Below are 54,949 nucleotides of genomic sequence, written 5' to 3' on the forward strand. Positions count from 1 at the left end.
GGTCAGGACCACCAGGAGCCAGACTGCGGCGAGGGTGATGGCCAGGCCGAGGGCTGGGTTGCCGTCGTGGAGGCCGGGCATGGGTGGGGTTCCGTACGGGCGCCAGAGGAGCGGGAACGCCAGGATGGCCAGCACGCCGGTGGTGACCGTGCCCGCGACCACCGGGGTCCGCCAGGGGCGGGGCAGGAGGCGGGCCAGGGCGATGCCGAGCAGGGCCGTCAGCGGGGCGATGATCGCGTCGTTGACGATCGGGCCGCCGATGATCCAGCTCAGGGTGGGGAACACGTCCGGGCGCAGCGGCAGCGCGTACTCGGCGAACAGCACCGCACCCCACGCCAGCGCCGCGAGACCCGGCAGGGCGAGGAGCACACGAGCGGTCTTCACAGCACCTCCAGCTTGGTGACCCACTTCGTCTGCAGCACGCCGGGACGGTTCGGGGCGATGATCCGGCACGGGAAGCCGTGGTCGGGCGCGAGGACCTCGCCGTTCAGCTCCAGGGCCAGCAGCGTCAGCTCGTCGGCCGTGTGCTCGCCGGGCAGCACGCTGACGCCGTACAGCCCGCCACGCTCCGAAGAGGACACCCGGACCGCCGCGCCGGGTGCCGCGCCGACGGCCTTCAGGAGCATGGGCAGGGAGATGCCGCGCCAGGTCGCCGACTGGCTCCAGCCCTCCACGCACGCGATCGGCAGCTCCGCCGTCGTTTGCGGCAGGGCACGCAGCTCGTCGAGGGAGAACTTCGTCGTGCCGCGTGGCGTCACCACCGAGAGACGCCAGGCAGCGGACCACGTGATCCCCGCGGCCGCCGCCGTGCGGTTCACCGGCAGGTTCTGCGTGCCCTTGCCCGTCTTCCAGGAGAGGCCGGAGACGCCGCGCAGGAACGGAACCGTCGCGCCCGCGGTGGCCACGACCGCGACGCCGGTCGCGAGCCCGGTCGTCACGAGGAAGCCCCGCCGGGACAGCCCCTCGGCCGGTGGGTCCTCGACGGTGGCCCGGCTCAGCGCCCGGCGGATCACCGGCAGCTTCACCGCGACGTGCACCAGGATCGACCCGATCGCCAGCCACGCGACCGCGTAGTGCACCTGCGGGAAGTAGAAGCCCCACGGGTAGTTCTGCGCGACGTTCAGCAGACCGGTCGTCAGCTCGAAGAACGCCGCGCCGGACAGCACCAGGATCGACAGCCGCTCCAGGGCGTGCGGCAGCGAGCGGACGAGGGGCCGGCCGAACAGCTTCGGGTAGACGCTCCACAGTTTCGCCAGCAGCAACGGGATCGACGCGATGCCGCAGATCACGTGCAGCCCCTGGGTGACGCGGTAAAGCCCGGCCGGGCGGCTGGGCCACCAGAACCACCCGGGCGGGTGCTGGATCAGGTGGCTGAGCAGCCCGGTCACGAAACACGTGGTGAAGGTGATCGCGAGCGCCAGGCCGATCTTCGACGTCACGCGCTCGTGGTGCGCCGGGGCCCGGAACTGTTCCTCCGCCGGGATCGGGAGTTTCACGACCGCTCCAATCGTGCGAACCAGCGGTGCCCGTGCCGGGCGGTCCAGCCGACCCGCAACCCGGCGCGCACGGCCACTTCGGCGATCGCGTCCACGCCGACCCAGGCCCAGGTGAACCAGGCGACGTCGGCGTGGCCGGGCCGGAGCCGGACGCGCTCGTGCCGTAGACCCCGCCCGGGCGGTTCCAGCTCGACGAGCACGTCGCCGTCGGGGGCGATCAGCCGCGCCGTGCGCCGCAGCAGCGCGGCCGGGTCGCCGCCGATGCCGATGTTGCCGTCCGCGAGCAGGGCGTGCTGCCACCGTCCTTCGCCGGGCAGGCGGTCGAAGACGTTTCGCTGCAACGCACTCCCGCCGCGACGCCGGGTCAGCGCGACGGCCGTGCGCGAGCTGTCCACGCCCAGCGCGACGATCCCGCGCCCGGTCAGCGCCGCGGTGAGCCGGCCGGGGCCGCACCCGAGGTCGACGGTCGGCCCGGAGCAGGCGTCGAGCAGGACGTCGTCGCCCTCGGACGGCTCGGTCCAGCGTTCGACCGGCAGCTCGACCCGCTCGCCGTTCGCCAGTTCGAGCCAGCAGCGCTGGCCCAGCAGGCCGCGGTCGAACTCGTGGCCGGTGGTCACCGGGGCCGTCATCACGCGACCGCCTGTCCGCGGACGGAAGCGACGGCCTGGGCGAACCGGCCGTCCGGGCAGGCTGCCGCCACCTTGCGGGCGTCCATCATAGTGTCCACATCGGACAGCAGCGCGGCCTGCCGTGGCCGCAGCCCGCTGGCCGCCAGTGCGCGCAGCGTGCGCTCGCCGGTGTCGTCGCGGGACATCGGGACACCCGCGAGGACCTGCGCGTGCCGCGGCTCGGCGAGTCCCAGCGCCCACCAGCCGCCGTCCGCGGCCGGTCCGAGCACGGAGTCGTGGGCGCCGTCCCGGACCGGTGCGATCGCCGCGGCGAGGGATTCCGGCGTGACCTGCGGGGTGTCCATGCCGATCTGGAGGACCGGCAGGCCGGGGTGCACGTCGGCGGCGTCCGCGTGGGCGTTCGCCAAGCGCGCGCCGAAATCCAGGCCACGCTGCGGCATCGTGGTGACGTGGCGGAGCGCCATGCCGATCTCGATGGGCCGGGAGGCCGCGCCGAGGTCGCCGGTCATCGCGACGACGGGCAAGGCGCCGGGCACCGCGCAGACGGCGTCGAGCGTGTCGAGCAACGCGGCCGCCGCGATTTCGGCCGCCTGAGCCGGGGTGGCCGGCGGGCAGAGCCGGGTCTTCGCCAGGCCCGGGACCGGCGCCTTGGCCACGACCAGCAGGACGAACGGACGCGTCATCGGGCCAGCACCCGCCCGAAGTCGCGGACCGCACGCAGCGTGCCCCGCGCCGAACCGGACACCTTCGACTTCGTCCCCTTGGCGCGCTCGCCGTAGCGGACGTCGAACTCGCGCACCCGCCACCCGGCGCGCTGGGCCTTGATCAGCAGCTCCAGGGGATAGCCGAACGCCCGGTCGGCGACGCCCAGGCCGAGCAGGGCCCGCCGGTCCGCGGCGCGCAGGGGCGCGATGTCCCGGACCGGCAGCCCGCGGCTGCGCAACAGCGTCGCCAGCACGGCGTTGCCCGCTCGCGCGTGCCACGGCCACACCCCGGGGCCGGTCGGCACCCGGCGTCCGACGGCCAGGTCAGCGCCACGTTCGACCGCGGCCACCAGGCGCGGCAGATCGGCGAGGTCCAGGGACCCGTCGGCGTCGGCGAAGCACACGATGTCCGCGGTGGCGGCCTCCAGCCCCGCGTGCACGGCCGCGCCGTAGCCGCGACGCGGTTCGTGGACGACCTTCGCGCCGAGCGCGGCCGCCACCTCGGGTGAGCCGTCGGCCGAACCGTTGTCGACCACGATCGCGCGGTAGCCCGGCGGCAGGCCGGCCAGCACGCCGGGCAGCGCCGCCGCTTCGTCGAGGCAGGGCAGGACGACGTCCACTTCTGAGTCAGTCACGGCGCCGACCGTAAGTCCGCGCCGGACTCCGTAGAACCCTTGCGGCGCTTACCGAATCATGACGTCCGGCGAGTTCTTACCGCGTCGTTACGGCTCCCGTTCCGGGGGCGCGGAACGGGCTTCGCGACCCTAGGGTGTGCAGCGATGAGCGAGCCGACCCCGGCAGCCCGGCTCGCCGAGCCGCCTGCCCGCGAACCAGCAGCCCCGGTCTCCGGCCGCCGCGCCGACCTCCTCGCCGTGGCGGCCGCCGCGGTGCTCGTCGCCGCGGCCACCGCCGTCGGCCTGTACTACAACCGGCCGGACTCCGGCGTGGTCATCTTCGTGTCCGCGCCGCCGTTGTTCGCCGGCTGGCTGCCGCACGTCGGCCCGGGCTCGGTGTTCGCCGTGCTCGTCGCGGTCGCGGTGGTGCTCCACGGCCCGGCACTGGCCGCCCGCCTGCCGTGGCGCGGCGCGCTCACCGCCGGCTACCTCGCCTCGCTCGCCTGGATCTTCTCGCTGGCCATGGTGGACGGCTGGACCCGCGGGTTCGCCGGTCACCTCACCATCCCGCAGGAGTACCTCCACGAGGTCCCGGGGATCACCGACATCCCGCGGATGCTGCGCGAGTTCTCTTCCCGCATCCTCGACTTCCAGCCGCATTCGTGGACGACGCACGTGTCCGGGCACCCGCCGGGCGCGACGCTCGTCTTCGTCTGGCTGGACCGGCTCGGCCTGCACGGCGGGGCGTGGGCGGCCACGGCCGTGGTACTCGTGGGCAGCCTGGTGGCGGTGGCCGTGCCGGCCACGATCGCCCTCCTCGGCCGGCCCGAAGCGGCTCGCGACGTGCTGCCGTTCGCCGTCCTCACGCCTGGCGCGGTGTGGATCGGCGTGTCCGCGGACGGCCTGTTCGCCGGCGTGACCGCCACCGGCCTGGCCCTGCTCGCGCTGTCCGCGAAGGGGTTCGCCGTCGGCCGCCGGTTCGCCGTGCCGGCCGGGCTGGCCGCCGGTGTCCTGCTCGGCTTCGGCATCTTCCTGTCGTACGGCCTGGTGCTGCTCGGCGTACTCGCGCTGGTCGTCGCCGTCCTCGGCCGGCAGTGGCGGGCGGCGGCGCTCGCGATCGGCGCGGCGCTGGCCGTCGTCGGCGTCTTCGCCTGGACGGGCTTCTGGTGGCTCGACGGCTACCACCTCGTCGTCGAGCGCTACTACCAGGGCGTCGCGCTGGTCCGGCCGTATTCCTACTGGGTGTGGGCCGACCTCGCGGCGGTGACCGTCGCCCTCGGGCCCGCCGTGGTGGCCGCCGTCCGGCGCGGGCTGAGGTTCCCGAGCCGGGCCCTGCTCACCGATCCGGTGGTCCTGCTCGGCCTGGCCGCCCTGGTCGCCATCCTCTTCGCCGACGTCTCGGGCCTGTCGAAGGCCGAGACCGAACGGATCTGGCTACCGTTCGGGGCGTGGTTGCTGCCGATGACGGCCCTGCTGCCGCGCCCCGGACGCCGGTGGTGGCTCGCCGCGCAGGCGGCGACGGCGTTGGCGGTCAACCACCTGCTGCTGACGGGCTGGTGAGGGAGACGTGATGGACGAACAGGCCGGCCGGGTGCTCGTGGTCGACGACGACGAGACGGTCCGCGACGTCGTCCGCCGCTACCTCGAGGTGGCCGGCTTCACCGTCGACATGGCCGGCGACGGCGCCGAAGGACTGGCCGAGTTCGCCGCCCACGAGCCGGACCTGGTCGTCCTCGACGTCATGATGCCGGGGATCAACGGCCTGGAGGTGTGCCGGCGGCTGCGCCAGGTCAGCCAGGTGCCGATCGTCATGCTCACCGCCCTCGGCGAGGAGGAGAACCGCATCGCCGGGCTGCAGCTCGGCGCCGACGACTACGTGACGAAACCGTTCAGCCCCAAGGAACTCGCCCTCCGCGTGGCGTCGGTGCTGCGCCGCGCGCGGATGCCCCGCCCGGAGCCGGCCGCCGCGGAGCTCGTCGACGGCGACCTTCGCCTGCAGATGAAGGCGCGGACCGCGACCCTCGGGGGCCGCGAACTGCCGCTCACCACGCGGGAGTTCGACCTGCTGGCGTTCTTCCTCGCCCACCCTGGTGTCGCCTACTCGCGCGCGGACCTGCTCGAGAAGGTGTGGAGCTGGGACTTCGGCGACCAGTCCACAGTGACCGTCCACGTGCGACGGCTGCGCGAAAAGATCGAGCGCAACCCGGCCAAGCCGACCCGGGTGGCGACGGTGTGGGGTGTCGGCTACCGCTACGACCGGGAGCAGCCGTGATCGGCCCGGGTGAACCCTTCGCGGAGATGCTGACGCATCTCTGGCACATCCTGCCGTTCGCGCTGCTGTTCTCGCTGCCGGTGGCGGCGCTGGGCGGGGTGGCGCTGTACGTCCTGCGCCGCGGTTCCCTGGCCACCACGCTGACCGTGCTGGTGCTGATCCCGGTGCTGTCCACGCTGGTCGGCGTGCTCGGGGTCAGCGGGTTCATGTTCACCCCGGCGCTGACCACGATGCTGCTGGTCTGCCTGCTCGTCGCGCTGGTCACCGTGCCCGCGGCGATCATCCTCGGCCGGGCGATCGCGCGCCGCAGCGTGTGGGAGCGGGAGGCGCGCGAGCGGGAACGCGCCGCCGAGGCGTCGCGGCGCGAACTGGTCGCCTGGATCAGCCACGACCTGCGCAGCCCGCTGGCCGGCATCCAGGCGATGGCCGAAGCACTGGCCGACGGCGTGGTGTCCGAACGCGACGAGGTCGCCGACTACGCCCAGCGGATCAGCGGCGAAACCAAGCGGCTGTCCGCGATGGTCGGCGACCTGTTCGAGCTCTCGCGGATCACCGCGGGTGCCCTCGAGCTCACCATGTCCGCGGTGCCGTTGCGGGACGTCGTGAGCGATGCCGTGGCGGCTCAGGCGCCGGTGGCGTACCGGAAGCGGGTCCGGGTGCTGGCCAACGCGTCGACCTGGCCGGTGGTGACCGGCAGCGACCCGGAACTGGCCCGGATCGTGCGGAACCTGGTGTCCAACGCGATCCGGCACACCCCACCGGACGGGACGGTCGCGGTGGAGATCGGCGTGGACGGCGACGAGGCGTTGCTCGCGGTCGACGACTCCTGCGGGGGAATTCCGGACGACGAGATCACGCGGGTGTTCGACGTCGCTTTCCGCGGGACGCAGGCGCGGACGCCGGAGCGGGGTGGGACGACCAGCGGTGGTGGGCTCGGCCTGGCCATCGCGAAGGGGCTGGTCGAGGCGCATCGCGGGCGGATCGGAGTGCACAACCACGGACCGGGGTGCCGGTTCGAGGTACGGCTGCCGCTCGCGATGCCTCAGGCGCGGCCGGGGTCGGCTGGAGGATTGACCGGACGCCGGTTGGCGTGATTCGCCGGTGGCTGCAACCTCGGTTGGCGGCTGCGGCGACCTCGGTGCGCGAGTGGTCCCGGGTCGCGAGGTCGGTCTGCGGACGGGCCCCGACACGGTCAGGGCGTCACTGGTTCCCGGAGTTCGGCGGTGGCGAAGCCGGCGATGCCCTCGGCGAAGCCGACTTCCGCCGTGAAGCCGAGCAGTTCGCGGGCGCGGGCGGGGTCGGCCACCACGTGGCGGACGTCCGCCGGGCGGGCGCCGCCGATGATCCGGGGGACCGGGCCGTTGGCTGCGCGGGACAACTCCTCTGCCAGGTCGCCCACCGTGTGGGGGGTGCCGGAGCAGATGTTCAGCGGGGTGAGGTCGGCCGCCGGGGCTTCCGTGCGGAGCGCCAGGACGTTGGCCCGTGCGACGTCGTGGACGTGGACGAAGTCGCGTTGCTGGCGGCCGTCCTCCAGGACCCGGGGGGCCTCGCCTCGGACCAGCGACGAACGGAAGAGCGATGCCACGCCGGCGTACGGCGTGTTCTGGGGCATCCGCGGGCCGTAGACGTTGTGGTAGCGCATCGCCCACACCGTGCCGCCCGTCTGCCGGGCCCAGGCGGCGGCCAGGTGTTCCTGGGCCAGCTTCGTCGCCGCGTACGTGCTGCGGGGGTTCAGCGGGGCGTCCTCGGGGACCAGCTGCCAGCTCAGCTCCGTTTCGCAAGACGGGCACCGCGGCTCGAAGCGGCCGGCGTCCACATCGGACCGGCGGCGTGGTGACGGCGGCACCACGCCGTGGTCCGGGCAGGCGTACCGGCCTTCGCCGTAGACGACCATCGAGGACGCCAGCACCAGCTTCCGCACGCCGGCCGCGTGCATCGCGGCCAGGAGCACCGCCGTGCCGTAGTCGTTGTTCAGGGCGTACGACGGCGCGTCCGACGGGTCGATGCCGTGCCCGACCACCGCGGCCTGGTGGCACACCGCGTCGGCGCCGTCCAGCAGCTCCGCGACGATCTCCGTGTCGGTGACGTCGCCGCGCAGGAAGCGGTGCCGGCCCGTGTACGGGGGTGGGGTGCGGGACCCGTGGGCCGTGGGGAGGAGGTTGTCCAGCACCACGGCCTCGTCTCCGCCGTCGGCCAGGAGGTCGGCGATGTGTGACCCGATGAACCCGGCTCCGCCGGTGACCAGTACGCGCACACCGGCCACGCTAGGGGTGCCCGCCCGGGTCTGCCGGAGGCCGCGGCCGCACGTCACGGAATCGTCAGAACTCACCCGGCACCTCCCGGCGCCCGCCCGCCGAAACCGGCTACGGTGGGCGCCATGGAACGGAGTGCACAACGGCTGGGCCGGGCCCTCGTGGTCATCGTGGACGATCGCGTGGCGCACGGCGAGCACGAGGACACCAGCGGCCCGTTGGTCACGGAGCTGCTCGAAGAAGCGGGCTTCATCGTCGACGGTGTCGTGGTCGTCGAGGCCGAGACCGCCGGTATCCGCAACGCGCTCAACACCGCCGTGATCGGCGGCGCCGACCTGGTGATCACCGTCGGCGGCACCGGTGTGCTGCCGCGTGACCGCACCCCCGACGCGACCGCCGGTGTGCTCGACCGGCCGATCCCGGGCATCAGCGAGGCGATCCGCGCTTCCGGGCTGGCGGCCGGGGCCGTCGATGCCGGGATCTCGCGCGGGCTGGCCGGGGTTTCCGGCAGCACGCTGGTGGTCAACCTCGCCGGCTCGCGCTCCGCGGTGCGCGACGGGATGGCGACGCTGACCTCGCTCGTGCCGCACGTGATCGACGAGCTCTCGGGGCTCGAAGAGGTGTGATCTTCGGTTCCGGCGGGCCGGGGCGACGGATCGCGTTGCTGCGGAGCGGTGGTGCCCTTCGGAGGTGCCCGAGCCGGAAGCCGGGCGCGGTCGGCGCTCGGTAGGTAGGTCGGGCCGGAGGTGGTCCGCGGGTGTGCGATGAGATGAAGCGCGAGCCCGCCGGCGAGTTGAGCGCGACGGGACCTGGCCTCGGCGAGATCGAGGCTTGGTTCGACGACGTGCTTTCCGGGCGGACCGCGCGAGATGAAGCTGATCGCTGGGCCATGCGGTGGCTCAGGGACGACTTCGCGGGCGTGGTCGAGCTCGATGCCGACCAGCTGTTGGCCTCTCGCCGGAAGCCGGAAGCCGGAAGCCGGAAGCCGGAAGCCGGAAGCCGGAAGCCGGAAGCCGGAAGCCGGGCGCGGGCGGCGCGGCTAGGTCAGTCGGGCCGAGGCGTGGTTCGCGGTGCTCGCCACCGGGGGAAGTGAGGGTGGCGGGCCGCCGGGGGTGGGGTTCGCTCTGTAGTTGTCAAAGAACACGCCGTGGGACACTGGGGTCATGGCGGGCGAACAGCGCAAACCCCAGGCCGACAGCGAGCAGCGCCGCCGGGTGGACGAGATCTTCGGGGACGTTCTGCCCGAGACGACTTCCGACGAACGCGATCCCGAGCGGCGCACCGGTCTCCCGGATGACTGGTACCGGGAGAACCGGCCACCGCACCACGACCGTTGACCGATGGTCAGTCGCGGCCGGTTTCGCGCTGGTTCTGGGCGCGTAGCAGGTCGCGGATCTCGGTCAGGAGCTCCACGTCCGTCGGCTCCGACGGGCCCGGCTCCTGGCCGCGCTTGCGGCGCTCCTGGACCTTCTTCACCGGCAGCACGATCACGAAGTAGACCACCGCCGCGACCAGTACGAAGTTGATCGCCGCGTTGATCACGCCGCCGAAGTCCAGGAACGTGGCCTGGTTGTTGTCGAAGATCTGGTAGCCGAGGCCCTTCGCGGCGTCCGTGCCGCCGATCGTGCTGATCAGCGGCTTGATCAGGCCGTTGGTGAACGCCGTGACGATCGCCGTGAACGCCGAGCCGATGACCACCGCCACGGCGAGGTCGACGACGTTGCCGCGCATCAGGAAGTCCTTGAAACCTTTGAGCACCTTGCTCTCCTCACGAACCGGGAAGGGGACGCCGTCGCCCGTCTCGGCGGGCGCGGGCTAGCGGAGAGTAACCGTTACCGGACGCTCCAGTGAAATCGCCGCCACCCTCGTCGCGATCGCCTCCGGCAGCCGGAGCAGCACCAGCGGCCCCTTGGCGGTGGCCGCCTCCGGGTGCCCGACCGTCACCACCGTGGCCCCGCCGGCCAGCACGGCCGCGGGCCCGCCCGGTTCCGGCGCGGCCACGACGTCGACGCGCCGGCCGGGACCCAGCAGCTCGGCTACGGCCGCGTCGGCCAGGCGGACCGGCACCGTCGCCGTTCCGGGGTCACCCGGCGCGGGGATGGCCGCCAGGCGGACGTCGGTCAGCGGCTCGCCGGCCCGGACGGCGGCCGCCAGCAGGCGGCCGTCGACGGCGTCGAGGGAGCTCAACACGCCGGGCGGGCGGGCTTGATCGGGAACGTCGGCCAGCCGGACGTCGGCAGCGCGCAGCGTCGTGCCGGGAGGAAGGTCGTGGGCCGCGAGGACGGTCGGGGCGCCTCGCGCGGAGCCGGGGTGCAGGAGCAGCAACGCGCCGGTCAGCAGCAGGCAGGCGGCGAGCCAGCGGCGGATCAGCCGCGTCCGCCGGCCTGGCAGCCGGGTGAGATCGGGTAGGTGGAACTTCGCCAGGACGTCCACGGTGCCCCCTCGGTCGGATCGGGTGCGGCGCTCTGCCGCACGAGATCGACGTTAGGGAAGCCGGACGGGCCGCCGGAAGGGCCTCGTCCGGCATCTGTGGACAACCGGGGTGTTGTGGATAACCCGGGGGGTCAGGACGCCGCGGCGGCCGTTTTCGTCGTCCCCGAGGAGGAAGATGCCGAGCTGCTCGTGTCCGGCTTCGACTCCGTCTTGGTCTCGGTCTTCGCCGGGGTCGCGGCGGTGCTCGCCTTGCTCGAGTCGCGCGAGTCGGTGCGGTAGAACCCGCTCCCCTTGAAGACGACGCCGACCGAGCTGAAGACCTTGCGCAGCGCTCCGGAGCACTGCGGGCAGACGGTCAGGCTGGGGTCCGAGAACGACTGCACGGCTTCGAACCGGTGGTCGCATTCTTTGCAGGCGTACTGGTACGTAGGCACTGACGGCTCCTTTGCTGGCACTCATCCGACTTGAGTGCCAACCCGATTGTGCGGGAAAACCTTCCCGGAAAGCAATTCCTGGTTGCTCACACCGGCAGCTCGACCAGGCCTCGACCGGGCGTCAAGGCCCCGGTCATGCGCACGTCGTGCGCCTCCCCGGGCAGCCGCTCGACCAGCTCCTCGTCCCGGACGACCGCCAGGAAGGCGGTGCCGGCCGCGGCGAAGACCAGCGAACGGTCGTAATGACCGGCGCCGCGCCCGAGCCGGACACCCCGGTGGTCCACGGCCAGCGCGGGCACCAGCACCAGTTCCGCCGCGCCCACGGCGTCGGTACCCAGGCGTTTCCCGCCCGGCTCGCGGATGCCCCGGAACCGGCTGGGCACCAGATCGGCCTCGCCGGTGTACTCGGCCCAGTCGAGCGGCTCGGTCCGTGACCGGATGACGGGCAGGAGGACTCGCGCGCCCCCGGCCGCGAGCGCGTCGACGAACGCCGTCGTGCCCGGCTCGGTACCGAACGGCAGGTACGCGCACACGGTCTCCGCTGTGACCTTCGACACCGCAGCGACCAGCGCCGATGCCTCCCGGGCGTGGGATTCGGCTGCCTGGTCCGCCCGTGCGCGCAGCAGGCGGTCACGCCACTCCGCCTTGCTCGGGTGCTCATTGCCCAGCGCATGCATGACCTCACGTTAGGCTTTGCGCCCATGACGGGCGCCGCAACCTCCCAGACGTTCAGAACCGCCATCGTGCCTGCCGCCGGCCTCGGGACACGGTTCCTCCCGGCGACGAAAGCAGTGCCCAAGGAGCTCCTGCCGGTGGTGGACACCCCGGGGATCGAGCTGGTCGCGGCCGAGGCCGCCGCCGCGGGGGCGGAACGCCTGGTCATCGTGACCTCACCGGGCAAGGACGCCGTCGTCCGGTACTTCGAAGAGCAGCCCGAGCTGGAGCAGAACCTCGAGGCCAAGGGCAAGACCGCGCTACTGGACAAGGTGCGCCGCGGCTCGAACCTCCTCGCCGTCGAAACCGCCATCCAGGAGCAGGCCCTCGGCCTCGGCCACGCCGTCGCGCAGGCCGAACCCAACCTGCGCCCGGACGACGAGGCCGTCGCCGTGCTGCTCCCGGACGACCTCGTGCTGCCCACCGGCGTGCTCGAGAAGATGAGCGCCGTGCGCGCCGAGTTCGGCGGCAGCGTGCTCTGCGCGTTCGACATCCCGAAGGCCGAGATCTCGCCGTACGGCGTGTTCGACGTCAGCGACACCGGTGATGACGACGTCAAGCGCGTGCACGGGATGGTCGAGAAGCCGAAGCCGGAGGACGCGCCGTCGACCTACGCCGCGGCCGGCCGGTACCTGCTCGACCGGGCGATCTTCGACGCGCTCAAGCGGATCACCCCGGGCAGCGGCGGCGAGCTGCAGCTGACCGACGCGGTCGCGCTGCTGATCTCCGAGGGACACCCGGTGCACGTCGTCGTGCACCGCGGTGGACGCCACGACCTGGGGAATCCGGGTGGTTTCCTGCGCGCCGCGGTCGATTTCGCGCTCGAAACGCCCGAGTACGGTCCATCTTTACGGGCGTGGCTGACGGAACGGATCGGGACAGAGCGCCCATGACGGAATCCCTCGACGCGGCGCGGCCGGAGGTGGCCGAGGAGGAGGCCGAGTTCCGCTCGGTCGACGCGCAGATCGCGATGACACTGGACGCGGCCGTCCGGCCCCAGCCGGTGCGGGTGGCGATCTCCGAGGCCCAGGGCCTGCTCTGCGCCGAGGAGGTGGTCGCCGAGCACGCGCTGCCCGGGTTCGACCAGGCCGCGATCGACGGGTACGCGGTGCGCAGCGTCGACGTCCGCAACGCCGGGCAGGAGCCGGTCCAGCTGCCGGTCGTCGGGGAGATCGCGGCGGGTTCGCGCCAGCCGCGGCGGCTCCAGCCCGGCCAGGCCGTGCGCGTCGACACCGGGGCGCCGCTGCCGACGCTGGCCGACGCGGTCGTGCCGCTCGCCTACACCGACGGGCACCAGGCCAAGGTCACCGTGCACCGGTCGGTGCCGTCGGCGGGCTACGTGCGGCGGGCGGGCGAGGACGTCCAGATCGGGGACGTCGCCGTGCGCCGCGGCGACACGATCGGCTCGGCCCAGGTCGGCCTGCTCGCCGCGGTCGGGCGGGCGAAGGTGCTCGTCTACCCGCGGCCGCGGGTGTCGATCGTGTCGGTCGGCGACGAGCTGGTCGACATCGACCGGACGCCGTCGGTCGGGCAGGTCTACGACGTCAACTCCTACGCGCTGGCCGCGGCCGCCCGGGACGCGGGCGCCGAGGTCAGCCGGGTCGGCATCGTGCCCAGCGAGCCGAAGAAGCTGCGGGAGGTCGTCGAGGGCCGGCTGCTGATGTCGGAGATCGTCGTGGTCGCGGGCGGCGCCGGGGGCGCCACCGGCGACGAGGTCCACGCCGCGCTGTCCGACCTCGGCCGGATCGACATGACGCGGGTGGCGATGCACCCCGGCTCGGTGCAGGGGTTCGGCCGGCTCGGCCCCGACTCCGTGCCCACCTTCCTCATCCCGGGCAACCCGATGAGCGCGCTGGTGGTGTTCGAGGTGCTGGTGCGGCCGCTGATCCGGGCGGCGCGCGGGACCCGCAACCCGCACCGGCGGATCGTCGGCGCGCGGCTGCTGTCGCCGGTCACCTCGACCGAGGGCCGTCGGGGTTTCCTGCGCGGCCAGCTGCTGCGCGACGAGGCGAACGGGGAGTACCTGGTCCAGCCGCTCGGCCAGTCCGGGGCGCACCTGCTCGCGTCGCTGGCCGAGGCGAACTGCCTGATCAACGTGCCGGAAGAGGCCACCGAGGTGCCCGCGGGCGAACAGGTGCAGGTCACCTTCCTGGCGCAACGGGCCTGATGAACTCCGTGTCGGGCGTGTCCTATCCGGTCGAGAGCCGGCACCCGGGCTGGCCGGCGCGGCTCGGCCCGCTGCGGGTGCCCGCGGGCGAGGTCGCGGTCCGGCCGGTCCGGCTGCGCGACGCCGGCGAGTGGAGCCGGATCCGCCTGAGGGACCGGGCGCACCTCGAAATGTGGGAACCCACCGGCGTCGGCCCGTGGCCGGAACGCAACGCCTTCTGGTCGTGGCCGTCGCAGTGGGCGGCCCTGCGCTCGCTCGCTCGGCGTGGTCAGTGCCTCCCGTTCACCATCACCCTGGACGGTCGTCTCGCCGGACAGATCACTGTGGGTAATGTCATCCGGGCGTCGCTGCGGTCGGCCTGGATCGGCTACTGGGTATCGTCCGACGTCGTCCGCGGCGGGGTGGCCACGGCCGCCGTCGCGCTCGTCACCGACCACGCCTTCGCCTCGGCCGGGCTGCACCGGCTGGAGGCCACCGTGCGTCCGGAAAACCGCGCCAGCCTGCGGGTTCTCGCCAAGGCCGGCTACCGGCAGGAGGGCCTGTTCGAGCGCTACCTCGACGTCGCGGGGGGCTGGCGGGACCACTACTGCTTCGCCGTCACGCGCGAAGAAACCGGCTCCGGGCTGGTGTCGCGGCTGGTCGCCGCGGGCCGCGCCGAGTACGCCTGACCGTGATTACCCACCCGGGTCAGTAGCTGCGTTACCACATGCTGTTAGTTTCACCTAATCCGGTGAGGCTTTCCCGTGATCGAACCCGGCGAGTCTGCGCCCGATCTGTTACTCCTGTGACTAACGTGATTCGTGGTGGAAGGATCGGGGGAGGTGACGGGAGATGCCCAGCTCCGTGATCATCGTCGCGCTCGCCGCGGCATGGCTCGTCGTACTCGTGCCCATGGTCGCGCGACGGCGGCAGCAGGTCGCGAGAACGGCCGACTCGGCGCTCGCGGCCAGGGTCGTGCGCAGTGGACGCAACGAGGACCGGGAGGAATTCGTCATGTCCGACGACATCGGGAAATCCCGGCCTTCGGTCGAGGACGACCTGGCCGAGCTGGAGGCCGAGCTCGAGCTCGACGACGACGAACCGGAACCCGACCCCGAGCCGCTCCCGCAGCCGAAGCGCGGCGGCCGCGTCGAACGCGACCGGCCCGGCTACCGGCCCGGCCGGGGCGGCTTCGACCCGGAGGCCGCCGAGATCGCGGCCCGCGCGAAGTACGGCTTCCGGCAGCGCATCGTGGTCATCCTGCTGGTGATCGCGGTGGCCACCGGCGTGGTGGCCGGTCTCGCCGTCCCGGTGGTCTGGTGGGGCCACGGCGTGGTCGACCTCGTGCTCGTCGGCTACCTCGTCTACCTGCGCCGCCAGGTGCGCATCGAAGAGGAGATCCGGCAGCGCCGGCTCGCCCGCTTCAACAGCACCCGCGCGCCCCGGCGCCAGTCCGTTCCCGCGCCTTCGGCGGCGGAAGAGGAGCACGCGCCGGAGGAGGACGTCGACGTCGTCGAACCGGTCCGCCGCGACGTGGTCGAGCGCCGGCCGTCCCCGACGTCCCGCGTCCGCCGCAGCGCGGTCGTCGTCGACCTGGACGACGAGGACCCGGCGTTCGAGGAGCTCGACGAGCCCGGGACCGGCCCGTACCGGCGCGCGGTCGGCGAGTGACCCCCCTGCGTGGGGTGCTCGTAGGGCACTGCTAAGCTCTACGAGCACAACCAAGGGGCTGTAGCGCAGTTGGTAGCGCGTCTCGTTCGCATCGAGAAGGTCAGGGGTTCGATTCCCCTCAGCTCCACCGATCTACTGAGTCATTTTTATCCTGGCCTGAATGTGCTGGCAGGCGAAGGCTTGTTGCTGATCACAGGTGGATGATCACCGGCGTGTCGAGGTCCTGACATGGCGAAGCCCCTGGTGGCAGGACTTTCGACCAAGATCGTTCCGCAGGGCCAGGGGCCTTCATCTGCTGTTCTACCGTGCCGCGCTGCCGTTGTCGCATCAGGCTCTCACCTTCGTTTCCGGCCGCACCCGCACCCACCGCAAGCAGCTCGGTTCGGTGTGGCGCAAGCTCAACTCGGGGACAGCAGGCCCTGGCGGTACTGGTGTACCTGTGCAAAAAGGACTTGCTCGGGGCAGCTCCTGCCGAGGCCCTCGTCGGCCGAGGCCCCGCGGACTGGTCACCGATGACGTCCACTTCGACGTCATCGCCCCCGGGCACCGAAACCCGCGGAAAGGTCAACGCCGCGCAATTCGCCTCCGGCGCCCGCACCGCCTGGCACCGGCACGGCGCTGCCCCTGAGCACTTCGTGCCCCACCTGGCCATCTGGGACGGCCTCGCCGACAGCCAGGACGGCCGGAAACCGAGGCGGCTTCCACCATGCCGCGGGTAGACAATGCGCAAAATCGCAAGGATGCAGAAGTCGTCCCGCATTGCTGCGCCCCTACGACGCCGGCCGGCACGCTGTCCTCTCCGGCCGACAGCGGCCAATAGTTCAGTAGCCGTACGGGGTGGCTCCCCGGTTGTTCTTGCACCCGGCGTCACCGGAAGGTTACCGGCAGCAAACCTAAGGAGCTGCCGTGATCTCAAGACAACGCTTGCTGGGGGCGTTCGCCGCCGTCCTCGCCCTGCCGCTGTTCGCCGTCCCCGACGCCGGGGCGGCCGGGAACCCGTCCGCGGTCGCACCGCTCGGCGGAACTCCGCTGCCGGCCGGCGTTTCGCCGTCTTCGGTCGGCGGGACGCCGGCGTCGGTGGCGGACTACCCCTTCATCATCGCGGGCCTGCGGAAAGGTGGGTCGCGGCCGCTGGGGCAGACGTGCACCGGTTCGGTCGTCGCGCCGCGGAAGATCCTCATCGCGGCCCACTGCAAGGCCGCCGACGGCGAAAAGTCCTTCCTCTACGGACTCGATGACCTCAACGCCGGCGGCGGCACGCCGATCGGCGTCACCAGTTACGACACGCACCCCAGGTACGTCAACTTCGACCAGGGCTACGACGTCGCGGTCGTGACCACCGACCGGGACATCCCGGTGCCCGGCGGGCAGTACGCCAAGGTGGCGACCTCCGCCGACACCGACCTGAACAAGCCGGGCAAGACCGGGCTGGGCCTCGGGTACGGGAAGAAGGACTTCAACGACAACACGCGTGACGTCACCCTGACCAAGTTCAGCCTGCCGATCGTGGCCGGAAGCAACTGCAGCGGTGTCGGCGCCGGCTTCCAGGAAGCCACCATGATCTGCAGCGGCTACTCCGACGGCCACGTGACGATCCTGCCCGGGGACAGCGGCGGCCCGCTGCTCGTCGACGGCAAGGTCGCCGGGGTCGCGTCGTGGAGCCGCAGCGACTTCAAGTGGTACAGCGTCTACGGCCGCCTGAACAACGACATGGGCGACTGGGTGAAGCAGCAGATCGGCGACGTCACCCCGCCGGAGACCTTCGGCCTCGGCGTCACCCCCGGCACCGTCAAGGTCGACCCGGGCAAGTACGTTTCGGCCACGGTGACCAGCACCGCGGGGAAGAACGGCAGTGAGAAGGTCGACCTGACCGCGTCGGGGCTGCCCGATGGCGCGAAGGCGACGTTCCAGCCTTCGACGATCAACTCCGGTGAAACCGCGAAGCTGACCATCGAGACGGCCGCGAACACCCCGCAGCAGGACTACCCGATCACGGTCACCGGTAAGGGTCCCAGTGGCACGGCGACCGCGAAGCTGACCCTGACCGTCGGCAACGCGCAGCCGCCGACCGGCGAGCTGAAAGTGAGCGTCGACCCGGGCAGCGGGACCGTGCAGCCCGGCTTCTTCGCCACCGCGACCGTCACCGTGTCCGGCGGTACCGGCACCGTCACGCTGTCGGGCACCGGGCTGTCGTTCGCACCGTTCTTCACCCCCTCGACCGTGAACGGCGCCGGGACGTCGCGGATGCAGGTGGCCGGTCCGTTCCAGCGCGGGACCTACCCGGTCACCGTGACGGCCAAGGACTCGACCGGCAAGACGGCGACGGCCAAGTACACCTTGACCGTCCAATAAGGACGAACGAGCGGGAGGCCGCCGCGCCGCGGCCTCCCGCCCGTCCCGGATCAGAAGGTGACCGTGAACCCGTCGATCGTCCCGCTGTCGAACCGGTAGACGTCCTGCACGCGCAGCTGCCAGGTGCCGTTCGCGGTTTCGTTCGACGCGTTCACCGGATAGGTGGTGTGGATCCCCGACGCCGTCCCGGAGCCACCGGCCCGCTGCAGCGGGAAGGCCGCTCCGCTCGGGCCGACGAGGTCGATCACCAGGTCGCCCGGGTAGGTGTGGCTGATGTCCACCTTCACCGCCAGCGACGCGGAAGCCTTGCCGTCACAGCCGTCCTGGGTCACCGAGCTGGTGACCGCGGCGCCGGCGTCCGGGATGGCCACCGGCGTCGTGTTCGACTTCGCGCCGCACCGGGACGGCGGGGTGCCGCCCCCGATGAACGACACGTTGAGCAGCTTGTTCGGCGAGCCGCTCCCGGCGTTCTTGACCACGCCCGAGGTGGCGCCGCCGACGAGCGCGTCCCGCACCTGCTGGGCCGTCGCACCCGGGTTGGCGGCCAGGTAGAGCGCCGCCGCGCCGGTGACGTGCGGGGTCGCCATCGACGTCCCGCTCATGTTCGCGCTGCTGCCGTTGGACAGCCCGAGCGACGTGATGTTGTTGCCCGGCGCGAAGAGGTCGGTGCAGCTGCCGTAGTTCGAGAACGAGGCGCGGTTGTCGTTTTCATCGGAAGCGTTGACCGTGATCGCCTCCGGCACGTGCGCCGGGCTGGTGTTGCAGGCGTCGGTGGCGCTGTTGCCCGCGGCCACCGAGTAGACGATCCCGGCCGCGATCGAGCGCTTGATCGCGTCGTCGCCGACGCCGACCTGGTCCATGGTCAGGCTCATGTTCGCCACCGCGGGCTTGATGGCGTTGGCCGTCACCCACTCGATCGCGTCGACCGCGGCCGAGTCCGGACCGTTGCCGGAGCAGTCGTTGCCGAGCACTTTGAGCCCGACGAGCTTGACCTTCTTCGCGACGCCGTAGGTCTTGCTGCCGATCGTGCCCGCGGTGTGTGTGCCGTGGCCGTTGCAGTCGCTGCCGTTCCCGCCGACGAAGTCCTTGCCGATCGAGGTCCGGCCTTCGTACTCGGGGTTGTCCGGCTTGATCCCGGTGTCGAGGTCGTAGGCGGTGACGCCTTCGCCGGTGTTGGGGTAGGTGTAGGACTTGTCGCGGGGGAGGTTTGCCTGGTCGATGCGGTCCAGGCCCCAGGTCGGGTTGGCCTGGGTGCCGGCGGCGCGCGCGGTGCCGTCTTCGTAGACCGCCGCCACGGCCGGGTCCGCGGCCAGCCGCCGCGCCTGCCGCGCGGTGAGGTGCCGGGCGGAGAACCCGTGCAGGACCCGGGTGTAGGTCGATCGCACTTCGCCGCCGTAACGCCCGGCCAGCGCCCCCGGGTTCGCGAGCCCCTGTGCGTCCTTGAGTACCACGATGTACTGGTCGCCGTAGTGCTCGCGCGCCGGGACCACGCCGTCTTCCGGCTGGGCGGCGGCGGCCGCGCCGGTCGTGGCCAGGGTGGCCAGGACCGCCGCGGCGAGGACGACCGCCTTCCGATGAACTGTGCGCATGCTTCAGCTCCACTCACTCGAACAGGTGAATCGGTGCGCGGCCGCCGGGTGACCGAGAGCGACCACCGTTTTACTCTCAGGGGTGATCACCTGCGCTAACAAGCGAGGCAGTGCCCCGTAGGGTTACGTAACTAATGCCTCCGGCGGTCCCCTACGAAAGTTCCGTGCCCGCCCGCGCGGGTTCCGTGCGCCCGAGCGGCGGACCTAAGCTCCGGACACCCAACAGGGTGGTTTGGGGGGCGGTGCCGCTTTCAGGCGGGGGACGGCGATGACGAACGGAATCGTGGCCAGGACCAGTTCACCGGTCCTGATCGGGCGGGCGGACGAGCTCGCCGCACTTGTGTCCGCCGCCCTGCGGCCACCCGCGGTGCTCGTGCTCGAAGGGGAGGCCGGGGTCGGGAAGACCCGGCTGATCGGCGAGCTGCTGGGCCGCCCGGAGCTCGCCCGGACACGGGTGCTGGCCGGCAGCTGCCAGCCGCTGCGGGAGCCCTTCCCGTACGGCGTCGTCGTCGAAGCGCTCGGCGACGCGGGAAAGTACCTGCCCGCCGCGGCGCGGCTGAGCCCGCTCGCGGGCGTCCTCGGCCGGTACCTGCCGGAGCTGGCGCCCCAGCTGCCGCCGGCCCCGGCACCCTTGGGGGACAACCGCGCCGAAGCCCACCGCTTCTTCCGCGCGGTCCGCGCGCTGCTGGACCTCCTGGGCCCGGTCGTGCTCGTGGTCGAGGACCTGCACTGGGCCGACGACGGGTCGCGGCGGCTGCTGCGGTTCCTGATGCGCGACCTGCCCCCCGGGACGGTCCTGGTGGTGAGCTACCGGCCCGAGGACGTGCCCGGCGACCTTCCGCTGGGTCGCGCGCACCGGCCGGCGCCCGGCTGCTCGACCACGCTGGTGCGGCTCGGCCCGCTCGACCCGGATGGCGTGCGGCGCCTGGCCGGCGCCCTGCTCGGCGAGCCCGGCGTCTCCGCCGCGTTCGCGGCCCGGCTGCACGAACGCACGGCCGGAATCCCGTTCGTCGTCGAAGAAACCCTGCACGCGCTGCGCAACCCGGCCGGCGCCGTGCACGCCGGCGGCGCGGCCGCACGGCGGCTTCTCGACACCGTCGAAGTGTCCGCGCTGCTGCGGGAAGCGACGGTCGAGCGGCTCGCGACACTGCCGCTCGCGGCACGCCGGATCACCGAAGCCGCCGCGGTGCTCGCGGAACCCGCGTCGGCCGAGCTGCTCACGACGGTCGCGGGGCTCGGCGCGGCCCGCGGGCGGCACGCGCTGGTCCTGGCCCTCGAGCGGGCCGTGCTGATCGAGGTCGCCGAGTGCCGCTACGGCTTCCGGCACGAGCTCGCGCAGCAAGCCGCGTACGGGACGATCCCGGGGCCGTCGCGGCAGGAACTGCACCGGCGTGTCGTCCGCGCGCTGGCCGGTCGGCGGCCGGTGCCCCTGGTGCGCCTGGCCGAGCACAGCCGCAAGGCCGGCAGCAGCGACGACGCTTTGCGTTACGGCGAGGCCGCGGCCGACCGCGCGATCGACGTCGGCGACCCGGCGACGGCCACCGGGCTGATGCGGTCGCTGCTGGCCGCGCCGGACCTCGGACCATCCGATGTGGACAGGTTGGCGGCGAAGCTGGCTTCGGTGGCCAACAACGGCGTCTCGCAGGCCGAAGTCGTCGCGACGCTGGAGGCCCTGCTGACCGACGACCGGTTGTCGGACCGGCTGTCGGCGGAGATCCGGCTGAGCCTGGGGCTGCTGCTCCTCCGGCAGGTCGGTGGGCTGGAAGCGGCCCGGGCCGAGATCGAGGTGGCGCTGGCCGGGCTCGGGCACCGCCCGGACCTCGCCGGACGCGGCATGGCCGTGCTCGCCCAGCCGTGGATCGGCGCGACGCCGCTGCGCGCCCACCGGCCGTGGCTCGACCGGGTCGACGCGCTGATCGAGACCACGGCCGACGCGCGGTTGCGGCTGACCCTGATGGCCAACAACGTCCCGTCCCGCCTGCACACCGGCGACCGGCGGGTCTGGGCGTCGCTCGGCGATGCGCCGGCCGTCGCCGGAACCGCCGAAGAGCAGCGCCAGCTCGCGCGGCTCTACTGCAACGCCGCCGACGCGGGCGCCTGGACCGGGCACCACCGCCGGGCGCGCGGCCTGCTGGAACGCGGGATGCAGCTCGCGGCCGACTCGGGAACGCCGTACGTGGTCAGCACGGCGCGGACCACCGGGGTGCACATCGACTGGCTCAGCGGCGCGTGGGCCGGGCTGGACGAACGCGCGGTGGCGCTGCTGGCGGAGTACCGCGACCTGCTTCCGGTCACCAGCGAACTGTCGCTGGTCCTGGGCCTGCTCGCCGCCGCGCGTGGCGCCTGGGACCGCGCCGCGGCCTGCTTCGCGGCCACCGGCGTCAACCGGCCGGAGAACGCGTTCACCCCGGTGGTGATCGCCGCGCACGGCGGGATCGCCGGCATGCTGCTCGCGCAGGACGCCGTCGACGCGGCGGCGGCCGAAGCCGCGCGTGGGCTGGAGCTGTTGCGCACCAAGGGAGTCTGGGCCTGGGCGGGCGACCTGGTCCCGGCCGCGGCCGAGGCGTTCTGCCGGACCGGCCGCGCCGGTGTGGCCCGCGAGCTGCTGGCCGAGCTGGAGTGCGAGACGCGCGTCCTGGACGCGCCGATGGCGGCCGCGGTCCTCGCCGAGGGACGCGGGATCGTCGCCGCCCACGACGGCGAGGTCGCCGACGCGGTGAAGGCGTTCGACGAAGCCCAAGCCCGCTACGAACGGCTTCCCGCGCCGTATCCGGCGGTGCTGGTCGCGGAACGCCGGGCGCGGTGCCGGCTCGACCACGGCGAAGAGGCCGCCGCCGGGTTCGCCGCCCTGGCGGACGTCTTCGCGGCGCTCGGGGCGACCCGGGACGCGGCCCGCTGCCGCCACACGTTCCGCTCGACCGGGGCGACGGCTCCGTCCCGCCGCGGGCGGCGAGGGTACGGCGACGAACTGTCCCCCCGCGAGCGCGACGTCGCCCGGCTGCTGACCGACGGGCACACGAACCGCGAGATCGCCGAGGTGCTGTTCCTGTCCCGGCGGACGGTCGAGCAGCATGTGGCGAACGTGCTGCGGAAGCTGAAGGTGAGTTCGCGCGGGGAGCTGCGCACGGGCTGAGCCGGTGTCCGAGGCCACCGCCCGACCGGAGCCTCGTGCGTGGTAACGAGGGTTCTGACCCTCATTACCACGCACGACCACCCGCACCGGCCTCACCGGCACGTTCGAACGGACCTGGCGCCGTCGGCGTGGGCCGCCTTCTCCGGCGCCTCAGCCGATCTGCTGCCGGATCCAAGTCAGGTGCTGGGCGATGCCGGTGTAGAGGGTGCTGGTCGCGCACTCGCCGTTGTTGTCGCCGGGGCCGTGGGTCTCACCGACCAGCGTCCAGTTGCCGGTCGTGCCGACGATCGCCGGGCCGCCGGAGTCGCCGTGGCACGCGGAATGCGTGCGGTCGCCGGAAACGCAGACGTCGCCCGCGCCGCCGCCACCGGCGTAGCAGGAGCTGCTGGGCAGCACCCGCAGGTCGATCTGCCGCAGGGTGACCGGGGTGCTGCAGCTCGGCCAGCTCGTGCAGCCCCAGCCCAGCAGCCGGGCGGTCGTGTTCGCGGCCGGGTTGCTCGTCGCCATCGGCACCGGCGTGGCGCGCACCGCCGTGGACAGGTGCATGAGCGTGAGGTCCGTGCCGGGCCTGGTGATCCGCCGGTCGATGCGGCCGACCTCGCCGCCGGAGTACTTGCCGGTCGAGCCGATGCGGCCCTGCGACGCGCTCCCGCAGTGGTCGGCGGTCACGATCCACTGGGGCGCGACCAGGCTGCCGCCGCAGCCGTTGCTCAGCGAGACCATGAAGCTGTAGGTCTCGGTCGCGGTGGTGCCGCCGATGATTCCGGGCTGGGCGCCCGGGCTCTGCTGGGCTTGCGCGATGCCGGGTACGGCCATCGCGAGGACCGCGAGCGCGGTCGAAAGCAGCTTGCGCATGATCGCTCACAATCAGCGGCGACGTCGCCGCTCGGTAGTCGGAACGGTCGGGGAGCGCCGGAGTACCGGTTCACGCGGCCGGAAGTCCGGTGTTCAGCACGATGTCCCGGATGTTCCGGGCGGAACCACCGTCGTCGGTAGGGAAGACGAAAGTCGCGGATCGTTCCGGGTTCGCGCCGGTTCGCGGAACGCCGGGTCGGCCGGTGCTCTTCCGCCACGCGGCCGAGATCGCGGCCGGTCCGGGGAACGTTCACAGCCTGGCCCGTGATCGCGGGACGGCTCCGGCCACCGGTTGGTCCACAGTGGACAGCCGGCCGGGGCAGGGCCGGGTCAGCGGTCCTGGTCGGCGTGCTTCATGGTCTGGGCGAGCAGGGCGAAGCAGGCGGGCCAGTCGGCGGCGCCACCGGTGAGCGTCGCCTTGGTGCCGAGCAGGCCGAAGGCCCGGGCCCGTCGGGGATCCTGCAGGATGAACATGACCAGCCCGCCGCACCCGGCCGCGACGGTGAACGCGAGCGCGCTCACCCCGGCCAGGCGGGACCGGCGCGCTTTGAGCAGTTCCGCCCAGGCGGCGTCCGCCGCCGCGCTCATCGCGGGGCGACCAGGCGGAGGAAGCAGGTCTCCAGGTCGTCCTGTTCCACGGCGAGCCGGGTGGGCGGGCAGTCCGCGGTGACGAGCAGGGTGGCGATCTCGTCGGGATGCCGGATCGCCTGTTCCGCGGTGAGGACGAGCCCGCCGGTGCCGTCCTGTTCGGCGAGGTGGCCGGCCGCGCGCAACGCCGCCGCGGCGCGCTCGTGGTCGCGGACCGCGAGGCACAGCCGCGGCCGGGACCGGGCGGTCAGGTCGGTGGCGCCGCCTTCCCAGACGAGCCGTCCCCGGTCCAGCACCCCGATGCGGCCGGCCAGCCGGGCGACTTCGGTGAGGATGTGGCTGGACAGCAGGATCGTCACGCCGTGGGTCCGGGCGAGCTCGTGCAGCAGGTCGCGGACTTCGGCGACGCCGGCGGGGTCGAGGCCGTTGGCCGGTTCGTCGAGGACCAGCAGGTCAGGCCGGTGCAGCAGGGCTTTGGCCAGGCCGAGGCGCTGCTTGTTGCCCAGGGACAGGGTGCCCGCGCGGTGGCGGGCGTGGGGGCCCAGACCGAGCCGGTCGATGACGCCGGTCACGGTGCTTCCGTCGCGCAGCCCGCGCAGCCGGGCCACCACCTGCAGGTTCTCGGTGACGGTGAGTTCCGGGTACGCGGACGGCGTTTCGACCAGGTAGCCGACCCGGGCCCAGACGGCGTTGCGGCCGGGTGCGATCCGGGAACCCAGGAGGGAGACCTGTCCGCCGGTGGGGCGGAGCAGCCCGAGCAGCATGCGGATGGTGGTCGTCTTGCCGGCGCCGTTGAGGCCGGGCAGGGCGTAGATCTCGCCGGGGGCGACGTGCAAGGTCAGCTCGTCGACCGCCAGGGCGTGCGGGTACTGCTTGGTCAGGCCGGTGGCGTCGATCGTCATGGGAAGCCTCGTTCCGCGCGTACGGATGTCGCGCCGACCAGGCTTCCCGGCACACCGGATCGCATTCTACCCCGGCGGGGCCAGGAAAGTCCTCAGTGGACGACTGACTCGGCCGCGTCGACGGACTCGGTTTGCCTCCGGTGCGTCTTTGCGGCATCTTTACGCGTGGAGTGCCGGGAAGTCTGGTCGGCCCTTCGTCCGGAGCGGGCGGAGGACCCGACTCGAGGACGGATTTTTCATGGCGCTCGTACTCGCGTTCGGCGTCGTCCTGCTCATCAGTGTCTCCCTGTCCGGTGTCGCCGCCCGGACGGTGCTGTCGACGGCGCTGCTGTTCCTGCTCGCCGGCGCGCTGATCGGCCAGGGCGGGCTCGGCCTGGTGCCGATCGCCCCGCACGATCCGCTGGTCACCGCGTTGGCCGACATTGCGTTGTTCACCGTGCTGTTCACCGACGGGCAGCGAGCGAACGTGCGCGCGCTGCGCGAGGGCTGGCGGCTGTCGGGCCGGGCCCTCGGGCTGGGGATGCCGCTCACGATGGTCGGGATCGCGGTACCGGCGCATTTCCTGGTGGGCCTGGACTGGCCCACGGCGCTGCTGCTGGGGGCGATCCTGTCGCCGACGGACCCGGTGTTCGCGGCGGCGATCGTCGGCCGCGACGACGTGCCGCTGCGGCTGCGGCGGCTGCTGAACGTCGAGTCCGGCCTCAACGACGGGCTCGCGCTGCCGTTCGTGCTGATCTTCCTGGCCACTGCCGCGCACGCCGACTCCGACCTGGGGAAGGTCGGCATCGAACTGGTGCTCGGCCTGGTGCTCGGCATCGCCATCCCGGCCGCGGTGGCGCTGGCGTGGCGGCTGAAGATCCTCACCGCCGAGCCCCGGTTGCAGGCACTCGGTCCGCTGGCGATCGCGGTGATGCTCTACGCCGCCTGCCACCTGACCCACGCCAACCCGTACCTGGCCGCGTTCGCCGCCGGCTCGACGCTGGCCACGATGGACAAGACGGCCGCCGAGCACTTCGAACCGCTGGGCGACCTGCTCTCGGAGATCACCAAGTTCGCGGCGTTGCTGGTGTTCGGGGCGCTGGTCACGCCGGAGCGGCTCGGGCACCTGAGCGTGGGCGGCTGGGTACTGGCTGTGCTCGCGATCGTCCTGGTTCGGCCGGCCGCGATGCTGCTGTCCCTGCTGAGGACGAAGATGTCCGGCCGCGAGCGGGCCGCGGCCGCGTGGTTCGGGCCCAAGGGGTTCGCCTCGGTCGTCTACGGGCTGCTGGCCCTGCAGTCGGGAATCCCGGCCGCGCAGCTGGTGTTCGACCTGGTCACGGTGACGATCGCGTTGTCGATCGTGGTGCATTCCTCGACCGACGTCCCGGTGGCGAAGGCGCTGAGCTTCGAGCCGCCGGACAACCTGCCGACCGGCCGTCAAGAAACCGACAGAAGGACCGGATAGTGCACCGCGAGCCAGCCCGAAGAGTCGTACGCTGGGCAGATGCATGCTGTGGAGATGGCCGAGCAGTACCCGGTCGTCGACCTGGATTCCGGGGCCCTCGACGCCGCCCGGCTGCTGGCCGGACACCGGCTGCCGGGCATCGTGGTCACCGACGCGTCCGGGTGCCCGTGCTCGATCCTGCCCGCCTCCCAGGTGGTCCGGTTCCTGGTGCCGAGCTACGTGCAGGACGACCCGTCGCTGGCCGGCGTCCTGGACGAGTCGATGGCCGACCGGGTCGCGGACAAGCTGGGCGGCAAAACGGTCCGGTCGCTGCTGCCGGAGAAGCCCTCGGAGCTGCCGCGGGTGCAGGGCGACGACACGATCGTCGAGGTCGCGGCGATCATGGCCCGGCTGCGCTGCCCGCTGGTCGCGGTCATGGAGGACAAGCGGCTGCTGGGCGTGATCTCCGCGTCGCGGCTGCTGGAGCTGGCGCTCACACACGGCTGATGGTGGCGGTGCGATGAGCACCGTCATCGCCGTCGCGGTCTTCGTCGTCGCGTACGTCTTCATCGCCACCGAGAAGATTCCCAAGATGGTCGCGGCGCTGGCCGGCGCCGGGGTGGTGCTGGCCCTCGGGGTGACCGGTGCGGAGGACGCGTTCTACTCCCACGACACCGGCATCGACTGGGACGTCGTCTTCCTGCTGCTCGGGATGATGATCATCGTCAGCGTGCTGCGCCGCACCGGCGTGTTCGAGTACGTCGCGATCTGGGCGGCCAAGCGCGCGAAGGGCTCGCCGCTGCGGATCATGGTGCTGCTGGTGCTGATCACGGCCGTCGCGTCGGCGTTCCTGGACAACGTGACCACCGTGCTGCTGATCGCCCCGGTCACCCTGCTGGTCTGCGACCGGCTCGACATCAAGCCGGTGCCGTTCCTGATCGCGGAGGTGCTGGCGTCGAACATCGGCGGCGCGGCAACCCTGATCGGGGATCCGCCGAACATCATCATCGGCAGCCGGGCCGGGTTGTCGTTCAACGACTTCCTGGTCAACATGACACCGATCGTGCTGATCGAGCTGGTCGCGTTCACACTGGCGCTGCGCTGGGTGTTCCGCGGCTCGTTCACCGTCGACCCCGCCCGGGTCGCGGAGGTGATGCGGCTCAACGAGCGGGAAGCGATCCGGGATCCCCGGCTGCTGGTCAAGTGCGGCGTCGTGCTGCTGGCCGTGTTCACCGGGTTCGTCGGGCACTCCCTGTTCCACGTCGAGCCCTCGGTGGTGGCCCTGCTCGGCGCCGGGGTGCTGGTGCTCATTTCCGGCGTCGGGGCCGAGGATTACCTGGCCGGCGTCGAATGGGAGACGCTGCTGTTCTTCGCCGGGCTGTTCATCATGATCGGCGCGCTGGTGAAGACCGGCGTGATCGGCAACCTCGCGACGCTGGCCGCCGACGCCACCGGCGGCGACGCACTGGTGGCGGTGATGCTGATCCTCGTGGTGTCCACCGTGCTGTCCGGGGTGATCGACAACATCCCGTACGTGGCGACGATGAGCCCGCTGGTGCTGGCCCTCACGCAGGACATCCCGGACCCGGCGCACTCGGAAGCGCTGTGGTGGTCGCTCGCCCTGGGCGCGGACTTCGGCGGGAACATGACCGCGATCGGCGCGAGCGCGAACGTGGTGATGCTGGGCATCGCGGCGCGGTCCGGCAGCCCGATCTCCTTCTGGGAGTTCACCCGCAAGGGCGCGCAGGTCACGCTGCTCACGGTGCTGATCGCGGCGCCGTACCTGTGGCTGCGCTACTTCGTGCTGGCGTGAGCCCGCCGGAGCGCCCGCGTGCCGCCGCACGCGGGCAACCCGAATCGGTCCGGGCTCACGCGGTCGCGGTCGGCTTGCGGGACAGCGCCATCGCCTGGTCCCGCCTCGGGAGCGGGCGCAGCCGGTAGGTGTAAGCGTAGTCCCGGTCGGCGAACAGCTTGTACGCGTCGTGCGTCTGCGCGCCCCAGCTGTCGTCGCCGCCGACACCCATCTGCTTGTGGTTCACGCGCAGCACCACGTCCGTTCGCGGGGTGAGCTGGTAGTCGTGCAGCGCGCCGGCCGACAGGTCCTCCGGGGTGTAGTGCGACGCGTTGATTTCGAGCAGCGGCTCGCCGCTGACCAGGAGCCCGGAGCCGTGCTTGCCGGTCAGCGCGACCCACCGCACGTCGGTCTTGTTGCCGTTCTCCTGCGGGCGGATGTATCCCGTCCACTGGTCGGCCACCGTCGAGGAGTACCGGCCGACGTCGGAGCCGGTGTTGCGGTCCCAGTGGTTCTCGGCCGGGCCGCGGCCGTAGTAGTCCAGGGTGCTGAACTCCTTCGGCACGAACAGGATCGTCCCGACCTCCGGGAGGTAGGGCAGCGACGGCGAGCCGGGGTGCAGCGTGTGGTCCACCTTGATTTCGGCGTTGCCGAAGACGGTGTACGTCGTCGTGTAGGCGGAGGCGACCGACGTCGGCAGCGACCCGCTGACCGTCACGACCGCCGCCTTCCCGGCGAGTGTCCCCACGGTGACGCCGGTGACGCGGCGCCCGGACCCGGCGTGGCGCCAGGTCGCGTTGCGGCTCGGCTGCCCGTTGCCGACGTCGTTGTCGGTCGGGGCGCGCCAGTAGTTCGGCGTCGGCCCCGACGTCACCAGCCGCGTGCCGTGGACTTCGTAGGACGTGATGAGCCCGGTGTCCTTGGCGATCGACACGACGAAGTCCCGGCCGGTGACCACGACGGCGTCGGCGGTCTCCCGCACGGCGACGGCCGGCACCTGGCCGAGGGGCACCGGCCGGACCGGCGGGCTGCCGAAGGCGACCGGCAGCTGCGTGCTCGCCACCTCGAAACCGCGCTCGGCCCAGGGCGCGGGCGTCCGGGTGGTGAACGCCAGGCGCAGGAAGAACTCGGTGCCCGGCGCCGGATTGCCCGGCCGGCGGACGGGCACGGTGATCGTGCGGCTCGACCGGGGCGGGACGGCCAGCTGGGCGGGGGTGAGCCGGCCGCGCTGGACGACCTCGCCGTCGGCTACCAGCTCCCACACGCCGTCGTACGCGCCGACGTCGGTGAAGAGGTTCTCGTTCGTGATGGTCACCCGGCCCGCGGTGCCGTCGGCGCCCGCGGTGACGTTGATCGGCTGGTAGACGTGCTTGACCTCGGCGGCCTTCCCGGCCGGCCGCCGGTCGGCGGTGACGATGCCGTTGGCGCAGAAGTTCCCGTCGTTGGGGTTGTCGCCCCAGTCGCCGCCGTAGGCCAGGAACGTCTTCGCGGTGGGCTGCTGCTCGGTGTAGCCCGCGGTGCCCGCGTCGAACCAGAACCGGACGGCGGGGTCGTGGGCGTCCCGGCCGTCCGTGGCCAGCTCGGCGGCGCTCAACGCACGCGCGTACACACGAGCGGCCCGGATGGTCCCGCCGAACACGCGCTCGGTGTTCTCGGCGTCGGTGCCGAGGGCGAGCTGGACGGCGGTGCTGCCGGGCACGCGGTCGGTGGTCGCGGCGGCGACGGCGGTGCCGTCCAGGTAGAGGGTGAGGGTGTTCGCCACGTCGTCGAACACCCCCGCCACGTGGTGCTCGCGGCCGGTCCAGTCGGCGGGCAGGGGAGCGGTCGCGGCGATCCAGCTGCCCGCGTAGATGAAGAATTCGAGGCTGGCTTCGCTCAGCTTGAGCGAGTACTGGTGGTCGCCCTTGGCGATGATCGGCTGGTGCCCGCCGACCGCGGCGGGGGTGACCCAGGCTTCCAGCGTCAGCGAGCCGGTGAGGTCGAGGCCGGCCGCCGGGGCGACGAGCGCGCTGCCCGTCAGGCCGTGCGCGCGGTCGAACTTCGCCGCCGGCGCCAGCTCCGCGGTGAGCGCGTCCGGGCCGGTTTCGGTGAGCAGCTTGCGCGGCGGGGCAGGCCAGTGCAGGCCCTGGTCCACGAAGTCCCAGATGAACCCGCCCTGCAGGACGGAATGGGCGCGGATGATGTCCCAGTACTCCTTGAGGTTGCCGTTCGAGTTGCCCATCGCGTGCGCGTACTCGATCAGGATGTACGGCCGGGTGTCGGCGGTGTCGAGCGCCCGCTTCTCGATCGTCGACGGCGACGCGTACATCTCCGAGCGGACGTCGCTGACCTCGGGCCGGTCGTCGCCCTCGTACTGGACCACCCGGGTCGTGTCGTACGAGCGGATCCAGTCCCGCATCGCGACGAAGTTGCTGCCCCCGCCGGCTTCGTTGCCGAGCGACCAGATGACGACGCTCGGGTGGTTCTTGTCCCGGTGCACCATCCGCTGGGCGCGGGTGACGACCGCGGCCGTCCAGTCCGGGTTCGAGCCGGGGTAGCGGTCTCGGACGCCGTGGGTCTCCAGGTTCGTCTCGTCCACGACGTACAGGCCGTACTCGTCGGCCAGCTCGTACCAGCTGGGGTTGTTGGGGTAGTGGGAGGTGCGGGTGGCGTTGATGTTGAGCCGTTTCATCAGCTTCATGTCCTCGGCCAGGTCCGCCCGCGTGAGCGCGGCGCCGCGGCCGGGGTGCATCTCGTGGCGGTTGGTGCCGCGCAGCGTCACCGGCTGCCCGTTGATCCGCATCAGCCCGCCGGTGAGCGCGAACTCGCGGAAGCCGACGCGGGCCGAGAGCGTCTCGATGGCTTTCCCCGCCGGATCGCGCAGCACGAGCACCGCGGTGTAGAGGTCGGGGTGCTCCGCCGACCACAGCTTCGGCGCCGGCACCCCCTTGGCCGCGGTCACGGTGACGTCCTGCCCGGGCGCGGCCGAACCGAGGTCGACGGCCTGGCTGAGCGGCCGCGGCCACACCGGCCGGGCGCCTGCGTCGTAGAGCTGGGTTTCGACCGTGTAGGTCCGGTTGTCGGCGCCGCCGTAGTTGCGGACGCTGGCGGTGACCGCGAGGTCGGCGTTGGTGTAGTCGTCCCGCAGTGGCGTGGTGAGGCGGAAGTCGCGCAGGTGCACCGACGGCGTCGAGAACAGGTACACCGACCGGAAGATGCCGGCGAGCCGGATCATGTCCTGGTCTTCCATCCAGTCCCCGTCCGGGAACCGGTAGACCTCGACCGCGAGCTGGTTGTCGCCCGGCCGGAGATGTTCGGTGATGTCGAATTCGCTGGGGGTGTAGGAGTCTTCGCGATAGCCGATCAGCTGCCCGTTGACCCACACGTAGAAGGCCGACTTGACGCCTTCGAAGTGCAGGAACGTCCGCCGCCCCGACCAGCCCGGCGGAACGCGGAAGGAGCGCCGGTACTGGCCGACGGGGTTGAACCGCGTCGGCGCGAACGGGGGCTGGGCGTTCTCGTTCTGCCCGTTCGCGCCCCACCAGGGGTAGGTGATGTTGACGTAGATCGGGAAGTCGTAGCCGTGCAGCTGCCAGTTGGCGGGGACCGGGATCGTCGGCCACCCGCGGTCGTCGACGTCCACGCGGTGGAAGTCGGGGTCGCGGGCGTCCGGCCGGTCGGCGTGCCGGAACTTCCAGTCGCCGTCGAGGCCGAGCCGGAACGGCGAGCGGGTGCGGTCGACGGCGAGCGCCTCGCGGACGTCGGCGTGCGGCATCAGCGTGGCGTGCGGCGGTTCCGTGCCGACCTCGAAGATCCCGATGTTGTTGTTCCATTCGGGGAAGCCGTTGGGTGGCGCGGTCCATGCGCCGGGCGTGCTCGCCGCCGCGGACGCCGTCCCCGGCAGGGCGAGGGTGCCGAGCACCGCGGCGCCGCCCTCCAGGAACCTGCGGCGGCTGACCGCCCAGCGCGGCAGGGACTCGAACTGCGGCATCGTGAACCACCCCGTTCCTCGACGGCCTCCAGCGTCTCGGGTCGGCCGCAAAAGGTCAACACCAACAATCAGAGACCAACGAAAGTCGTGTTGAGTGCTGTTCGAAGTGGGGTGATGTCACGGCCAGCTCCAGCGCAGGCCGCGGATGCCTCGTGGGGCGCCGCCGGTGAAGACGTGCGCGGGCGAAGAGGGGGACAGCGGCACCGCCGTGACGTCCCGTTCCCGCCCGGCCGGAGTATCCAGCCGGTAGGCGTGGCAGGTCGCGGGCTGTGCTGCGGGGGCGAAGTGGACCTCGAGGAGGTGCTCGGTCCCCGGGTGCCGGAACCGGCGGTCGTAGCGGGTGTCGGGCACGCCGTCGGAGTACTCGAACTCGTACTCCAGGATCGCGGTCTCGCCGACGGCCAGTGCCCGGTGGGGGACCAGTTCGCTGACCACGAACCCCGGCTCGGCCAGCACCTCGGTGCGCACGGCCCGGCAGTAGCGCGTCGAGACGAGCCGGGGTGGCCGGCCGGGGGCGCAGCCGCGCAGGACGACCACCTTGGCCTGCACCGGTTCGGTGACCGCCCGCACCACTTCGCGCACGCGCAGCCGGGTCAGCGCCCGGGTCGCGTCGACGTGCAGTGCTTCGTGGAGGCTCAGCACCACCAGCGACGTTTCGTCGGCCGCGTCGAACGAATGCAGGACGGGCAGGACGCGTGCCCGGGGTTCCCACAGCCGCTCCCAGCCCAGCGGGCCGGGGGTGACCGGCCGGCCGTCACCGGGCCGGGCGAGCAGGTCGGTCAGCGCGTTCGCCGGCAGGCCCAGGACGCCTTCGAGCACCGCGACCGCGCGCAGGGACTCGGGCCGTTCCGGCCGGGTCCGTCCGGTGCGCCAATAGCTGAGGGTTGTCGTGCTGACGGGGACCCCGGCCGTGGCGAGCCGTCCCTTGAGGCGGGCCAAGCCGAGTCCGCTGTGGTCGATGGCCAGCGTCAGCGCCCGGCTGAACGGACCGGTGACGAGCGCGTGTGCCAGCTCGTGCCCCGCGGGCTCGGGTGCGGCCACCGCGAACAACGGCATGCGGGTTTCCTCCGGCGTGGTTCCGGCCTGCCTTCCGGTCTAACAGACGCAAGGGGCGGGTGTCACCCGACGAACGTCGGCTGCGCGAACCGAGCGGATGGCGCGGCAAGGCGCAACCCGCCGAAAGAACCGTTCTGTTCCGTTGATCGACGCGGGACTTCCAGCGGATTACCAAGAGCACACCATCCGCTTACGTTCGGTGAGTCCCCACCGGTTCCCCAAGGGAGTCCCGAAATGCGTGAAAACCCCGGCCGGTTCGTCCGTGCCACCGCCGTGCTCGCCGGTTCCTGCGCCGTGCTCGCAACACTCGCGGCCGCCCCCGCTTCGGCCGCTCCGGTCGCCCCGCTTTCGCCCGACGCCCAGCCGTCGATCATCGGCGGCAGCACCGCCCAGAACCCCGGCTACATCACCCGGTTCAACGGTCACGCCAACGGTTACACATTCTTCTGCACCAGCACGCTGATCGGCGCGCGCTGGGTCCTCACCGCCAAGCACTGCATGTACGACGACAACGGCCGGCGGCTGACCGACATCGACCTCTACGTCGGGTCGAACAGCGCTTCCGGTGGCGTGCACGCGAAAGCGGTGTCGACCTACGTGTACTCGGGCGGCGATCTGGCCCTGATCAAGCTGAACACCACCGGCGGCAGCACGTACGCGCGGCTCGCGAGCAGCTCGTCGGACGCGGAGGAAGGCGACGACGCCCGGGTCTACGGCTGGGGCGCGACCCAGTCCACCGATGAGGGCAGCCACCAGTCGAGCGTGCTGAAGCAGGCGAACGTGCAGATCTCCGACACCGGTGCGAGCGACTACTTCGGCGGTCCGGCGATCGAGGCCTACACCCCCAACGGCGCGGTCGCCGGCGGCGACTCGGGCGGCCCGATGCTCGACGGCGGTGTCCAGGTGGGCGTGTGCTCGACCAGCGACCGCTCCAGCACCACCACCTACGGCAGTGTCGCGGCGGGCCGCAGCTGGATCCGCCAGGTCAGCGGGGTCTGACCCGGACGCGGGGCCGCCGGCCGGAATCCCCCGCCGGCCGGCGGCCGGTCGCACCTCGCCGCGGTGGTGGCGACCAGCTGCGGCAGACCACTTCACCGGCACCTTGCCACGCGATTCGCCGGCAGCGTCCGCCGGTTGCGTGGAGCGGCCGTTGCGCCGGCCGTCGGGGCCAGGGCTTCGGCGATTCCGGGAGCCGGGCCCAGTGCCATGACAGGCGCCTTCCGGAGCCGGGAGTCAGGCGGCGGACGGGACGACGACGACCTTGCCGTGCACCGCGCCGTCGGTGGCCCGGGCGTGCAGGGCGGCCAGCTCGTCCAGCGCGAGGACGACGTCGGCCGATTCGGGCGCCGCCGCGGTCACGCTGGTCGTGGCGTGCTCGACGATCTCGTCGGCACCGGCCGACTTCACCGCGTCGGTGCTGCAGCTCGGCGCCTACTTCGACCTGACCGAGGTGACCCTCGATGTCGACGCCCAGGTGGTCGCCGGCTCGCGCGAGTGACCAGCCGAGGTTGTAGAGGTGATTGGCGTGGTCGACCTGGTCTGGCGTAAGGCCGCAGCGGCGCATCGGCACGTTGTGCCGGTGGGGGATGGCGCTGACCGTTCGCCGTTCGATCCCGAACCGGCCGCCGGGCTCGTACACGGTCGCGCTTGATCAAGCTCGGCTGGGGGACGTCGAGGGCGGGAAGCTTCTCGCGGAGCTCTTCCAGGTCTCTGACCTGGTCTTTTGTGTTCGAGTAAGCCCCCCCTGCCGCCACGAACACGAAAAAGGCCGTCCACAGTAGAGTGGGCGGCGCTTTTCGTTGTCCCGGCAGCAGCAACGGCCGGCCGCTGAACGGAGGTTCTCGTGCACAAGCTGGTGGTTCTGTATCCCGAGCCCGCTGATCCCGGCCACTTCCGCGACTACTACGTGACCCACCACCTCCCGCTGGTCAAGCAGATGCCCGGCCTGCTCGCGTGGCGCTACAGCTTCGAGGTGGCGTCGACGCCGGGGCAGACGCCGTACTTCGCGATCTTCGAGGCCGAGTTCGCCGACGCTGCGGCGATGACCGCGTCGAGGGAGTCTCCGCAAGGGCGGCAGGTGGCCGCCGATGTCGCCAACTACGCCACCGGTGGGGCCGTCGTCATCCACTACCCGGTGCAGGACGGCGCCTGAGGTTACCCGTCGGTAGCTTGTTGTTCCTGTATCGGGAAACGGATACGGGGTGGCAACGTCGTTGCCGGTTCGATGGGCGGCATGGTCCAGAGTGAACCTGTTCGCACCCTCGGCCGCCGTGGGGTTTCCGCGGTGGGTGTTGCCGTCTACGGGTGTCAGGCCGACGAAGCTGCCCTCTTCCGGGAGGTGGGCGCCCGGCTCGGGGTTCGGGTGACCCTGGCCGGCGGCGAGCTGGACGAGGGAACCGCCGGGCTGGCCGGCGGGCACCGGTGTGTCAGTGTCGGGCACAAGAGTCCCGTTTCCCACGCCGTTCTCCGGGCCCTCGAACGGGTCGGGGTTCGCTATGTCTCCACCCGGAGTGTGGGGTACGACCACATCGACGTCCGGTACGCGGACAGTCTCGGGATCGTCGTCGGGAACGTGGCCTACTCTCCCGACAGCGTTGCCGACTACACCCTGATGTTGATGCTCATGGCCGTCCGGGACGCCAAGTCCGTTCTTTCGCGTGCCGAGGCCGGGGATTTCCGGCTCGATGACGCTCGCGGGAAAGAACTCCGGGAGCTGACCGTGGGCGTTGTCGGAACCGGGCGGATCGGGTCCGCCGTGGTCGAGAGACTGCAGGGATTCGGAGGTCGTGTCGTTGCCTTCGACAGCTGTCCGCGGGCCGGCATCGATTATGTTCACCTCGACGAGCTGGTGCGGGTGAGTGACATCGTCACCCTGCATACGCCGCTCACCGGGGAGACCCGTCACCTGCTGGATCGGCGACGGCTGGGACTGATGAAGCCGGGGGCCTTCGTCGTCAATACCGGGCGTGGCTCGCTCCTTGATACCGAAGCCCTCGTCGCCGCCCTGGAGAACGGGCGGCTGGGTGGGGCCGCGCTGGACGTCCTCGAGGGTGAGGAGGGCGTCTTCTACGCCGACCGGCGGGGTCAGCCGGCCGGGAGCGAGTTGCTGGCGCGGTTGCAAAAGCTTCCGAATGTGGTCATCACGCCGCACACCGCCTACTACACCGATCGTGCGCTGCGGGACACCGTGGAGAACTCGGTGCTCAACTGCCTTGGATTCGAAAGGGGGACGCTGCGATGAGCAGGGTCAAGGTCGGGCTGCTCTTCGGAGGGCGCTCCGAGGAACACGCCGTTTCCGTGAAGTCCGCGCAGGAAGTCGCGCGGCACCTCGATCTGCGAAAGTACGACGCGGTCTGGGTCGGGATCACCGCGGACGGGGCCTGGAAACTTTGTGCCGGCCCGGAACCGGGGTGGGAAGGCGGGCGGACGGCCGTCCTCGCCCCGGATCGGCGGCTGCTGGTCCTCGACGAGGGGAAGTACGAAAGCGTCGAACTCGACGTCGTGCTGCCGGTTCTGCACGGCAAGCTCGGGGAAGACGGGGCCGTCCAAGGGCTGCTCGAGCTCTCCGGCATCCCCTACGCCGGGTGCGATGTGCAGAGTTCGGCTCTGTGCATGGACAAGTCCCTCGCTTACGTCGTGGCCCGGGGCGCGGGCATCGAGACGCCGGACTTCTGGGTCGTCGGCGAGGACGTCGACCCCCAGCGGTTCACGTATCCCGTCTTCGTGAAGCCCGCTCGCTCCGGTTCCTCCTTCGGGGTCAGCAAAGTCACGCGGGCGGAAGACCTCGCGAGTGCGGTGGAAAACGCTGCGCAGTACGACGCCAAGGTGCTCGTCGAAGCGGCCGTGGCCGGGAGTGAGGTCGGGTGCGCCGTGCTCGGGAACGGCGCCGAGCTGTTCGCCGGGGAGGTGGACCGGATCGCGTTGTCCCACGGGTTCTTCCGGATCCACCAGGAAGATTCGCCGGAAAGCGGGTCCGAGAACTCGACGCCCATCGTTCCCGCCGACATCCCGGCCGAAGCACGCGCGCGGGTGCAGGAGACCGGCAAGGCCATCTACCGCGCCCTCGGGTGCCGGGGGCTGGCCCGGGTCGACATGTTCCTCAAGGCCGATGGGACCGTGGCGCTCAACGAGGTCAACACCCTGCCCGGGCTCACCTCCTACAGCCGGTACCCGCGGATGATGGCCGCCGCCGGGGTCTCGTTCGGGGAGGTCCTCGATCGGGTGCTTTCCCTGGCGGTGAGCGGCCGGTGAACGACGACTTCGCCTTCGTCGACGAGCTCGTGCCCGGGATCCGGTGGGACGCCAAGTACGCCACCTGGGACAACTTCACCGGGAAACCGGTGGACGGCTACCTCGTCAACCGGATCGCCGGCACCACCACCCTGTGCGCCGCCCTCGGCGAAGCGCAGGAGAAGGCCGCCTCCCTCGGTTTCGGCCTGCTCCTCTGGGACGGCTACCGGCCGCAACGCGCCGTCGAATGCTTCCTGCGGTGGGTGGACCAGCCCGAAGACGGGCGGACGAAGCTGTGGCACTACCCCCACCTCGACCGGGCCGGGATGTTCGCCAAGGGGTACGTCGCGACCCGGTCCGGGCACAGCCGGGGCAGCACCGTCGACCTCACCCTCTACCACCTCGGCACCGGCGAGCTCGCCTCGATGGGCGGCGGCCACGACCTGATGGACCCGATCTCGCACCACGACGCGCGCGGCGTCTCGGGGCTCGAGGCCGGGAACCGCCGGTACCTGCGGTCCATCATGGCGGACTGCGGGTTCGATTCCTACGACCGCGAGTGGTGGCACTACAGCCTCCGGAACGAGCCCTACCCGGACACCTACTTCGACTTCCCGGTCGCGTAGCCGGGCATCCGGACCGTCACGCGCAGCCCACCTTCCGGGCGGGGCGTCAGGGTGAGCGTTCCGTCGTGCGCGTAGGTGATGCTCTGGACGATCGCCAGGCCCAGGCCGACGCCCGCGTGGTCCGCGCGGATGCGTTCGGTGCCGCGCTGGAACGGCTCCGTCAGCGTCGACACCAGCTGCGGCGGCAGGTGCTCGCCGGTGTTCTCCACCGTGAGCACCACCGAGCCGCCGCGGGCGCCGGTCGTCAGCTGCACGCTCCCGCCCTCGGGGACGTTGTGGACGATGGCGTTGTGCAGCAGGTTCGTCGTCAGCTGCAGCAGGAGCGCTTCCGAGCCGATCGCCGGCGCGAGCTCGCCGGCCGTCTCGATCGAGACGCCGTGCTTTTCCGCGAGCGGCAGCAGCGTTTCGGCCGCTTCCTCCACGATCAGGGACAGGTCGACGCGGTCGCGGCGGAACGAGCGCTGGTCGGCCCGGCTGAGCAGCAGGAGGGCCTCGGTGAGCCGGATCGCCCGGGTGTTGACCACGTGGAGGCGTTCGTCGAGCTCGTCCGCCGGGCGGTTCGGGTCGTTGCGGGCGACGTCGAGGAGGCTCTGCGTGATCGCCAGCGGGGTGCGCAGCTCGTGGGACGCGTTGGCCGCGAACCGCCGCTGCTCGGCGACGTGCGCTTCGAGCCGCGCGAGCATCGTGTCGAAGGCGTCGGCGAGCTCGCGGAACTCGTCCGTGCGGCCCGGCAGGCGGACGCGGTGGGCGAGCGAGCCGGTCGCGGCGAGGCGGGTGGCGTCGGTGATCCGGGTCAGCGGGGCGAGCATCCGGCCGGCCAGCACCCAGCCGCCGAGCAGGCCGAACACCAGCAGGAACACCAGCACGGCGGCCATCATCGGGACGAAGGCGCGGACCAGCACCGGCCGGTTGATCCAGAAGTTGCCCTCGGTGCTGATCCAGCCGTTGGGCAGGAAGTACAGGTAGAAGGCCAGCACGGCCAGCAGCAGCAAGGTACCCGCGAGCATGACGAACCCGGCGTAGCTGAGGGTGAGCTTGAGCCGGACGCTCAGCCCGGGTTCCCTAGCCACGACGCTCGCCCGGGGTGTCGATGCGGTAGCCGACGCCGGGCACGGTGGCGATGATCCCCGGCTCGCCGAGGCGCTTGCGCAGAACCGAAACGGTGATGCGCACGGCGTTGGTGAACGGGTCCGCGTTCTCGTCCCACGCCCGTTCCAGCAGCTCCTCGGCGCTGATCACGCCGCCTTCCGCCGCGACGAGCACCTCGAGCACGGCGAACTGCTTCCTGGTCAGCGCCACGTACCGGCCGTCGCGGTAGACCTCGCGGCGGAACGGGTCCAGCCGCAGGCCGGCGATTTCGCGCACGGGCGGCCGGCTGTACGCGCGCCGGCGGTCGAGGGCCCGCAGGCGGAGCACGAGCTCCCGGAGTTCGAACGGCTTGGTGAGGTAGTCGTCGGCGCCGAGCTCGAAGCCGGACGCCTTGTCGTCGAGCCGGTCGGCCGCGGTGAGCATCAGGATCGGCGTGCCGCGGCCGGAGGCGACGATGCGCTGGGCGACCTCGTCGCCGGACGGGCCCGGGATGTCCCGGTCGAGGACCGCGATGTCGTAGCTGTTGACGCTCAGCAGTTCCAGCGCGGTGTCGCCGTCGCCGGCGATGTCCGCCGCGATCGCCTCCAGCCGGAGGCCGTCGCGGATGGCGTCGGCCAGGTAGGGCTCGTCTTCGACGATCAGCACACGCACGCTTCCGATGCTACGAGCCGCTCCCTATCGCCGGCGTATCGGAAAGCCCGTACGAGTGGGCAACACGACCCCGCCTTGACTGCCGGTATGAGCACGTCATCGACCGTCCTCGGCCCGGAACACGGCGCTCTCCCGGACGGCAGCCCGGTCTTCGACGACGACTGCCCGGCCGTGGCCAACCTCGATCCCGCCCTGCTCGCTGCCCTGCGCCGGGCCGCTGCCGACGCCGCAGCCGACGGCGTCCGGTTCGTCGTCAACGGGGGCTGGCGATCCCGCGCGTACCAGGAGCACCTGCGCCGGCGAGCGGTCGAGAAGTACGGCTCGGAGCGGGAAGCGGCCCGCTGGGTGACGACGGCCGACACGTCCGCGCACGTCCAGGGAAAGGCCGTCGACATCGGGCCCGCCGAGGCGCGGGAGTGGCTCTCCGCGCACGGCGCCCGGTACGGGCTGTGCCAGATCTACCGGAACGAACCCTGGCACTACGAGCTGCGTCCGGAAGCGGCCGAGCACGGCTGCCCGCCCCTGTACGACGACCCTTCGCAGGATCCGCGGATGCGGCGGTGAGCGTCACCGCGCCAGATGCTTGCGGACGTCCTCGGCCACCGCGGCCCGCCCGCTCATCCGGTACTTGGCCAGGATGTTGCGCACGTGGCTCTTCACCGTGTGCAGGCTGACGCCGAGCTCGCGCGCGATCCCGTCGTTCGGCAGGTCGCTGGCGAGCAGGACCGCGACACCCTGCTCGGCGGCGGTCAGGGACCGGAAGCGTTCCTCCGGGCCGTTGTCGATGTTGAGGGTCAGCTCGACGAGGTCGGCCTGGAGCTGCCGGCAGCCGGTGACGATCCGCTGCAGGGCCTCGCGCAGGGAGTCCGGATCGGTCAGCGGCAACGCGTCCTGCGCCCGCTGCCGCACGTCCGCCACGCGCGAGGACAGGAATTCGACGATGTGGTCGGCGGTCACCAGCTGCGGGGTGTCGCCGCCGCCGGCCGGCAGCCGGCGGAGCGCGGCCAGGTCCTCCGCCTCCTTGGTCAGCACGCGGGCGACCAGGTCGGCCAGCCACTCGAACGCGCGCACGGAGTTGTCGTCGAACGTGTCCGGCCGGTAGCTCTGCATGGACATCATGCCGAACACGACCGGCTCGCCGCCGGGGCCGCGGCGGAACAGCGGGGTGGTGACGGCGTCGGCGGACACCCGGCTCGTGTCCCCGGCCGCGACACCGGCGTGGAGGGCGGCGCCGTTGTCGTACTGCATCCGGTAGGTCTGGCGGTGCTTCAGCAGCCAGGCGGCCTGGCCGTGCGGCCCGTAGCTGTGCGACTCCGGGTCGGTGGACAGGCCGCTGTCGTAGCCGTAGGGGTAGCGGACCCGGTTGGCGCCGTGGAAGAACCCGATGTAGAAGTGGTCCAGCGGCACGATCTTGCTCATCACCGCGCGGGCGTAGGCGTAGAGACCGTAGTGGTCGGTGCGGTACTGCGCGTCGATCTTGTGGAACGCCTCCCGGAGGATCTGCGTCGTTTCGGCGTCGACCCGGAGCCGGGCGCGCGTTTCCGATTCGTCTGACGGCATCCCCGCATCATCCTCCGGCGCGCGCGCCGCCCCGGCCGGCTCGCTCCCCGAGCGATGGAGGAACCCGCCCTCCCGCTGTCAGTCTTGACGGGCGAGAGGACGGGGAGGAGCGGCCATGGAAACCCATTAGCACATCAGGAAAGCGTCTTCAGCCAGCTGGTCACCACCGAGAAGTACGCCGGGGCGTCGGGGGCGTAGTTGATCGCGTGGCCGTAGCCGTCGAGGATGAAGGTCTGCAACGGCCCGCCGAAGAACGGGGCCTCCGACGCGCGCAGCGCCTCCGGGGACGAGCAGTCGCTGCCCAGGGTCCCGCAGAAGTGCGGGTCGTTGCCCACCACCAGCAGCACCGGGGCGGTGATCCGCTGGGACGCCGGCGTGACCACCGTGGTCATGGTCAGGCTGTCGACCGCCTCCGTGGCCGCGAAGACATCCTTTGTGGACTCGTCGTACGCGATCGCGCCCGCGTCGTACGGGCCGGGGGTGTGGAAGGCGTTGTAGCGGGTGTTCCGGCCGGTGGTCAGGTAGCCGGCGTCGAGACCGCGGGCGGCCAGCGACGGGTCCAGCGGGGCGGGGATCATGTTCGCCAGCACGGGAACCACCGTGATCAGGTTCATCCGGTGCGTCATGCCGGTGACGAGCACGCCGTCGACGTCGCGGTAGCGGCCCGCCTCGATCATCGCCATCGCCGCGCCGATCGAGTGGCCGCCGACGAGCACCTTCGCGAAGCGGGAGCGGATCGACCGGACCACCTGGTGGGCCGCGTCCGCCTGGACGGACGCGCTGAGCAGCGTGCTCAGCGGCTTGGAGCTGGTGCCGGTGCCGAGGCGGTCCAGGGCCAGCGTCGCGACGCCCGCGGAGTTCGCGGCCAGCCGGAACGACCGGATCTCCGGTGTGTAGCCGATGTCCCAGTACGACGCGTTGTACGTGCCGCCGGGGATCAGCACCACGACCGTCGACGCACCGGGCGGGGCGCACAGGCGGCCGTGCATCGTCTGCGGCAGCAGGGCCACGGAGACCGGGACGGACAGGTCCTCGCACGTCGTCGCCGCGACGGCCGGGGTGGGGGACGAAAAGGCGGCCAGCAACAGGAAAACGGCAGCACAAAGACGGAGACGGGACACGGAGAAGGACCTCCAGCTAGCGGGGGACTGCCGTCATCGGCAGGCGGTCGGGGTAGGCGGCGGAGGTGAACTTCACGCGCACCGGCCGGCCCGGTACGGGGACCAGCCGCCACCGCGCGGCCACCGTGGCCACCGTGATGACGATTTCGTTCTGGGCGAAGCGGTTTCCGATGCACTGCCGGGTGCCCGCCCCGAACGGGACGAACGCGCCCTTCGGCACCGCGCCCGCCCGCTCCGGCGCCCAGCGGCCGGGATCGAACCGGTCCGGGTCGGGGAACGACGCGGGATCGTGGTGCAGCGCGTGCGGGCTGACGATCACCTCGGCACCTTCCGGGAGCCGCACGCCACCGAGGTCGACCTCGGTGAGGGTCCGGCGCATCAGCATCCAGAGCGGGTACCGCCGCAGCACCTCGTCGACCACCTGCCTGACGTAGGTGAGCCGGGTGAGGTCGTCGACGGTGACCGGGCGGCCGCCCAGCACCTCGTCGACCTCGGCGTGCACCCGCGCTTCGACGTCCGGGTGCCGGCCGAGCTCGTGGAACGTCCAGGCCAGGGCCAGCGCGGTCGTCTCGATGCCCGCGGTGAGCAGGGTGAGCACCTCGTCCCGCGCCTGCTCATCGGTCATGCCGGCGAGCAGCAGCGTCGAAAGCAGGTCGCCGTGGTCGGTGCCGTCGCGCCGCCACTCGCGGATCACTTCGAGCACGATTCCCTGCATCCGGCCGATGGCCTCGTCGAACCGCCGGTTCCCGGGTACCGGCAGCTTTTCGACGAACTTCGGCGACAACGCGCGAATCATTCCCTGCTGGATGATGACGTAAATCGACCGGCGGGCTTCTTCGATCGCCGCCTTTCCGAGGTCGGTGGAAAACAGCGCCTCGCCGACGATCGTCACGGCCAGGCTCTGCATGTCCTCGTCGACCGGCCGCACTTCGCCGGCCTGCCAGGTACCGGCCAGGTCCGCCGCCGCGCGCCGCATGATGTCCGCGTACGCGGCCAGGCGGTCGCGGTGGAACGCCGGCTGCATCAGCCGCCGCTGCCGCAGGTGGAATTCGCCGTTCGAAAGCACCAAGCCATTTCCGACGAACGGCCGGAACTTGTCGAACATCGCGCCCTTGCGGAACTTCGGCCCCTCCGTGACCAGCACTTCGTGGGCCAGCCGGGGGCTCGCGACGAAGTAGACGGGTGCCGGGCCGAGCCGGAGTTCGACGATCTCGCCGTGCGCGGGCAATGCGTCGGTGAATGCGAAGCGTTGCCGCAGCAGTGCCGGAGTGTGCCCGAGAAATGGCCACCGGCCCGGTGCGACCGGGACGCTCATGCGGACTCCTCGTTGCGCCATTGTGTGGATTTCCCAAGGAGACGGCCCACGGTAGGCGCGTCCGGCCGAACGGGACAGTGCCCGATCGGGTGGTGTGCGCTCACGCGGATGGCCCAGTAGCCGAACCGTGGGGAATCGCTAAGCTCTTTCCGATCCGACGTGACGAGAAGGTGTTCTTCGTGACCCGATCACCGGAATGGGTTCCACCGGGTGTCGATATCTCCGTGCCGAGTATCGCGCGCACTTACGACTTCATGCTCGGCGGCGGGCACAACTTCGCCGTCGATCGCGCGGTCGGCGAGGAGATCGAACGCGTGATGCCCGGCCTGCGCGACTCCGCACGCGTGAACCGCGCGTTCCTCGGGCGCGCCGTGCGGTACCTGACCGGCCACGGGATCCGGCAGTTCCTCGACATCGGCTCCGGCATCCCGACGGTGGCGAACGTCCACGAGGTCGCGCAGGCGCAGGACCCGGAATGCCGGGTGGTGTACGTCGATCGCGACCCGGTCGCGGTCGCGCACAGCGAACTGATGCTCGCGGGCAACGACCGCGCGGCCGTGGTGCAGGCCGACATGCGGGACCCGGAGAAGCTCCTCGATTCGCCGGAGGTGCGCGGGCTGCTCGACCTCGGCGAACCGATCGGGCTGCTGATGCTGCTGATGCTGCACTGGGTCCCCGACGAATCCGGCCCGCACGAGCTCGTCGGCCGTTATCGCGCGGCCCTCGCGCCCGGCAGTTTCCTCGCGCTCACCCACGTCACCGGAGACCACCAGGGTGAAAACCTCGGCGAAGCGACCGAAGTGATCAAGGAAAGCCGCAGCCCGGATCAGGTGACCCTGCGGACGCACGCCGAGGTTTCCGCGCTGTTCGCCGGTTTCGAACTCGTCGAACCCGGATTGGTCGGCTGCGGGGAATGGCGGCCGGCCGGCCCGGCGGACATCGCCGGCGCGGCCGCGATGAACATGCTCGTTTACGCCGGAATCGGCCGCAGGAACTGAGCGGGCGCACCCGAAATGCCGATGACCCACCACCAGCCGGAACGATCCGCCGCACCCGACCCGGAGCGGGGGCGGTCCCTGCTCGCGCGGAAATGGGCCTACCTGCTCAGCGGCGTGACGGTCGTGTCGCTGAGCCGGGAGGAGCTCGACCGGGAACTGCGCGGCCTGCTCGACACGCTGTGCGAGTCGCTGTGCCGCCCTTCCGCGGACACGGTCCCGGCCGAGCGGATCGGCGCGCGGCTGGTCGCGCTCGGCTACGTCGGCGAGCCCGGGCTGCGGTGCACGCTCGACGTCCTCGGGAAGGGCCTGCCCGCGCTGCCCGAACTCCAGGCGGCGGACCGGGCGACCGACCGGATCGTGCCGGCGCTGGGCGCGCTGTCCTGCGGTTTCCTGCTCGCCCACGAGCGCAACGTGCTGGACCAGCAGGAAATCATGCACCTGTCGCTGCTCAAGGCGGTGCGGGACGCCCAGTGGAACCTCAAGCAGAGCGAAGCGCGCTTCGACGAGGTGGTGACGTCCTCGGCGAGCGGCATCGCGGTCGTCGCGCTGAACGGCCGGATCGTGCGGGCCAACGCGGCGCTGGCCGAGATGCTCGGGCACCCGTCCGGCGAGCTGACCGGTTCGGTGCTGTACGACGTTGTCCACCCCGGATCCGTCGACGTCCTGCGCGACGCGATGCTCGCGCTGCTGGACGGCGGCAAGGAGCGGATCCGGCAGACGCAGCGGCTGCTGCGCCGCGACGGCGACGTCGTCCGGATTTCGCTCACCGCGTCGCTGCTGCGGGACGCCGAAGACCAGCCGGCCCACTTCGTCGTCGTGATCGAGGACGGCACCGAGCTGATGCTGCTGCAGGGCGAGCTGAGCCGCCAGGCGCTGCACGACGTCCTCACCGGGCTGCCGAACCGGCAGTACTTCGGCACCCACCTGGAGACGGCCCTGCGGCGCGCGGACCCGGCGTACGGCGTCACGCTGTTCCACGTCGACCTCGACGCGTTCGGCATGGTCTGCAACAGCCTCGGCCGCCGCGTCGGCGAGCAGCTGCTGGTGCACTTCGCGCAGCGGCTCAAGGCCGTAATGGCCCGCGAGAACGCGATGATCGCGCGGTTCCACAGCGACGAGTTCGGCATCCTGGTCGAGAACACCGCGACCACCCCGGACATCGGCACCATCGTGCGCGCGATCAACGACGAGCTCGCCGAGCCGTTCTTCGTCGACGGGCACGGGCTGGCGCTGTCGGCCAGCGCCGGCGTGGTGCACCGGCCGGCGAAGGGCATCGACCCGGTCGAACTGCTGCGCCAGGCCGACCAGACGCTGCGGCGGGCCAAGGAGCGGCGGCGCGGTCAGTGGAAGATGTTCGACCGCGAGGCCGACGCCCACGACCGGCGGACGCAGGCGCGGGCGGTCGGCATGGCCGGCGCCTGGGAACACGGCGAGATCGGCGTCCGGTACCGGCCGGTGGCGCGACTGGCCGACGGCGGGGTCGCCGGCGTCGAAGCCCGCCTGCACTGGGACCGGCCGGACGACCCGGCGCTGTCCCACGAATGCTGCGTCGAGCTCGCCGAGTCGACCGGGCTGATCCTGCCGCTCGGGGACTGGCTGCTGCGTGCGGCGGGCCGGCAGGGCGAATGGTGGCGGCAGCGCGCGGGGTTCGGCCTGCCGGTGGTGGCCGGCCTGACCGGGCACCAGGTGTCGGACGACGCCCTCGGGACGCGCGTGACGCGGCTGCTCGCCGACACCGGCCTGCCGCCGGAGCAGCTGATGGTCGGCGTCCCGGTCGGCGCGCTCCCGGTGTCCGGGGTGATCGAGAACGTCACCGCGCTGGCCGACCTCGGCGTGCACGTCATGCTCGACGAATTCGGGCTGGGCCCGGACGACCTGCGGGCGGTCGAAGACCTGCCGGTGGACATCGTCCGCGTCGACCGGCGGCTCGCCGAGTGGCAGGCGTGGTCGGATTCGACGTTCCTCGGCGCGCTGGTGCCGCTGGTCCGGCGGGTCGGCGCGACGCTCGTGGTCGACGGGATCCACACCGAGGACCAGGCCGACTGGTGGCGCACGGCCGGCGCGGAGCTCGCGACGGGCGACTACTTCGGTGTCGCCAGGCCGCCGGGCGAACTCGCCGGGCAGTTCGCCGGCACCTGAGGCCGCCACCGGGTCAGGCCGACGGCGAGGAGCACGACCGCCATCCCGCCGACGACCCGCGGGGTCAGCGGTTCGCCGAGGAAGAGGGCGCCGAGCCCGACGGACACGACGGGCAGCAGGTAGCCGACGGTCGCGGCGGCGGTCGGGCCTTCGTCCGCGATGAGCCGGTAGTTGAGGTAGAAGGTGATCCCGGTCCCGAAGACGCCGAGGATCGTCACGGCGACGACGGCGGTGAGCGTCAGGTGCGGCGCCGCGGACGCGACCGGCAAGGCGAGGGCGGTCAACGCGGTGGCGGTCACCAGCTGCGCGGCCGAGAGCGCGAGCGGGGCGCCGTCCGCCGGCAGTTTCCTGGCCATGTAGGCGAAGGCGATCGCGTAGCTGAGGCCGGCGCCGAGCAGGGCCAGCGCACCGCCGCTCAGCAAACCGGACTGCTGCCAGGGCGCGAAGATCACCACGATCCCGGCGAAGCCGAGGACCAGCCCGAGCAGCCGAACGGGCGTGAGCCGCCGTTCGGTGCCGAGCGTGACGCCGATCAGCAGCGACCACAGCGGGGTGGTGGCGTTCATGACGCCGGCGACGCCGGAGTCGACCGTGCGCTCCCCGATGCTGAACAGCGCGAAGGGCAGGGCGTTGCAGAAGAACGCGGCGACGACGAGCCGGGCCCAGGTGCCGCGGTCGCGCGGCAGCCGTTGCCGGGCGGCGAAGGCCAGGCCGAGCAGGGTGAGCGCCCCGAGGGCGCAGCGGACGAGCGTGAGGTGGACGGGGCTCAGGCCGGTCAGGGCCAGCTTGATCCAGAGGAAACCGGACCCCCAGAGGAGAGCGAGCACCACTATGCGCGCCGAGGCGCCCCGTCCACCGATCATGCGTTCCACGGTGCCGAAGGTGACCTGTCAGGACAAGTGAAACATCTTGGAGCGACCGTTAAGGTTTGCTACAGCGTCCGGCCGCCAGAGCCGGTCACCGAACAGCGCCAGCGCGGCGGGCAGCAGCACCCCGCGGACGATCGTCGCGTCGAGCAGGACCGCGAACGCCATGCCCAGGCCGAGCATCTTGTACTCGATCGCGGCGAGGCTCAGGAAGATGCTGAACACGCCGGTCATGATCAGCGCCGCGCTCGTCACCACGCCGGAACTGGTGGCGGTGCCTTCGACGATCGCCTGCCGGGCCGGCACCCCCGGCCGCCGCCGTTCGCGGATCCGGCTGAGGATGAACACGTGGTAGTCCGTGCTCAGCCCGAACAGGAGCACGAACAGGAACATCGGCAGCCAGCCGAGCACCCCGCCGTACGGCGTGAAACCCAGCAGTGGCGCGAGAAAGCCGTCCTGGAACACGAGGGTGAGCACGCCGTAGGCCGCGCCGGCCGAAAGCAGGTTGAGCAGGATCGACACCACCGGCACCGCGACCGACCGGAACACCCCGAGCAGCAGCACGAAGGCGAACAGCAGGATGAACCCCGCCGTCCACGGCGTGCGGGCGAGCACCTGCGCGGTGAAGTCGTGCGCTTCGGCGGTCCGGCCGGCCACCGCGTAACCGAGGCCGTCGACCCGCCCGGCCGTCCGCGGCAGCAGGGTTTCCCGCAACGCCGTGAGCGTCCTGCTCGCCGTTTCGTCGTTGCCGGTGCCGCCGAGCGGGATCCGGACGACGAGCGCCTGGTCCACCGGGACGACCACGGCCGGGTGCGGGACTTCCGCGGTCAGCTCGCCGATCACCCGCCGAACCGCGGGCGTGTCGACCGGGCCGCCGCGGGTGTTCCAGAGGACGACGTGCGCGGGCATCGTCACGCCGGGAAACGCTTCCTGGACGCGCGCGGCCGCGTCGATCACCGGGATGCTGCGCGGCAGGCTCTCGGTCGGCGCCGGGTCCTGCAGCCGCATTCCCGACGCCGGCAACGTCAGCAGCACGAGCAGCGCGGTGGCGAGGCCGCTCCAGAGCACGGGCCGGCGGGTGACGACGCCGGCCACGGTGGCCCAGAACCGGGAGCGGGTCCGGCGCCGGCCCAGCCACGGGAGCCGGCCACGGTCGATCCGGGACCCGAGCAGCGAAAGCGTGGCGGGCAGCACCGTCAGCGCGGCCAGGACGGCCAGGCCGACGACGAGGGCCGTGCTCACCGTCAGGCCGCGCAGGTTGTCGAGTCCGGTGAACAGCAGGCCGGTCACCGAAAGCACGACGGTCAGACCCGACACGACGATCACGTGCCCGGAGGTCCGGGCGGCGATCCGGATCGACGCCTCGACGCCGTGACCGCGTTCTTCCCGGACCCGGCGCAGGAAGAACAGCGAGTAGTCGACGCCGACCGCCATGCCGATCAGCAGCGTCATCGCCGAAGTGGCGCTGTTGACCGGGGTCCAGTTGTCCACAAGGGACAGCAGGCCGAAGGTCGCGAACACGGTGGTGCCCGCGAGCAGGACCGGCACCGCCGCCGCGACCAGCGAACCGAACACGATCAGCAGGATCAGCACGGTGATCGGGAGCGAGCGCGTTTCCGACCGGCCGATGTCCTCCTTGATGCTCTGGTCCACCGCGCCCGCCACGCTGAGGTCGCCCGCCTGGGCCAGGCGGACGTCCGGGTGCCGGGCCGAAACCGCCTCGACGGCCGCGGTCGCCGTCGCGAGGTGCGCCCGGATTTCGGTGCCGTCGCCGGTGAGGCGGAAGGTGACCAGGCCCGAACGCCCGTCGGCGGAGACCTGGGCGGGATCGTCGAGCGGCGAGCGGATGCCGGCCGCCGCGCCCGACGTCGTCAACGTCGTCACGAGGTCGGTGGTGGCCGCTTGGGACAGGGGCTGGACGAGGACGTTCTCCCAGAACGGTTCGCGGGTGTGCTGGCGGTCGAGGACGGCTTGGCCGGTCCCGGCGTCGCCGGCCGGGCTCGAGCGCGCGTCGGTGCCGGGGACGAACGTGCCGGCGGCCCAGGCCAGCGCGACGAGCGCGAGCCAGCCGAGGATCGCGGCGGCGCGGTGCCGCAGCGACCAGTCCGTGAGGCGTTCGACGACCGGCCCCCGCCGGTGAGCCGGGGTGCCTGCAGGCAGCATGAACTAAGGTCCTTCCGTGGAGGAGTGATCAGCTGAGAACTCGCCCTCGGGCGAGGTGGTTGCTGCTTCCTCCTGGGCCGCCGAGTTGCCGCTCGGCGGTCCAGGGCCGTCAGGTCAGTCGACCTCCTTGAGCACGTGTTCGATGGACCGCAACCGGTCCTGGACGTCCCGCAGCCGCCGTTCGGTTTCCTCCTGCGTCCGGACGGCGGTTTCGGCCAGCACGCGGTATTCGTGCTCCCGCGCGAGTTTCGCCTTGGCGCGCCAGGTCGAGGCCAGCTGCACGATGGCGATCGACAGCACGACGGTGATCAGGACGAAGACCCCGGTCACGCCGATGATCTCCTGCCACTGGTGCCAGTTCATGTGCGTCCCTCCTCGCCGTCCGCGTTCCCGCGGACGGAGTCCGGTGTGGTCAGCGTCGGCACGGCGGCCGCGATCGCCTCCGGCGTCAGCACGACGGAGAACGGGGTGAGTTCGTAGAACCGCAGCGTCTTGCCGTCCGCGCCGGTCTCGAAGCTGGCGGTGACCAGCCCGGCGGCTTCCAGCTTGCGCAGGTGGACCTGCAGCAGGGCGCGGCTGATCCGCAGTTCCCGGGCCAGCTCGCTGACGTAGGTCCGTTCGGCGCGCAGGGCCGCGATGATCCGCAGCCGGTGCGGGTTGCCGAGGGCGCCCAGCTGCCGCAGGAGCTCGTCCCCCGTGGTCCACATGCCAACAAAAGTTAGCAGGTGGTGGACGGTGGGGCTATCGGGGTGATCCCTGAGGTCGTGCCGGACGGCCGGACAGCGGCGTCCGGGCGGCGTTCAGCGCAGGGCTTTGGTGCGCCGCGTGATCGCCGACGGGTCGAGGTTCGCGCGGGTGCCGGCGTCGTGGCCGTCGAGGTAACCGCTGCCGGACAGCCGCCGGGGCGCCGCTGCGCGCAGGTCGCCGTACTCCGAATCGAACGCGTGCTGGACCATCTGGGCCCGGTCGCGGACCACCAGCTCCGCCGATCGGGCGCCCGGTGCGGCCGTGCGGACCGCTTCCTGCTCGGCGTGGGTGAGCCGCTCGTGAACCGCGCGGGCGAACCCGTGCAGCCACGTTCGCCGGTACGCCGCCAGGGACTCGCCCGGGAAGAAGCCGCCCGGGCGGACGCGGGTCAGCTGGGTGCTCGCCTGCAGCAGCAGGCTCGTGAACAGCAGCTCCACCCGGCCGAGGTCGGAGCGGTAGCCGAACACCGTGACGCTCTCGACCTTCTGGCCGCGCCGGTGCAGCAGCGTCCGGCAGCGCAGCGGGTACGCCACCGACGTCAGCAGGCTCGCCTTGTCGCGGCTGTACGGGTCGTTCATCGGGACTGTCAGGGTGCCGATCGCGTCGGCGCTCGCGCCGGACGCGGCGAGCATGGCCTGGTCGATGCCGTACCGCGCGACGAGTTCGGCGGCCTTCTGGTTGTACGCCTCGGCTTCCGCCTCGGTGACCGCCGGGTCTTCGGCCTTCGCCAGCAGCTTGCGGATGCGCTCGAGCTGCGGGTCTGACTCGGTCATGCGAAGAGGGTATTCGACCACGTGTTCGGACGCGTGGACCGGGTCGGCGTGTCGGGGACCTGGAGACTGGCCGGACGGCTGACGAGGCCGCTGCCCGGGATGGGGGCAGCGGCGCAGTGGGTGGCCCGCCGCGGCAACGAGCTCGTCGGGTTCGCCGAGGTGCACTTCCCCGAAGCCGAAAACCGCGGGATCGGGCCGGCCGGCGTCGTCGTGCACCCGGCCGCGCGGCGCTCGGGGATCGGCACCGCGCTGCTGCACGCGGTGCTGCCCGGACTGCGGGCGCGGGATCGCCGGAGCGTCGAAGGCCGGCAGGTCGTCGCGGGGTCCGCCGGGGAGCCGTGGGCCGAGGCGCTCGGCTTCCGGCCGGTGCGGACGATCGTGCGGCAGGCGTTGGTCGGTGGCCGGAGTGGACGCCCGCGCGGGTGCGCGCGGCCGAAGCCGAAGCTCGGTCGCAGGGCCTCGAACAGCGGATCGTCGCCGCGGTTCACCAGGCGACCGGGGAGGTCGCCGGGTTCACCGAGGTGTGCGTGCACCCGCGCCGGCCGGGCTGGGGCTACCCGCGGGACACCGCGGTGCTCACCGGGCACCGCGGGCACGGTCTGGGGCGCTGCGTCAAGGCGCACATGATCCGCTGGCTGGTCGCCGAGCGGCCCGGGCTCCGGCGGATCAGCACCACGACCGGGGCGGAGAACACGCACATGATCCGGGTCAACCGCGAGCTCGGCCTCCGCTCGCTGCCGGCCATGATCGCCGTCCGGCAGGACCTCGACGCGCTCCTCAGCCCAGGTACGCGTCGAGCGTGACGGCCAGCGCCGCTTCGGGGGACGGCGCGAAGCTCGCGCCCGCGAGGCCGCCCCACAGCCACAGCTGGGCGAGGCCGTGCAGCGCCGCCCACAGGGACGCGGCGACCAGCCGCAGGTCGGAGCCGGACCGCGCGAGCGGGGTCGGCACCGCCGCCACCAGCACGGCGAAGGTGTCGAACACCGCGCTCGCCGCCGCCGAGAGCGCCGGGTCGTCCGCGTCGACCAGGTCGCGGCGGAACATCAGCTCGAACATCGCCGGGTGGGTCAGCGCGAAGTCGAGGTAGCTGTGGCAGGCCGCGGTGAGCCGCTCCCGCGATGAGGTGTCCGGCAGCGTTTCCCGGCGGGCGAGCAGGTCGGCGTACCCGCGGGTCGCGACGGCGGACAGCAGTTCGGCGCGGCCGGAGAAGTGCCGCAGCGGCGCACCGTGCGAAACCCCGGCGGCCTTCGCGATCCCGCGCAGCGTCACCGCGCCGACGCCCTCCTCGGCCAGCAGCTCGGACGCGGTGTCGATCAGACGTTGCCGGGTGCCCACGCCTCGTCCAGGGTCATCGGGAGCAGGTCCGGGCGCTTCGGCAGGAAGCCGTCGCCGGGCTGGCGGCCGGCCAGCCGGTTGCGCGTGCGCGTCACGGCGACCGGGAGGACCTCCCGGAGCAGCCACTGCAAATCGGCGCGCCGGCTGCCGGGGGCTTCGGCGCCGGGCAGCGGGGCGAGCCAGGCGGGGTCGTGGGCGAGGCCGAGCCGGGCGAGGACGTACGCGGCGAGCCGGCGGTGGCCGTGCCCGGACAGGTGGAGCCGGTCGGCGCCGAAGTACCGCGAATCGGTGACGGCCGGGTCCGGCCACAGGTCGATGAGCTGGGCGCCGTAGCTGACGGCGGCCTCGCGGATGGCTTCGTTGAGCGCGACGATCCGCGGCCGCATCCGGCTGCCCAGCGGCATCCGGCGGGAGACGTCGCTGAGCGTGAAGGTGACGACGACCGGCGCGATCTCGGTGCAGGCACGGATGGCGGCGTCGACCCGGCGGGCGACGGTCCGGGCGTCCCAGCCCCGGCTCATGACGTCGTTGCCGCCGCCGAAGAGGGCGACGAGGTCGGGCTCGAGGCGGGCGGCGGCGGGCACCTGCTCGGGCACGATCTGGTCGAGCCGCCGTCCGCGGACGGCGAGGTTGGCGTAGCGGAAGCCGGGTTCGTCCTCCGCCAGGCGGGCGGCGACGAAGTCGGCCCACCCGCGGTAGCTGTGGCTCCCGGGGTACGGGTCGTCGAGGCCCTCGGCGCAGCTGTCGCCGAGGACGACGAAACGGTGGTAGCTCATCCGGTCTCCGTAACCCCTGGTTCACCTTGTGGACACTGTCTATCAAAGTTGTGTAGACGCTGTCTACTTCGGCCACCTGACATTTCCGCGGCCTGCTTCGTCGTACTCGCGGAACCGACGGAACAGGGGAGAACGAAGATGAAGATCGGCATCGTGCTCGGCAGCACCCGGCCCGGCCGGCTGGGTGACCAGGTGGCCCGCTGGGTCCACGACCGGGCCGCTCGGCGGGGTGACGCCGAGTTCGCGCTCATCGACCTGCGCGACCACCCGCTGCCGCACCTCGAGGCGCCGCCCGGTTTCTCCGGGCAGTACCGGGACGAGCGCACCCGCGCCTGGGCGGCGACCGTCGCCGCCTGCGACGGGTTCGTCTTCGTCACGCCCGAGTACAACCACTCCGTGCCCGGGGTGCTCAAGAACGCACTGGACCACGTGCACGTCGAGTGGAACACCAAGGCGGCCGGGTTCGTCTCCTACGGCGGCGTCGGCGGGGCCCGCTCGGTCGAGCAGCTGCGGCTGGTCTGCGGGGCCCTGCAGCTGGCCGACGTCGCCCCGCAGGTGACGCTGCCGCTGGCGACCGAATTCGCGGACCGCGCCGTGTTCGAGCCGGGCGAGCACCAGCTGCCCGCGCTGGACCTGCTGCTCGACCACGTCGTCGCCTGGAGCACCGCGCTGGCGACGCTGCGGCGCGGGGACGCCGAGGCCGCGATCCGGCAGCGGCTCGACGCGATCGTCGGCGGCCTCCGCAGCAAGGACCTCGAGGCGCTGCGGCGCCTCTACGCCCCGGACGTCGTGTCCTTCGACGTCGAACCGCCGCTGCAGCACGTGGGCGTCGACGCGAAGCTGGCGAACTGGGCGAAGGTGTTCACCTTCTTCGAGAAGGTGGACTACGAGCTGCGCGACCTGGTCATCGCGGTCAGCGGGGACCTCGCCGTCGGGCACGGCTTCGGGCGGGTCAGCGGCACCCTGAAGAACGGCGTCGTGGCGGACGGCATGTGGGTCCGGGCCACCTTCGTCTTCCGGCACACCGGCGACGGCTGGGTGATCGTCCACGACCAGGCGTCCGTGCCGTTCGACATGGCGACCGGCCGGGGGATGACCGAGCTGGAGCCCTGAGGCTCAGGCGAGCCGGGCGCGGTGGGCCGTCACGGCGGCCCGCCGCGGGTCGGCCGGCGGGAGCGTCCGCAGCAGCGCGTCGAGCACCGCGAAGTCGTCGACGCCGCAGGCCGTTTCCCAGAACGACCACAGCACGGCCGGGTCGCCGCTGTTCAGCGCCACCTGGCGGACCTGCGCCGTCAGCGTCTCCCGCTCCTCGCGGATCGCCGGCGCTTCGGACTCCGGCAGCAGGGGCCCGCGGAAGACGCGCAGGACGTCGGCCGCGGCACCGGACCGCAACGCCGTGCGGGCCACGAGGAAGTCGGCGTCGACGTCGGCGGCCAGGCGGTACGGGCGGGTCTGCACCACCGACGCGCCCAGTTGCGACCGCAGTCGGTGGATCTCCGCGCGGACCGTCACCGGGTTGCCTGTCTCGCCGTAGA

General features: G+C 72.0%; 56 protein-coding genes, 1 tRNA gene and 3 pseudogenes (1 of these 60 cut by a window edge). 29 read left to right on the plus strand and 31 right to left on the minus strand.

Annotated features, from left to right (window positions below; genetic code table 11):
- From C2L59_RS43710 to C2L59_RS43730, 5 genes are all read right to left on the minus strand, one after another.
- The coding region (locus C2L59_RS43710; protein ID WP_103355478.1) for a hypothetical protein at nt 1-384 on the minus strand (384 nt) is incomplete at its 3' end.
- On the minus strand, nt 381-1,496 hold the full coding sequence (locus tag C2L59_RS43715; RefSeq protein WP_103355479.1) for a molybdopterin-dependent oxidoreductase: 1,116 nt from the start codon (nt 1,494-1,496) through the stop codon (nt 381-383). The genes C2L59_RS43715 and C2L59_RS43710, both read right to left, overlap by 4 nt.
- Nucleotides 1,493-2,125, minus strand: coding sequence for a class I SAM-dependent methyltransferase (locus tag C2L59_RS43720; protein WP_103355480.1), 633 nt, complete (start codon nt 2,123-2,125; stop codon nt 1,493-1,495). The genes C2L59_RS43715 and C2L59_RS43720 overlap by 4 nt, the downstream gene beginning before the upstream one ends.
- Entirely contained in the window at nt 2,125-2,808 is a 684-nt protein-coding gene (locus C2L59_RS43725; protein ID WP_103355481.1) for a DUF2064 domain-containing protein, read from the minus strand. The genes C2L59_RS43720 and C2L59_RS43725 overlap by 1 nt, the downstream gene beginning before the upstream one ends.
- Nucleotides 2,805-3,449 carry a glycosyltransferase family 2 protein gene (locus C2L59_RS43730; RefSeq protein WP_103355482.1) on the minus strand — a complete coding sequence of 215 codons (645 nt, stop codon included), beginning with the start codon at nt 3,447-3,449 and terminating at the stop codon, nt 2,805-2,807. The genes C2L59_RS43725 and C2L59_RS43730 overlap by 4 nt, the downstream gene beginning before the upstream one ends.
- A gap of 159 nt (nt 3,450-3,608) precedes the next feature.
- Here C2L59_RS43730 and C2L59_RS43735 point away from each other — a divergent pair, with 159 nt between their 5' ends.
- From C2L59_RS43735 to C2L59_RS43745, 3 genes are read left to right on the plus strand one after another with little or no spacing between them, the layout of a single operon-like run.
- Nucleotides 3,609-5,003, plus strand: a complete 1,395-nt coding sequence (locus C2L59_RS43735) for a hypothetical protein (RefSeq protein WP_103355483.1) — start codon at nt 3,609-3,611, stop codon at nt 5,001-5,003.
- Nucleotides 5,004-5,013: 10 nt separating this feature from the next.
- Nucleotides 5,014-5,715 (plus strand): response regulator transcription factor, encoded by a 702-nt coding sequence (locus C2L59_RS43740; RefSeq protein ID WP_103355484.1) that lies wholly within the window; start codon nt 5,014-5,016, stop codon nt 5,713-5,715.
- Nucleotides 5,712-6,809, plus strand: coding sequence for a sensor histidine kinase KdpD (locus tag C2L59_RS43745; protein WP_103355485.1), 1,098 nt, complete (start codon nt 5,712-5,714; stop codon nt 6,807-6,809). Before C2L59_RS43740 ends, C2L59_RS43745 begins: the two co-directional genes overlap by 4 nt.
- 98 nt (nt 6,810-6,907) lie before the next feature.
- Here the strand turns inward: C2L59_RS43745 and C2L59_RS43750 are convergent, their stop codons facing one another.
- On the minus strand, nt 6,908-7,969 hold the full coding sequence (locus C2L59_RS43750; protein WP_199199712.1) for an NAD-dependent epimerase/dehydratase family protein: 1,062 nt from the start codon (nt 7,967-7,969) through the stop codon (nt 6,908-6,910).
- Nucleotides 7,970-8,092: 123 nt separating this feature from the next.
- Between C2L59_RS43750 and C2L59_RS43755 the strand changes: the two genes are divergently transcribed.
- The 3 genes from C2L59_RS43755 (at nt 8,093) to C2L59_RS43765 (ending at nt 9,304) form a co-directional block, all read left to right on the plus strand.
- Nucleotides 8,093-8,593 (plus strand): molybdenum cofactor biosynthesis protein B, encoded by a 501-nt coding sequence (locus C2L59_RS43755; protein ID WP_072476233.1) that lies wholly within the window; start codon nt 8,093-8,095, stop codon nt 8,591-8,593.
- Nucleotides 8,594-8,724: 131 nt separating this feature from the next.
- Nucleotides 8,725-9,060, plus strand: a complete 336-nt coding sequence (locus C2L59_RS43760; RefSeq protein WP_103355486.1) for a hypothetical protein — start codon at nt 8,725-8,727, stop codon at nt 9,058-9,060.
- A gap of 70 nt (nt 9,061-9,130) precedes the next feature.
- The gene (locus C2L59_RS43765; RefSeq protein ID WP_103355487.1) at nt 9,131-9,304 is read left to right on the plus strand and encodes a hypothetical protein; all 174 of its coding nucleotides are present in this window, start codon (nt 9,131-9,133) and stop codon (nt 9,302-9,304) included.
- Nucleotides 9,305-9,311: 7 nt separating this feature from the next.
- On the opposite strand, the gene mscL is transcribed toward C2L59_RS43765, so the two are convergent.
- The 4 genes from mscL to C2L59_RS43785 form a co-directional block, all read right to left on the minus strand.
- Entirely contained in the window at nt 9,312-9,725 is a 414-nt protein-coding gene (gene mscL / locus C2L59_RS43770; protein ID WP_103355488.1) for a large-conductance mechanosensitive channel protein MscL, read from the minus strand.
- A gap of 57 nt (nt 9,726-9,782) precedes the next feature.
- Nucleotides 9,783-10,400 carry an SAF domain-containing protein gene (locus C2L59_RS43775; protein WP_103355489.1) on the minus strand — a complete coding sequence of 206 codons (618 nt, stop codon included), beginning with the start codon at nt 10,398-10,400 and terminating at the stop codon, nt 9,783-9,785.
- Nucleotides 10,401-10,531: 131 nt separating this feature from the next.
- Entirely contained in the window at nt 10,532-10,834 is a 303-nt protein-coding gene (locus C2L59_RS43780; RefSeq protein WP_103355490.1) for an FmdB family zinc ribbon protein, read from the minus strand.
- 86 nt (nt 10,835-10,920) lie between these two features.
- A complete protein-coding gene (locus C2L59_RS43785; protein WP_103355491.1) occupies nt 10,921-11,511 on the minus strand; it encodes a 5-formyltetrahydrofolate cyclo-ligase in 591 nt (196 codons plus the stop codon).
- 24 nt (nt 11,512-11,535) lie between these two features.
- On the opposite strand from C2L59_RS43785, the gene C2L59_RS43790 reads away from it, so the two are divergent.
- The 7 genes and pseudogenes from C2L59_RS43790 (at nt 11,536) to C2L59_RS43825 (ending at nt 17,717) form a co-directional block, all read left to right on the plus strand.
- The gene (locus tag C2L59_RS43790) at nt 11,536-12,441 is read left to right on the plus strand and encodes a UTP--glucose-1-phosphate uridylyltransferase (protein ID WP_103355492.1); all 906 of its coding nucleotides are present in this window, start codon (nt 11,536-11,538) and stop codon (nt 12,439-12,441) included.
- On the plus strand, nt 12,438-13,715 hold the full coding sequence (gene glp, locus C2L59_RS43795) for a gephyrin-like molybdotransferase Glp (RefSeq protein ID WP_103355493.1): 1,278 nt from the start codon (nt 12,438-12,440) through the stop codon (nt 13,713-13,715). The genes C2L59_RS43790 and glp overlap by 4 nt, the downstream gene beginning before the upstream one ends.
- Nucleotides 13,715-14,383 carry a GNAT family N-acetyltransferase gene (locus C2L59_RS43800; protein ID WP_103355494.1) on the plus strand — a complete coding sequence of 223 codons (669 nt, stop codon included), beginning with the start codon at nt 13,715-13,717 and terminating at the stop codon, nt 14,381-14,383. Before glp ends, C2L59_RS43800 begins: the two co-directional genes overlap by 1 nt.
- A 163-nt stretch (nt 14,384-14,546) precedes the next feature.
- Nucleotides 14,547-15,365: a gephyrin-like molybdotransferase receptor GlpR gene (gene glpR / locus C2L59_RS43805; protein WP_103355495.1), complete on the plus strand. Its 819-nt coding sequence runs from the start codon at nt 14,547-14,549 to the stop codon at nt 15,363-15,365.
- Nucleotides 15,366-15,419: 54 nt separating this feature from the next.
- A tRNA-Ala gene (locus C2L59_RS43810) sits at nt 15,420-15,492 on the plus strand.
- Between the two features lie 165 nt (nt 15,493-15,657).
- Nucleotides 15,658-15,811, plus strand: a pseudogene (locus tag C2L59_RS43815) (IS5/IS1182 family transposase); the annotation flags it as partial.
- A 460-nt stretch (nt 15,812-16,271) separates the two neighbouring features.
- Nucleotides 16,272-17,717, plus strand: a complete 1,446-nt coding sequence (locus C2L59_RS43825; RefSeq protein ID WP_103355496.1) for a trypsin-like serine protease — start codon at nt 16,272-16,274, stop codon at nt 17,715-17,717.
- Between the two features lie 50 nt (nt 17,718-17,767).
- On the opposite strand, the gene C2L59_RS43830 is transcribed toward C2L59_RS43825, so the two are convergent.
- A complete protein-coding gene (locus C2L59_RS43830; RefSeq protein WP_103355497.1) occupies nt 17,768-19,306 on the minus strand; it encodes a S8 family serine peptidase in 1,539 nt (512 codons plus the stop codon).
- Between the two features lie 268 nt (nt 19,307-19,574).
- Here C2L59_RS43830 and C2L59_RS43835 point away from each other — a divergent pair, with 268 nt between their 5' ends.
- Entirely contained in the window at nt 19,575-22,439 is a 2,865-nt protein-coding gene (locus tag C2L59_RS43835; protein WP_103355498.1) for an AAA family ATPase, read from the plus strand.
- Nucleotides 22,440-22,589: 150 nt separating this feature from the next.
- Here C2L59_RS43835 and C2L59_RS43840 read toward each other — a convergent pair whose 3' ends face one another.
- The 3 genes from C2L59_RS43840 to C2L59_RS43850 all read right to left on the minus strand — a co-directional run bounded on the left by C2L59_RS43840 (nt 22,590) and on the right by C2L59_RS43850 (nt 24,784).
- A complete protein-coding gene (locus C2L59_RS43840) occupies nt 22,590-23,294 on the minus strand; it encodes a trypsin-like serine protease (protein WP_103355499.1) in 705 nt (234 codons plus the stop codon).
- A gap of 330 nt (nt 23,295-23,624) precedes the next feature.
- Complete coding sequence (locus C2L59_RS43845) at nt 23,625-23,882, minus strand: hypothetical protein (RefSeq protein ID WP_233224018.1); 258 nt, start codon at nt 23,880-23,882, stop codon at nt 23,625-23,627.
- Nucleotides 23,879-24,784: an ABC transporter ATP-binding protein gene (locus tag C2L59_RS43850; protein WP_103355500.1), complete on the minus strand. Its 906-nt coding sequence runs from the start codon at nt 24,782-24,784 to the stop codon at nt 23,879-23,881. Before C2L59_RS43850 ends, C2L59_RS43845 begins: the two co-directional genes overlap by 4 nt.
- A gap of 238 nt (nt 24,785-25,022) precedes the next feature.
- Here C2L59_RS43850 and C2L59_RS43855 point away from each other — a divergent pair, with 238 nt between their 5' ends.
- The 3 genes from C2L59_RS43855 to C2L59_RS43865 are packed head-to-tail and all read left to right on the plus strand — an operon-like array spanning nt 25,023 to nt 28,020.
- Nucleotides 25,023-26,228 (plus strand): sodium:proton antiporter, encoded by a 1,206-nt coding sequence (locus C2L59_RS43855; RefSeq protein ID WP_103355501.1) that lies wholly within the window; start codon nt 25,023-25,025, stop codon nt 26,226-26,228.
- 39 nt (nt 26,229-26,267) lie between these two features.
- The gene (locus C2L59_RS43860; protein ID WP_103355502.1) at nt 26,268-26,714 is read left to right on the plus strand and encodes a CBS domain-containing protein; all 447 of its coding nucleotides are present in this window, start codon (nt 26,268-26,270) and stop codon (nt 26,712-26,714) included.
- 13 nt (nt 26,715-26,727) lie between these two features.
- Entirely contained in the window at nt 26,728-28,020 is a 1,293-nt protein-coding gene (locus C2L59_RS43865) for an SLC13 family permease (RefSeq protein WP_103355503.1), read from the plus strand.
- 55 nt (nt 28,021-28,075) lie between these two features.
- On the opposite strand, the gene C2L59_RS43870 is transcribed toward C2L59_RS43865, so the two are convergent.
- Both C2L59_RS43870 and C2L59_RS43875 read right to left on the minus strand, forming a co-directional pair.
- Nucleotides 28,076-31,969, minus strand: coding sequence for a glycoside hydrolase family 2 TIM barrel-domain containing protein (locus C2L59_RS43870; RefSeq protein ID WP_103355504.1), 3,894 nt, complete (start codon nt 31,967-31,969; stop codon nt 28,076-28,078).
- A gap of 117 nt (nt 31,970-32,086) precedes the next feature.
- A complete protein-coding gene (locus tag C2L59_RS43875; protein ID WP_103355505.1) occupies nt 32,087-33,025 on the minus strand; it encodes a hypothetical protein in 939 nt (312 codons plus the stop codon).
- 234 nt (nt 33,026-33,259) lie between these two features.
- Here C2L59_RS43875 and C2L59_RS43880 point away from each other — a divergent pair, with 234 nt between their 5' ends.
- Nucleotides 33,260-34,024, plus strand: coding sequence for a trypsin-like serine protease (locus C2L59_RS43880; RefSeq protein ID WP_103355506.1), 765 nt, complete (start codon nt 33,260-33,262; stop codon nt 34,022-34,024).
- A 234-nt stretch (nt 34,025-34,258) separates the two neighbouring features.
- Here the strand turns inward: C2L59_RS43880 and C2L59_RS49995 are convergent, their stop codons facing one another.
- A complete protein-coding gene (locus C2L59_RS49995; protein WP_255410363.1) occupies nt 34,259-34,384 on the minus strand; it encodes a hypothetical protein in 126 nt (41 codons plus the stop codon).
- A gap of 7 nt (nt 34,385-34,391) precedes the next feature.
- Here C2L59_RS49995 and C2L59_RS50000 point away from each other — a divergent pair, with 7 nt between their 5' ends.
- A complete protein-coding gene (locus C2L59_RS50000) occupies nt 34,392-34,523 on the plus strand; it encodes a hypothetical protein (RefSeq protein ID WP_255410364.1) in 132 nt (43 codons plus the stop codon).
- Here C2L59_RS50000 and C2L59_RS50145 read toward each other — a convergent pair.
- A pseudogene (locus C2L59_RS50145) lies at nt 34,491-34,731 on the minus strand (hypothetical protein); the annotation flags it as partial. The gene C2L59_RS50000 and the pseudogene C2L59_RS50145 overlap by 33 nt on opposite strands.
- Nucleotides 34,732-34,868: 137 nt before the next feature.
- On the opposite strand from C2L59_RS50145, the gene C2L59_RS43885 reads away from it, so the two are divergent.
- From C2L59_RS43885 to vanX, 4 genes are all read left to right on the plus strand, one after another.
- A complete protein-coding gene (locus C2L59_RS43885; protein ID WP_103355507.1) occupies nt 34,869-35,177 on the plus strand; it encodes an EthD family reductase in 309 nt (102 codons plus the stop codon).
- A gap of 81 nt (nt 35,178-35,258) precedes the next feature.
- Complete coding sequence (locus tag C2L59_RS43890) at nt 35,259-36,266, plus strand: NAD(P)-dependent oxidoreductase (RefSeq protein WP_103355715.1); 1,008 nt, start codon at nt 35,259-35,261, stop codon at nt 36,264-36,266.
- Nucleotides 36,263-37,276: a D-alanine--(R)-lactate ligase gene (vanA, locus tag C2L59_RS43895; RefSeq protein WP_103355508.1), complete on the plus strand. Its 1,014-nt coding sequence runs from the start codon at nt 36,263-36,265 to the stop codon at nt 37,274-37,276. The genes C2L59_RS43890 and vanA overlap by 4 nt, the downstream gene beginning before the upstream one ends.
- The gene (vanX, locus tag C2L59_RS43900) at nt 37,273-37,881 is read left to right on the plus strand and encodes a D-Ala-D-Ala dipeptidase VanX (RefSeq protein WP_103355509.1); all 609 of its coding nucleotides are present in this window, start codon (nt 37,273-37,275) and stop codon (nt 37,879-37,881) included. The genes vanA and vanX overlap by 4 nt, the downstream gene beginning before the upstream one ends.
- Here the strand turns inward: vanX and C2L59_RS43905 are convergent.
- Nucleotides 37,857-38,951 (minus strand): cell wall metabolism sensor histidine kinase WalK, encoded by a 1,095-nt coding sequence (locus C2L59_RS43905; protein WP_199199714.1) that lies wholly within the window; start codon nt 38,949-38,951, stop codon nt 37,857-37,859. The two genes, vanX and C2L59_RS43905, sit on opposite strands and share 25 nt — an antisense overlap.
- Nucleotides 38,944-39,621, minus strand: a complete 678-nt coding sequence (vanR-Sc, locus tag C2L59_RS43910; RefSeq protein WP_199199716.1) for a VanSc-type vancomycin resistance response regulator transcription factor VanR — start codon at nt 39,619-39,621, stop codon at nt 38,944-38,946. The genes C2L59_RS43905 and vanR-Sc overlap by 8 nt, the downstream gene beginning before the upstream one ends.
- An 87-nt stretch (nt 39,622-39,708) precedes the next feature.
- Here vanR-Sc and C2L59_RS43915 point away from each other — a divergent pair, with 87 nt between their 5' ends.
- Complete coding sequence (locus C2L59_RS43915; RefSeq protein ID WP_103355510.1) at nt 39,709-40,185, plus strand: M15 family metallopeptidase; 477 nt, start codon at nt 39,709-39,711, stop codon at nt 40,183-40,185.
- Nucleotides 40,186-40,188: 3 nt separating this feature from the next.
- On the opposite strand, the gene C2L59_RS43920 is transcribed toward C2L59_RS43915, so the two are convergent.
- From C2L59_RS43920 to C2L59_RS43930, 3 genes are all read right to left on the minus strand, one after another.
- Complete coding sequence (locus tag C2L59_RS43920; RefSeq protein ID WP_103355511.1) at nt 40,189-41,181, minus strand: LuxR C-terminal-related transcriptional regulator; 993 nt, start codon at nt 41,179-41,181, stop codon at nt 40,189-40,191.
- Between the two features lie 134 nt (nt 41,182-41,315).
- Nucleotides 41,316-42,191: an alpha/beta fold hydrolase gene (locus C2L59_RS43925; RefSeq protein ID WP_103355718.1), complete on the minus strand. Its 876-nt coding sequence runs from the start codon at nt 42,189-42,191 to the stop codon at nt 41,316-41,318.
- A gap of 127 nt (nt 42,192-42,318) precedes the next feature.
- Nucleotides 42,319-43,617 (minus strand): cytochrome P450, encoded by a 1,299-nt coding sequence (locus tag C2L59_RS43930; protein WP_103355512.1) that lies wholly within the window; start codon nt 43,615-43,617, stop codon nt 42,319-42,321.
- Between the two features lie 179 nt (nt 43,618-43,796).
- Between C2L59_RS43930 and C2L59_RS43940 the strand changes: the two genes are divergently transcribed.
- Both C2L59_RS43940 and C2L59_RS43945 read left to right on the plus strand, forming a co-directional pair.
- A complete protein-coding gene (locus C2L59_RS43940) occupies nt 43,797-44,615 on the plus strand; it encodes an SAM-dependent methyltransferase (RefSeq protein WP_199199718.1) in 819 nt (272 codons plus the stop codon).
- A 21-nt stretch (nt 44,616-44,636) separates the two neighbouring features.
- Entirely contained in the window at nt 44,637-46,754 is a 2,118-nt protein-coding gene (locus tag C2L59_RS43945) for a bifunctional diguanylate cyclase/phosphodiesterase (protein WP_233224020.1), read from the plus strand.
- On the opposite strand, the gene C2L59_RS43950 is transcribed toward C2L59_RS43945, so the two are convergent.
- From C2L59_RS43950 to C2L59_RS43970, 5 genes are all read right to left on the minus strand, one after another.
- Nucleotides 46,697-47,617, minus strand: coding sequence for a DMT family transporter (locus C2L59_RS43950; RefSeq protein ID WP_103355514.1), 921 nt, complete (start codon nt 47,615-47,617; stop codon nt 46,697-46,699). The genes C2L59_RS43945 and C2L59_RS43950 overlap by 58 nt on opposite strands.
- A 27-nt stretch (nt 47,618-47,644) precedes the next feature.
- A complete protein-coding gene (locus C2L59_RS43955; RefSeq protein WP_103355515.1) occupies nt 47,645-49,783 on the minus strand; it encodes an MMPL family transporter in 2,139 nt (712 codons plus the stop codon).
- A 114-nt stretch (nt 49,784-49,897) separates the two neighbouring features.
- Nucleotides 49,898-50,146: a hypothetical protein gene (locus C2L59_RS43960; RefSeq protein WP_103355516.1), complete on the minus strand. Its 249-nt coding sequence runs from the start codon at nt 50,144-50,146 to the stop codon at nt 49,898-49,900.
- The gene (locus tag C2L59_RS43965; RefSeq protein WP_103355517.1) at nt 50,143-50,490 is read right to left on the minus strand and encodes a winged helix-turn-helix domain-containing protein; all 348 of its coding nucleotides are present in this window, start codon (nt 50,488-50,490) and stop codon (nt 50,143-50,145) included. The genes C2L59_RS43960 and C2L59_RS43965 overlap by 4 nt, the downstream gene beginning before the upstream one ends.
- 93 nt (nt 50,491-50,583) lie before the next feature.
- On the minus strand, nt 50,584-51,303 hold the full coding sequence (locus C2L59_RS43970; RefSeq protein WP_103355518.1) for a DUF2786 domain-containing protein: 720 nt from the start codon (nt 51,301-51,303) through the stop codon (nt 50,584-50,586).
- 99 nt (nt 51,304-51,402) lie between these two features.
- Between C2L59_RS43970 and C2L59_RS50530 the strand changes: the two are divergent.
- Nucleotides 51,403-51,660: pseudogene (locus tag C2L59_RS50530) on the plus strand (GNAT family N-acetyltransferase); the annotation flags it as partial.
- A gap of 65 nt (nt 51,661-51,725) precedes the next feature.
- Nucleotides 51,726-52,106 (plus strand): GNAT family N-acetyltransferase, encoded by a 381-nt coding sequence (locus C2L59_RS49625; RefSeq protein WP_158263151.1) that lies wholly within the window; start codon nt 51,726-51,728, stop codon nt 52,104-52,106.
- Here the strand turns inward: C2L59_RS49625 and C2L59_RS43985 are convergent.
- Complete coding sequence (locus tag C2L59_RS43985) at nt 52,081-52,638, minus strand: TetR/AcrR family transcriptional regulator (protein ID WP_103355520.1); 558 nt, start codon at nt 52,636-52,638, stop codon at nt 52,081-52,083. The two genes, C2L59_RS49625 and C2L59_RS43985, sit on opposite strands and share 26 nt — an antisense overlap.
- Complete coding sequence (locus tag C2L59_RS43990; RefSeq protein ID WP_103355521.1) at nt 52,617-53,414, minus strand: SGNH/GDSL hydrolase family protein; 798 nt, start codon at nt 53,412-53,414, stop codon at nt 52,617-52,619. Before C2L59_RS43990 ends, C2L59_RS43985 begins: the two co-directional genes overlap by 22 nt.
- 138 nt (nt 53,415-53,552) lie before the next feature.
- Here C2L59_RS43990 and C2L59_RS43995 point away from each other — a divergent pair, with 138 nt between their 5' ends.
- Nucleotides 53,553-54,527 carry an NAD(P)H-dependent oxidoreductase gene (locus C2L59_RS43995; protein WP_103355522.1) on the plus strand — a complete coding sequence of 325 codons (975 nt, stop codon included), beginning with the start codon at nt 53,553-53,555 and terminating at the stop codon, nt 54,525-54,527.
- Nucleotides 54,528-54,530: 3 nt separating this feature from the next.
- On the opposite strand, the gene C2L59_RS44000 is transcribed toward C2L59_RS43995, so the two are convergent.
- Nucleotides 54,531-54,949, minus strand: the 3' portion of a protein-coding gene (locus C2L59_RS44000) for a transcriptional regulator (RefSeq protein WP_370444835.1). 868 nt of this gene lie beyond the right edge of the window; the window shows 419 of its 1,287 coding nt (coding positions 869-1,287); its start codon lies off the right edge, out of view — the gene reads right to left on this strand; it ends in the stop codon at nt 54,531-54,533.

It is taken from the genome of Amycolatopsis sp. CA-128772 (genome assembly GCF_002904295.1).
Lineage (GTDB): Bacteria > Actinomycetota > Actinomycetes > Mycobacteriales > Pseudonocardiaceae > Amycolatopsis.

Coding starts and splice junctions, on each gene's coding strand:
- C2L59_RS43890 (WP_103355715.1), top strand. CDS start 35,259: ATGGTCCAGAGTGAACCTGTTCGCACCCTCGGCCGCCGTGGGGTTTCC.
- C2L59_RS43855 (WP_103355501.1), top strand. CDS start 25,023: ATGGCGCTCGTACTCGCGTTCGGCGTCGTCCTGCTCATCAGTGTCTCC.
- C2L59_RS43965 (WP_103355517.1), bottom strand. CDS start 50,490: ATGTGGACCACGGGGGACGAGCTCCTGCGGCAGCTGGGCGCCCTCGGC.
- C2L59_RS43995 (WP_103355522.1), top strand. CDS start 53,553: ATGAAGATCGGCATCGTGCTCGGCAGCACCCGGCCCGGCCGGCTGGGT.
- C2L59_RS43725 (WP_103355481.1), bottom strand. CDS start 2,808: ATGACGCGTCCGTTCGTCCTGCTGGTCGTGGCCAAGGCGCCGGTCCCG.
- C2L59_RS43945 (WP_233224020.1), top strand. CDS start 44,637: ATGACCCACCACCAGCCGGAACGATCCGCCGCACCCGACCCGGAGCGG.
- C2L59_RS43785 (WP_103355491.1), bottom strand. CDS start 11,511: ATGCATGCGCTGGGCAATGAGCACCCGAGCAAGGCGGAGTGGCGTGAC.
- C2L59_RS43870 (WP_103355504.1), bottom strand. CDS start 31,969: ATGCCGCAGTTCGAGTCCCTGCCGCGCTGGGCGGTCAGCCGCCGCAGG.
- C2L59_RS43920 (WP_103355511.1), bottom strand. CDS start 41,181: ATGCCGTCAGACGAATCGGAAACGCGCGCCCGGCTCCGGGTCGACGCC.
- C2L59_RS43765 (WP_103355487.1), top strand. CDS start 9,131: ATGGCGGGCGAACAGCGCAAACCCCAGGCCGACAGCGAGCAGCGCCGC.
- C2L59_RS43970 (WP_103355518.1), bottom strand. CDS start 51,303: ATGACCGAGTCAGACCCGCAGCTCGAGCGCATCCGCAAGCTGCTGGCG.
- glp (WP_103355493.1), top strand. CDS start 12,438: ATGACGGAATCCCTCGACGCGGCGCGGCCGGAGGTGGCCGAGGAGGAG.
- C2L59_RS43850 (WP_103355500.1), bottom strand. CDS start 24,784: ATGACGATCGACGCCACCGGCCTGACCAAGCAGTACCCGCACGCCCTG.
- C2L59_RS43840 (WP_103355499.1), bottom strand. CDS start 23,294: ATGCGCAAGCTGCTTTCGACCGCGCTCGCGGTCCTCGCGATGGCCGTA.
- C2L59_RS43915 (WP_103355510.1), top strand. CDS start 39,709: ATGAGCACGTCATCGACCGTCCTCGGCCCGGAACACGGCGCTCTCCCG.
- C2L59_RS43880 (WP_103355506.1), top strand. CDS start 33,260: ATGCGTGAAAACCCCGGCCGGTTCGTCCGTGCCACCGCCGTGCTCGCC.
- C2L59_RS43755 (WP_072476233.1), top strand. CDS start 8,093: ATGGAACGGAGTGCACAACGGCTGGGCCGGGCCCTCGTGGTCATCGTG.
- glpR (WP_103355495.1), top strand. CDS start 14,547: ATGCCCAGCTCCGTGATCATCGTCGCGCTCGCCGCGGCATGGCTCGTC.
- C2L59_RS43860 (WP_103355502.1), top strand. CDS start 26,268: ATGCATGCTGTGGAGATGGCCGAGCAGTACCCGGTCGTCGACCTGGAT.
- C2L59_RS43990 (WP_103355521.1), bottom strand. CDS start 53,414: ATGAGCTACCACCGTTTCGTCGTCCTCGGCGACAGCTGCGCCGAGGGC.
- C2L59_RS43740 (WP_103355484.1), top strand. CDS start 5,014: ATGGACGAACAGGCCGGCCGGGTGCTCGTGGTCGACGACGACGAGACG.
- vanA (WP_103355508.1), top strand. CDS start 36,263: ATGAGCAGGGTCAAGGTCGGGCTGCTCTTCGGAGGGCGCTCCGAGGAA.
- C2L59_RS43800 (WP_103355494.1), top strand. CDS start 13,715: ATGAACTCCGTGTCGGGCGTGTCCTATCCGGTCGAGAGCCGGCACCCG.
- C2L59_RS43845 (WP_233224018.1), bottom strand. CDS start 23,882: ATGAGCGCGGCGGCGGACGCCGCCTGGGCGGAACTGCTCAAAGCGCGC.
- C2L59_RS43865 (WP_103355503.1), top strand. CDS start 26,728: ATGAGCACCGTCATCGCCGTCGCGGTCTTCGTCGTCGCGTACGTCTTC.
- C2L59_RS43830 (WP_103355497.1), bottom strand. CDS start 19,306: ATGCGCACAGTTCATCGGAAGGCGGTCGTCCTCGCCGCGGCGGTCCTG.
- C2L59_RS43835 (WP_103355498.1), top strand. CDS start 19,575: ATGACGAACGGAATCGTGGCCAGGACCAGTTCACCGGTCCTGATCGGG.
- C2L59_RS43960 (WP_103355516.1), bottom strand. CDS start 50,146: ATGAACTGGCACCAGTGGCAGGAGATCATCGGCGTGACCGGGGTCTTC.
- C2L59_RS43950 (WP_103355514.1), bottom strand. CDS start 47,617: ATGATCGGTGGACGGGGCGCCTCGGCGCGCATAGTGGTGCTCGCTCTC.
- C2L59_RS43955 (WP_103355515.1), bottom strand. CDS start 49,783: ATGCTGCCTGCAGGCACCCCGGCTCACCGGCGGGGGCCGGTCGTCGAA.
- C2L59_RS43720 (WP_103355480.1), bottom strand. CDS start 2,125: ATGACGGCCCCGGTGACCACCGGCCACGAGTTCGACCGCGGCCTGCTG.
- C2L59_RS43930 (WP_103355512.1), bottom strand. CDS start 43,617: ATGAGCGTCCCGGTCGCACCGGGCCGGTGGCCATTTCTCGGGCACACT.
- C2L59_RS43875 (WP_103355505.1), bottom strand. CDS start 33,025: ATGCCGTTGTTCGCGGTGGCCGCACCCGAGCCCGCGGGGCACGAGCTG.
- C2L59_RS43790 (WP_103355492.1), top strand. CDS start 11,536: ATGACGGGCGCCGCAACCTCCCAGACGTTCAGAACCGCCATCGTGCCT.
- C2L59_RS43735 (WP_103355483.1), top strand. CDS start 3,609: ATGAGCGAGCCGACCCCGGCAGCCCGGCTCGCCGAGCCGCCTGCCCGC.